56 protein-coding genes, 1 pseudogene and 1 riboswitch (1 of these 58 running past the window's edge) are annotated in these 57671 nt (G+C 31.7%); of the genes and pseudogenes, 31 read left to right on the plus strand and 26 right to left on the minus strand.

The features are described 5' to 3' along the window. Positions 1–301: 301 nt before the first annotated feature. Positions 302–490 carry a 2-hydroxymuconate tautomerase gene (locus KA883_RS00605; protein WP_046208325.1) on the minus strand — a complete coding sequence of 63 codons (189 nt, stop codon included), beginning with the start codon at positions 488–490 and terminating at the stop codon, positions 302–304. A gap of 147 nt (positions 491–637) precedes the next feature. Between KA883_RS00605 and KA883_RS00610 the strand changes: the two genes are divergently transcribed. Continuing rightward, entirely contained in the window at positions 638–1909 is a 1272-nt protein-coding gene (locus KA883_RS00610) for a Y-family DNA polymerase (protein WP_046208324.1), read from the plus strand. Between the two features lie 293 nt (positions 1910–2202). On the opposite strand, the gene KA883_RS00615 is transcribed toward KA883_RS00610, so the two are convergent. Further along, positions 2203–3075, minus strand: a complete 873-nt coding sequence (locus tag KA883_RS00615) for an oxidoreductase (RefSeq protein WP_210139813.1) — start codon at positions 3073–3075, stop codon at positions 2203–2205. 126 nt (positions 3076–3201) lie between these two features. Here KA883_RS00615 and panD point away from each other — a divergent pair, with 126 nt between their 5' ends. After that, complete coding sequence (gene panD / locus KA883_RS00620) at positions 3202–3585, plus strand: aspartate 1-decarboxylase (RefSeq protein ID WP_046208322.1); 384 nt, start codon at positions 3202–3204, stop codon at positions 3583–3585. Positions 3586–3878: 293 nt separating this feature from the next. Here the strand turns inward: panD and KA883_RS00625 are convergent, their stop codons facing one another. Then, positions 3879–4970 (minus strand): prephenate dehydrogenase, encoded by a 1092-nt coding sequence (locus KA883_RS00625; protein WP_046208321.1) that lies wholly within the window; start codon positions 4968–4970, stop codon positions 3879–3881. A gap of 718 nt (positions 4971–5688) precedes the next feature. Between KA883_RS00625 and KA883_RS00630 the strand changes: the two genes are divergently transcribed. The 10 genes from KA883_RS00630 (at position 5689) to KA883_RS00675 (ending at position 15645) form a co-directional block, all read left to right on the plus strand. Beyond that, on the plus strand, positions 5689–7098 hold the full coding sequence (locus KA883_RS00630) for an anthranilate synthase component I (RefSeq protein ID WP_046208320.1): 1410 nt from the start codon (positions 5689–5691) through the stop codon (positions 7096–7098). After that, entirely contained in the window at positions 7095–7691 is a 597-nt protein-coding gene (locus KA883_RS00635) for an anthranilate synthase component II (RefSeq protein WP_046208319.1), read from the plus strand. The genes KA883_RS00630 and KA883_RS00635 overlap by 4 nt, the downstream gene beginning before the upstream one ends. Then, positions 7660–8676, plus strand: a complete 1017-nt coding sequence (gene trpD / locus KA883_RS00640) for an anthranilate phosphoribosyltransferase (RefSeq protein WP_046208318.1) — start codon at positions 7660–7662, stop codon at positions 8674–8676. The genes KA883_RS00635 and trpD overlap by 32 nt, the downstream gene beginning before the upstream one ends. Continuing rightward, positions 8660–9442 carry an indole-3-glycerol phosphate synthase TrpC gene (trpC, locus tag KA883_RS00645; RefSeq protein WP_210139814.1) on the plus strand — a complete coding sequence of 261 codons (783 nt, stop codon included), beginning with the start codon at positions 8660–8662 and terminating at the stop codon, positions 9440–9442. The genes trpD and trpC overlap by 17 nt, the downstream gene beginning before the upstream one ends. Further along, positions 9439–10068 carry a phosphoribosylanthranilate isomerase gene (locus tag KA883_RS00650; protein ID WP_210139815.1) on the plus strand — a complete coding sequence of 210 codons (630 nt, stop codon included), beginning with the start codon at positions 9439–9441 and terminating at the stop codon, positions 10066–10068. The genes trpC and KA883_RS00650 overlap by 4 nt, the downstream gene beginning before the upstream one ends. Positions 10069–10070: 2 nt before the next feature. Beyond that, positions 10071–11285 carry a tryptophan synthase subunit beta gene (gene trpB, locus KA883_RS00655; protein WP_046208315.1) on the plus strand — a complete coding sequence of 405 codons (1215 nt, stop codon included), beginning with the start codon at positions 10071–10073 and terminating at the stop codon, positions 11283–11285. Beyond that, a complete protein-coding gene (trpA, locus tag KA883_RS00660) occupies positions 11278–12009 on the plus strand; it encodes a tryptophan synthase subunit alpha (protein WP_046208314.1) in 732 nt (243 codons plus the stop codon). The genes trpB and trpA overlap by 8 nt, the downstream gene beginning before the upstream one ends. 132 nt (positions 12010–12141) lie before the next feature. Continuing rightward, positions 12142–12801 carry a type 1 glutamine amidotransferase domain-containing protein gene (locus tag KA883_RS00665; RefSeq protein WP_046208313.1) on the plus strand — a complete coding sequence of 220 codons (660 nt, stop codon included), beginning with the start codon at positions 12142–12144 and terminating at the stop codon, positions 12799–12801. 292 nt (positions 12802–13093) lie between these two features. Next, positions 13094–14353: an aminoacyltransferase gene (locus tag KA883_RS00670; RefSeq protein WP_046208312.1), complete on the plus strand. Its 1260-nt coding sequence runs from the start codon at positions 13094–13096 to the stop codon at positions 14351–14353. Between the two features lie 32 nt (positions 14354–14385). Then, a complete protein-coding gene (locus KA883_RS00675) occupies positions 14386–15645 on the plus strand; it encodes an aminoacyltransferase (RefSeq protein WP_046208311.1) in 1260 nt (419 codons plus the stop codon). A gap of 399 nt (positions 15646–16044) precedes the next feature. Here KA883_RS00675 and KA883_RS00680 read toward each other — a convergent pair whose 3' ends face one another. Beyond that, entirely contained in the window at positions 16045–16566 is a 522-nt protein-coding gene (locus KA883_RS00680; RefSeq protein ID WP_046208310.1) for a DUF308 domain-containing protein, read from the minus strand. Positions 16567–16763: 197 nt separating this feature from the next. On the opposite strand from KA883_RS00680, the gene KA883_RS00685 reads away from it, so the two are divergent. Continuing rightward, positions 16764–17960, plus strand: a complete 1197-nt coding sequence (locus KA883_RS00685; RefSeq protein WP_046208309.1) for an SAM-dependent methyltransferase — start codon at positions 16764–16766, stop codon at positions 17958–17960. 933 nt (positions 17961–18893) lie between these two features. Here the strand turns inward: KA883_RS00685 and KA883_RS00690 are convergent. Then, positions 18894–19649 carry a MerR family transcriptional regulator gene (locus tag KA883_RS00690; protein ID WP_210139816.1) on the minus strand — a complete coding sequence of 252 codons (756 nt, stop codon included), beginning with the start codon at positions 19647–19649 and terminating at the stop codon, positions 18894–18896. 181 nt (positions 19650–19830) lie between these two features. Next, entirely contained in the window at positions 19831–20181 is a 351-nt protein-coding gene (locus tag KA883_RS00695) for a hypothetical protein (RefSeq protein WP_070038133.1), read from the minus strand. A 264-nt stretch (positions 20182–20445) separates the two neighbouring features. On the opposite strand from KA883_RS00695, the gene pepF reads away from it, so the two are divergent. Then, positions 20446–22260 carry an oligoendopeptidase F gene (gene pepF, locus KA883_RS00700; RefSeq protein ID WP_046208306.1) on the plus strand — a complete coding sequence of 605 codons (1815 nt, stop codon included), beginning with the start codon at positions 20446–20448 and terminating at the stop codon, positions 22258–22260. 111 nt (positions 22261–22371) lie between these two features. Here pepF and phoU read toward each other — a convergent pair whose 3' ends face one another. The 6 genes from phoU to cvfB all read right to left on the minus strand — a co-directional run bounded on the left by phoU (position 22372) and on the right by cvfB (position 28222). Next, positions 22372–23016: a phosphate signaling complex protein PhoU gene (phoU, locus tag KA883_RS00705; RefSeq protein ID WP_046208305.1), complete on the minus strand. Its 645-nt coding sequence runs from the start codon at positions 23014–23016 to the stop codon at positions 22372–22374. 3 nt (positions 23017–23019) lie between these two features. Next, complete coding sequence (pstB, locus tag KA883_RS00710; RefSeq protein WP_046208304.1) at positions 23020–23901, minus strand: phosphate ABC transporter ATP-binding protein PstB; 882 nt, start codon at positions 23899–23901, stop codon at positions 23020–23022. Positions 23902–23993: 92 nt separating this feature from the next. Continuing rightward, positions 23994–24905: a phosphate ABC transporter permease PstA gene (gene pstA, locus KA883_RS00715; RefSeq protein ID WP_019468772.1), complete on the minus strand. Its 912-nt coding sequence runs from the start codon at positions 24903–24905 to the stop codon at positions 23994–23996. 1 nt (position 24906) lies between these two features. Beyond that, positions 24907–25836 carry a phosphate ABC transporter permease subunit PstC gene (pstC, locus tag KA883_RS00720; RefSeq protein WP_046208303.1) on the minus strand — a complete coding sequence of 310 codons (930 nt, stop codon included), beginning with the start codon at positions 25834–25836 and terminating at the stop codon, positions 24907–24909. 199 nt (positions 25837–26035) lie between these two features. Next, positions 26036–26995, minus strand: coding sequence for a PstS family phosphate ABC transporter substrate-binding protein (locus tag KA883_RS00725; protein ID WP_046208302.1), 960 nt, complete (start codon positions 26993–26995; stop codon positions 26036–26038). Between the two features lie 327 nt (positions 26996–27322). Further along, entirely contained in the window at positions 27323–28222 is a 900-nt protein-coding gene (gene cvfB, locus KA883_RS00730) for an RNA-binding virulence regulatory protein CvfB (protein WP_046208301.1), read from the minus strand. 143 nt (positions 28223–28365) lie between these two features. On the opposite strand from cvfB, the gene KA883_RS00735 reads away from it, so the two are divergent. The 11 genes and pseudogenes from KA883_RS00735 to lysA all read left to right on the plus strand — a co-directional run bounded on the left by KA883_RS00735 (position 28366) and on the right by lysA (position 39975). Continuing rightward, positions 28366–29970 carry an ABC-F family ATP-binding cassette domain-containing protein gene (locus KA883_RS00735; RefSeq protein WP_046208300.1) on the plus strand — a complete coding sequence of 535 codons (1605 nt, stop codon included), beginning with the start codon at positions 28366–28368 and terminating at the stop codon, positions 29968–29970. 266 nt (positions 29971–30236) lie between these two features. Next, positions 30237–31067, plus strand: coding sequence for an aldo/keto reductase (locus KA883_RS00740; RefSeq protein WP_046208299.1), 831 nt, complete (start codon positions 30237–30239; stop codon positions 31065–31067). A gap of 185 nt (positions 31068–31252) precedes the next feature. Further along, a riboswitch (Lysine riboswitch) is annotated at positions 31253–31431 on the plus strand. A gap of 81 nt (positions 31432–31512) precedes the next feature. Next, positions 31513–32541 (plus strand): annotated as a pseudogene (locus KA883_RS00745) (aspartate kinase); the annotation flags it as partial. 123 nt (positions 32542–32664) lie between these two features. Beyond that, positions 32665–32871, plus strand: a complete 207-nt coding sequence (locus tag KA883_RS00750) for an ACT domain-containing protein (protein WP_481906482.1) — start codon at positions 32665–32667, stop codon at positions 32869–32871. 60 nt (positions 32872–32931) lie between these two features. Continuing rightward, entirely contained in the window at positions 32932–33921 is a 990-nt protein-coding gene (locus KA883_RS00755) for an aspartate-semialdehyde dehydrogenase (RefSeq protein WP_046208297.1), read from the plus strand. A 1-nt stretch (position 33922) separates the two neighbouring features. Next, positions 33923–34810, plus strand: a complete 888-nt coding sequence (gene dapA / locus KA883_RS00760; protein WP_046208296.1) for a 4-hydroxy-tetrahydrodipicolinate synthase — start codon at positions 33923–33925, stop codon at positions 34808–34810. Further along, complete coding sequence (gene dapB, locus KA883_RS00765) at positions 34807–35529, plus strand: 4-hydroxy-tetrahydrodipicolinate reductase (protein WP_046208295.1); 723 nt, start codon at positions 34807–34809, stop codon at positions 35527–35529. Before dapA ends, dapB begins: the two co-directional genes overlap by 4 nt. A 21-nt stretch (positions 35530–35550) precedes the next feature. Continuing rightward, positions 35551–36270, plus strand: coding sequence for a 2,3,4,5-tetrahydropyridine-2,6-dicarboxylate N-acetyltransferase (dapD, locus tag KA883_RS00770; RefSeq protein WP_046208294.1), 720 nt, complete (start codon positions 35551–35553; stop codon positions 36268–36270). Between the two features lie 208 nt (positions 36271–36478). After that, positions 36479–37636, plus strand: coding sequence for an amidohydrolase (locus KA883_RS00775; RefSeq protein WP_046208293.1), 1158 nt, complete (start codon positions 36479–36481; stop codon positions 37634–37636). Further along, on the plus strand, positions 37633–38706 hold the full coding sequence (locus KA883_RS00780) for an alanine racemase (RefSeq protein WP_107360342.1): 1074 nt from the start codon (positions 37633–37635) through the stop codon (positions 38704–38706). The genes KA883_RS00775 and KA883_RS00780 overlap by 4 nt, the downstream gene beginning before the upstream one ends. Positions 38707–38709: 3 nt before the next feature. Then, the gene (lysA, locus tag KA883_RS00785) at positions 38710–39975 is read left to right on the plus strand and encodes a diaminopimelate decarboxylase (protein ID WP_046208291.1); all 1266 of its coding nucleotides are present in this window, start codon (positions 38710–38712) and stop codon (positions 39973–39975) included. A 165-nt stretch (positions 39976–40140) separates the two neighbouring features. Here lysA and cspA read toward each other — a convergent pair whose 3' ends face one another. Further along, on the minus strand, positions 40141–40341 hold the full coding sequence (gene cspA, locus KA883_RS00790) for a cold shock protein CspA (protein WP_001831260.1): 201 nt from the start codon (positions 40339–40341) through the stop codon (positions 40141–40143). Positions 40342–40525: 184 nt separating this feature from the next. Continuing rightward, positions 40526–40831 (minus strand): regulatory protein MsaA, encoded by a 306-nt coding sequence (gene msaA / locus KA883_RS00795; RefSeq protein ID WP_019468786.1) that lies wholly within the window; start codon positions 40829–40831, stop codon positions 40526–40528. 337 nt (positions 40832–41168) lie between these two features. Between msaA and KA883_RS00800 the strand changes: the two genes are divergently transcribed. From KA883_RS00800 to KA883_RS00810, 3 genes are read left to right on the plus strand one after another with little or no spacing between them, the layout of a single operon-like run. Next, positions 41169–41438, plus strand: a complete 270-nt coding sequence (locus KA883_RS00800) for an acylphosphatase (protein ID WP_046208290.1) — start codon at positions 41169–41171, stop codon at positions 41436–41438. Between the two features lie 13 nt (positions 41439–41451). Beyond that, entirely contained in the window at positions 41452–42072 is a 621-nt protein-coding gene (locus KA883_RS00805; protein WP_046208289.1) for a 5-bromo-4-chloroindolyl phosphate hydrolysis family protein, read from the plus strand. A gap of 28 nt (positions 42073–42100) precedes the next feature. Next, positions 42101–43234 carry a toxic anion resistance protein gene (locus KA883_RS00810; protein ID WP_046208288.1) on the plus strand — a complete coding sequence of 378 codons (1134 nt, stop codon included), beginning with the start codon at positions 42101–42103 and terminating at the stop codon, positions 43232–43234. 251 nt (positions 43235–43485) lie between these two features. On the opposite strand, the gene brnQ3 is transcribed toward KA883_RS00810, so the two are convergent. From brnQ3 to KA883_RS00835, 5 genes are all read right to left on the minus strand, one after another. Next, the gene (gene brnQ3, locus KA883_RS00815; protein ID WP_046208287.1) at positions 43486–44829 is read right to left on the minus strand and encodes a branched-chain amino acid-like transporter carrier protein BrnQ3; all 1344 of its coding nucleotides are present in this window, start codon (positions 44827–44829) and stop codon (positions 43486–43488) included. 121 nt (positions 44830–44950) lie between these two features. Further along, complete coding sequence (locus KA883_RS00820; protein ID WP_046208286.1) at positions 44951–46840, minus strand: vWA domain-containing protein; 1890 nt, start codon at positions 46838–46840, stop codon at positions 44951–44953. A 12-nt stretch (positions 46841–46852) separates the two neighbouring features. Then, positions 46853–47644 carry an ATP-binding protein gene (locus KA883_RS00825; protein ID WP_046208285.1) on the minus strand — a complete coding sequence of 264 codons (792 nt, stop codon included), beginning with the start codon at positions 47642–47644 and terminating at the stop codon, positions 46853–46855. Between the two features lie 160 nt (positions 47645–47804). Continuing rightward, positions 47805–48008 carry a DUF6501 family protein gene (locus KA883_RS00830; RefSeq protein WP_019468793.1) on the minus strand — a complete coding sequence of 68 codons (204 nt, stop codon included), beginning with the start codon at positions 48006–48008 and terminating at the stop codon, positions 47805–47807. 23 nt (positions 48009–48031) lie between these two features. Beyond that, on the minus strand, positions 48032–48841 hold the full coding sequence (locus KA883_RS00835) for a VOC family protein (protein ID WP_046208284.1): 810 nt from the start codon (positions 48839–48841) through the stop codon (positions 48032–48034). A 215-nt stretch (positions 48842–49056) separates the two neighbouring features. On the opposite strand from KA883_RS00835, the gene KA883_RS00840 reads away from it, so the two are divergent. Next, positions 49057–49257 (plus strand): hypothetical protein, encoded by a 201-nt coding sequence (locus KA883_RS00840; RefSeq protein ID WP_046208283.1) that lies wholly within the window; start codon positions 49057–49059, stop codon positions 49255–49257. Positions 49258–49434: 177 nt separating this feature from the next. On the opposite strand, the gene KA883_RS00845 is transcribed toward KA883_RS00840, so the two are convergent. The 5 genes from KA883_RS00845 to KA883_RS00865 form a co-directional block, all read right to left on the minus strand. After that, a complete protein-coding gene (locus KA883_RS00845) occupies positions 49435–49998 on the minus strand; it encodes a dihydrofolate reductase family protein (RefSeq protein ID WP_046208282.1) in 564 nt (187 codons plus the stop codon). Positions 49999–50196: 198 nt separating this feature from the next. Continuing rightward, positions 50197–51204: a Gfo/Idh/MocA family protein gene (locus KA883_RS00850; RefSeq protein ID WP_046208360.1), complete on the minus strand. Its 1008-nt coding sequence runs from the start codon at positions 51202–51204 to the stop codon at positions 50197–50199. 26 nt (positions 51205–51230) lie between these two features. Beyond that, complete coding sequence (locus KA883_RS00855; protein ID WP_046208281.1) at positions 51231–52376, minus strand: Gfo/Idh/MocA family protein; 1146 nt, start codon at positions 52374–52376, stop codon at positions 51231–51233. Then, positions 52373–53266 carry a sugar phosphate isomerase/epimerase family protein gene (locus tag KA883_RS00860; protein ID WP_046208280.1) on the minus strand — a complete coding sequence of 298 codons (894 nt, stop codon included), beginning with the start codon at positions 53264–53266 and terminating at the stop codon, positions 52373–52375. Before KA883_RS00860 ends, KA883_RS00855 begins: the two co-directional genes overlap by 4 nt. Before the next feature lie 81 nt (positions 53267–53347). Then, positions 53348–54214 carry a sugar phosphate isomerase/epimerase family protein gene (locus KA883_RS00865; protein WP_064208962.1) on the minus strand — a complete coding sequence of 289 codons (867 nt, stop codon included), beginning with the start codon at positions 54212–54214 and terminating at the stop codon, positions 53348–53350. A 124-nt stretch (positions 54215–54338) separates the two neighbouring features. Between KA883_RS00865 and KA883_RS00870 the strand changes: the two genes are divergently transcribed. Next, the gene (locus KA883_RS00870) at positions 54339–55217 is read left to right on the plus strand and encodes an AraC family transcriptional regulator (RefSeq protein WP_046208278.1); all 879 of its coding nucleotides are present in this window, start codon (positions 54339–54341) and stop codon (positions 55215–55217) included. Between the two features lie 18 nt (positions 55218–55235). Here KA883_RS00870 and KA883_RS00875 read toward each other — a convergent pair whose 3' ends face one another. Beyond that, positions 55236–55823 carry a LysE family translocator gene (locus KA883_RS00875; RefSeq protein WP_046208277.1) on the minus strand — a complete coding sequence of 196 codons (588 nt, stop codon included), beginning with the start codon at positions 55821–55823 and terminating at the stop codon, positions 55236–55238. A 112-nt stretch (positions 55824–55935) separates the two neighbouring features. On the opposite strand from KA883_RS00875, the gene KA883_RS00880 reads away from it, so the two are divergent. Next, a complete protein-coding gene (locus tag KA883_RS00880; RefSeq protein ID WP_064208960.1) occupies positions 55936–56484 on the plus strand; it encodes a helix-turn-helix domain-containing protein in 549 nt (182 codons plus the stop codon). A 526-nt stretch (positions 56485–57010) separates the two neighbouring features. On the opposite strand, the gene sucB is transcribed toward KA883_RS00880, so the two are convergent. Next, positions 57011–57671, minus strand: partial view of a dihydrolipoyllysine-residue succinyltransferase gene (sucB, locus tag KA883_RS00885; RefSeq protein ID WP_046208274.1) — the 3' portion only. Its footprint extends 617 nt past the window's final position; 661 of the gene's 1278 nt are visible here — the last part of the coding sequence; the start codon falls outside the window, past its right edge; it ends in the stop codon at positions 57011–57013.

The following is a 57671-nucleotide window of genomic DNA, read 5'->3' on the forward strand; positions in this document are numbered from 1 at the left end:
CTTGACAGGGTGCAGTTCATGCCAATGGATTAGTCCTTATTTATTTGAATGTTGCGATTTTGATTGTGCAGTTTGCCTAGGAATATGATTCGTGTCCATAGCCTCTTTTGCATATTAGTTTCCTCGGGTGTCAGCAAATTACCCAATTGCTTTAAGTGATGTAGTTGAAACATTTTTATATGCCTACACATGATACGTTTCTCTAAGCATACCATTCATGTATAGTTAGATTTGGCAAAAGTAAAAAAACATCAATATCTATATGATGCAATAGATATTGATGTTTATGTTCGTATGTAAATTATTGTTGATCTGATTTTCTAATTCCTGCAACGCCATAATGAGAAGTTTTCATTTCTTCTATTACAACTTGTATAGCTTCTTTGTTTGCGCCTGTTGTTTTCTCTACTGCATTAGTAACTTCTGTGACTAAATTTTTTAGTTGTTCATCAGAGCGACCTTCTAACAATTTTACATTTACTATTGGCATTTAAATCCCACCTTAATCTATTTTTATATATTATAGCATGAAAATTCACAAAATTATAAAAATAACAACAAGAACAAACGTTCTTATTTAAGTTGAAATAGAACATTTGTTCTTGTATAATATAAGTGATTAGGGGAGGAATGTCATATGTATGAATTTTATGATTACAATCTGCTAGAGGAAAGAGATATATTGTGTATTGATCAGAAAAGTTTTTTTGCAAGTGTTTCTTGTATACAAAAAGGTCTAGATCCAATGAAAGAAAAGTTAGCAGTTGTTGCAGATACTAAGAGACAGGGATCAGTTGTATTAGCTGCTACGGGTCCACTAAAAGCTATAGGTATAAAAACAGGATCGAGATTATTCGAAATTCCTCATAGAAATGATATATATATTATCAATCCAAGCATGAGAAAATATTTGGAAGTTTCAGTAGCAATCTCTAAAATTGCTTTACGCTATGTCGCTCCGGAAGACTTACATCAATATAGCATTGATGAATTCTTTATGGATGTAACAAATAGTTATCACAGATTTAGTAGTACAATTCAGTCTTTTTGCAAAAAGCTACAATATGAAATTCTAGAAGAAACAGGTATACATTGTTCAATAGGAATTGGTTCAAATATGTTATTGAGTAAAGTTGCAATGGATATAGAAGCAAAACATACTAATAGTTTCATTGCTGAATGGAGATATCAAGATGTGCCACACAAACTTTGGCCTGTTTCACCATTGAGTAAATTTTGGGGAATTAGTAAAAAAACAGAAGCAAAAATGAATAAACGCGGTATTTTTACTATAGGAGATCTAGCGCATTATCCATATCAATATTTAAAAAGGGATTTTGGTACAGTAGGTGTGGATTTACACTTGCATGCGAATGGTATTGATCAAAGTAGAATAAGAGACAAGTATAGTGTAGTTAATCCCTCGATTTGTAAAAGTCAAATATTGATGCGTGATTATCGTTATGAGGAAGCTAAAGTAGTGATGCAGGAGTTAATTGAGGATGTAGCGAGTCGTGTTAGAGCAAGAAATAAATTAGCTAAGACGATACATTTTTCATTTGGTTATAGTGATCATGGAGGGGTGCATAAGCAATACACATTAGAGGATCCAACTAATTTAGAAGGTACGATTTTCAAGGTGGTAGAATCTTTAGCTGACAAATTATGTGATTCAACAATGCTATATAGAACAGTGAGTATTTCACTCACACAGTTTATAGATGAGCGAAATACACAATTGAATTTATTTATAGATGAATACGAAAGAAAAAGAAATGAAAAATTGGCCAAAACGATTGACGCGTTACATCAAAAATTTGGTAAGGGTATCGTATCTAAAGCAATCTCTTATACAGACGCAGGTACAAAACATGGGCGTTTAGGGCTTATGGCCGGCCATAAAATGTGAAAAGGAATAATGATAAACTAAAGATTTAAAGTAGTTATAAATTAACTTCATTATCAATATGTGGAACGGGTATCATTTTAAATAAGCTTATATGGGGCGGCCCGTTCCAAAAATAATTATTAAATCAAATTGAGTGAGCGTTTAACGACACAATTTAAATCATATATCTATAACATCATTAACGAATTGTCTTGTCTATACTACGTAAGGATAAAATAAACACACACCCACCAAACTGTAAATATAATATCAGCATAAGAAGCATGTATAAAATAATAGGGTGCACATGCTTACTATGAATTATTTGAAAAAACATGATGTCTAGATAATAATAAAGCATAAATCGTATCTAGGTGCGGTGTCGTTAATTTATACTTTCGCGCTTGTCGATATAGAAAACCTTGTATTCCATCGATTTCTAATGGAGTATTTGCAAGTACATCATAATACATGCTTGTTCCCATATCATCTGGATAACCTTGATAAATTGTCAATATTTCATCAATAACATCCTCAGAAAAATTAATACCAGAGTGTTTAGCTATTATATAACCTTCTTTTAATAGTGATACACATAGCGAATAAATATGAGGTTGTTTGAGTATAGAAGCAGGCTGTATTCCAAGCGCAGTAACTGTATTGATTGCTAGATTTACTAATAGTTTATACCATATTTCCACTTCAATGTTTTTATGTAACACAAGTGAAAGTCCACTTGAAGCTAATGTTTTTTTCAATGACTCTGTGTTATCATCTCGTTGTAAGTGAAGTATCTCATCTCTAAAGTGAATCACGTGTTGATCAGTCTTTTGACCACTAATATAAGTTACAGCTTGATACATATTTGGGAAGGGGAGATTAAAGTGTTGTCCATATCCATTTTGAGCTAATATAACAATAGTAGTATCTTGAGTTAAATGGTTAATTTGTTTATATAATCCATCTAAGTGTGGGATTTTAACAGCGATGAATATAATATCTAATGGTTCGGTAATGTCCGATGCTGTAACAACATTAAGTGTCATATTTACATTTTTCGAAGGATCTTGATAGGTAATGCACGCATTACGTCTACCAATTAAATAGACTTTATGTTCTGTTGCTAAAAGTTGAACTGTGATACAACTACCGACAGCGCCAGGACCAATAATACCTATTTTTTTCATTTATAGTTGACCTCCGTTTATTTAGAAAATAAAATTATAATAGATATGCTTATGATAGTAATAAATAATAAAGTGTTAATCAACTAAAAATGTAAAATTAATTTTTTGAACAGGAGTATAAAACAAATGATAAAAACTATGATGAATGGAAAAATACATCGTGCACGTGTAACAGAAGCTAATCTTAATTATGTAGGAAGTATCACGATAGATCGCAATATTTTAGATGCGGTAGATATATTACCTAATGAGAAAGTTGCAATTGTGAATAATAACAATGGAGAAAGATTAGAAACCTATGTGATTGAAGGGGAACGTAATAGTGGAAAAATATGCCTAAATGGTGCAGCTGCTAGGCTTGTTCAAGTAAATGATATTATTATTATCATGTCTTATGTACAAGTTACAGCAGAAGAAGCATTAAATCATAGTCCAAAAGTTGCACTTATGAATGAAGATAATGAAATTATAGAGATGATACAAGAAGAAGAAGGGAAATTGATAAATTAAATATGTAGCACAGCGTTTGATATATTGGATAGTTTTAATTCAAATGCAATCGACAAAAGAACTAAATGATATGAGCCTAGCGCAAGTTTNNAAACTTGCGCTAGGCTCATATTTGGTCATATACTAAAACGTTTTTATTTTGACATTGAACTAATTAATATTTAACAGCTTCTAAATAAGTAACTGACTTAAATGTTTTTTCAAGTTTTGCATTTGTGGAAAGAAAAATTAAATTAAGCAATTACTTAACACAATCACAATGAAGTTATTAAATTATAAAGATAAGATAAAGTCTATTCAATATAAGTATCAAAGTCGCTTAATGCTTCAGCGCCTTTTTTTCGGTCTTCAGGATTTTTAAAGCTAATTCTTAATGCACCATAAATATCTTCACGAACTTCTAATATTCTTAAGTTGCTTATAGAAATATTATGTAAACTTAAGATGTGTGTTACTTGGCTGATCATACCTGGTTTGTCAGGAATATCTACATAAAGATCATACTCTATAGACAGTGCTCCTTGTGATTTAAGTGGCAATTCATCTCTATATACTTTTGCGTCATTATAAAAATCATATAACGCCTCCGGTTTATTTTCTTCAACGAGCGTGATGACATCTTCCATTTGTGATTTCCATTCCTTTAATATATCAACGATGGTATTTTTATTTTCAATGGTAATATCACGCCACATAATTGGACTGCCACTTGCAATTCTTGTAATATCTCTAAAACCTCCAGCAGCAAGTGTCTTAACAAGTGAAGAGTGAGACGCATGGTTTGCATTTAAATGCACGAGACTCGATGCAATGATATGAGGGACATGACTAACAATGCCTGTTACAAAATCATGTTCTTTTGGATTGGTAGCAATAAATTTAGCATTTGTTGTACTAAGTAATAAACGTATTTCATCAAAAGCTTTATCATTTGCAGGTTCATCGTGAACTAAAACATAAAAAGCATTTTCAAATAAATGTTTCTTTGCATTGAGCACACCGGACTTATGGCTACCTGCCATTGGGTGACCACCAATTAAGTGGATATTGTGATTTAAAAGATATTGCTCATATTGCAAAATTGTCAATTTAGTACTGCCAGTATCAGTAACGATGACATTAGGCTTCGTTTGATAGTTTGGTAGTGCTTGTAAATATTTGATTGTTTGTTGCACAGGCGTGGCATAAATAATAATATCTGCATTTTCTACACAGGCTTTATAATCACTAGATTGATAATCAATAATTCCAATAGATAAAGCCTTTTCTAGTTGAGAGCGATCTGCATCATATGCAGTAATTTCAATGTCATTGTGATAATATCTTAAATTACTGGCCAGACTACCACCAATTAAGCCTAAACCTACAAAAAGTATTTGTTTCATTTTGCTGACCACCTCTATCAAAATTTTCAGAATAGTAACATTGTATAGTAGGTGAAGTTAATTCGCAATACGTGTTTCAATTTCTATTTCATAAACAGAATTAACATATAAGGACACGATTTTAAAACACTTTTGATTCGAAACGATTTAACTAAAACAAAGGCTATATATTTAAAAAGGTTAGTCACTAATTAACTTTAAATAAACTGAAGAAATTTAAAATAAGAGTTGACAAAATTAAATGATACTTGTATTATTCTAGTTAATTCATTTTGCAACGATAGTTGCCGTTTGAAAGATAAAGTAACGTATATGATTTGTAGCAAGTAGAAAGCTAATGGCAGATGAAAATTAGCACAACATATATTGTGAATTGGGCTTTTAAACGTGAGGATAATATAATAGCATTTAAAGTGAGCAATGAAATTGTTAACTAAGGTGGCACCACGGTAACGCGTCCTTACAGCATGCGTTAGTGTGGTGTTTTTTTATAAAAAAACAAAATGTAGTAAGTTGTGAATGGTAGCAAGCAGAAAGTTAGTGGTAGATGAAAACTAACACCTACACATACTGAAATTGGGTTTTGTTGGATTAAAATTGCATAATTAAATGAGTGAGTAGATGAAACTGATAATGTCTACTAATTTAGGTGGTACCGCGCATCAGCGTCCTTAATTAATATTTAAGGATGCTGATTTTTTTATGAGGAGGAATAAAAATGAAAGTACAATATCAAAGGATAAATGCTGAAGTAACACCAGAAGCATTGGCAAGATTGAAAAAACGAAAAATAGTATTGGAAAGTACAGAACAATCTAAAGTAAAAGGACGCTATTCAATTGTAATATTTGATGTGTACGGCGCCGTGACTTTAGATAATGAAAATATGGTCATTCAATACAATGATAGGCAAAATGAAATAGAAAACGAAGCACCATATGAAAAGTTGAAAGCTTTTATAGATCAATATAAAGCAGAAATAGAAGATGAAGATTTAGCACAATTACCGTTTGTATCGGGATTTGTTGGATCGTGTAGTTTTGACTTAGTAAGACATGAATTTCCTGTATTAAAGCAAATCGATTTAGCTGACCATAAACAACACGATGCTAAATTTTACATGGTAGAGGATGTATATGTATTTGATCATTACAAAGAGCATCTATATGTTATATCCACAAACTTGTTTTCAAATGAAAGTGAAGAACAATTAGCACGCCGTGTCAAACGTCATGTTGATGAGTTACAAGACGTAAATATATATCCTGCACCTATAAAAAATGACACAAAAGCAAAAGCAATTGAGTCAAATATTGCTCCTGATCAATTTAAAAAAACTGTTAGCGAAATGAAATCGCTGATACAACAAGGAGATATGTTTCAAGTTGTACCTTCAATTATATATAAGTACAAACATGATTTTGGAATGAATTTACAACAATTATCTTATCAGCTTTATCAAAATTTAAAGAGACAAAACCCAAGTCCTTATATGTATTATTTGAATTTTGATGAACCAATTATTGTAGGTAGTTCGCCTGAAAGTTTTGTCAAAGTGAAAGGACAAAATGTAGTAACAAACCCAATAGCTGGAACAATAAAACGGGGCGCGACTGACAAAGAAGATCTTGAAAATGAAAAACAGTTAATCAGCGATGAAAAAGAGATAAGCGAACATAGCATGCTTGTTGATTTAGGTAGAAATGATATTCATAGAGTAAGTGAAATTGCTAGTTCTAAAATTGAAAAATTAATGTCAATAGAACGCTATGAACATGTGATGCATATTGTGAGTGAGGTAACAGGAAAGCTGAAATCAAATTATTCACCGATGACTGTAATCGCAAGTTTATTACCAACGGGTACCGTGTCCGGCGCACCTAAATTAAGAGCGATACAAAGAATATATGAAGCACAACCTCAAAAAAGAGGTGTATACAGTGGTGGTATAGGATATATCAACTGTAATCATGACCTAGATTTTGCCTTAGCGATTCGTACAATGATGATTGATGAAACGTATATCAATGTAGAAGCAGGATGTGGTGTCGTCTATGATTCAATACCTGAAAAAGAATTAGAAGAAACAAAATTAAAAGCCAAAAGTTTATTGGAGGTTACACCATGATATTAGTAGTGGATAATTACGATTCTTTTACGTATAACTTAGTCGATATTGTAGGAAAGACTTCTGATGTAATTATTAAATATCCAGACGATGCAGATATATTTGATTTAGAAATAGATGGTTTGGTTATATCACCTGGCCCTGGACATCCGCTAGATACTAACCATTTAGTCAATATTATTGAACATTATAAATATAAACCGATATTAGGTGTATGTCTGGGATCACAAGCATTGACATGTTACCACGGCGGAGATGTTATCCAAAGTAAAAAAATATGTCACGGAAAAAAAGATACAATGCAGATTGTAAGTGAGTCTAAACTATACCGGAATATTACAGAATATTCTGAAATAATGAGGTACCACTCATTGATTAGTGACCCAAAAACGTTACCAGATACACTAAAAATAACTGCTCAAACAAAAGATAGTATTCAATCATTTGAACATATTAATTATTTACATTTTGGTATTCAATATCACCCAGAATCTTTTGCGACAGAATATGGGGAAGCAATCATAAGTAACTTTTTAAATATAGTAGAGGAGGCCAATTATATTGAGTCTACAAAATCATATAAAACAGTATAAACCACTTGATCAAGCACAAATGAATGAATTTATAGAATTATTGATCACGGATCAATTAGAAATCGATACTAAAAGAGAACTGTTAGAAGCCTTTTCAGAGAGAGAACCGAGTCAAGCAGAATTAACATATATGTCGAAAAGTTTAATAGGGTCTATGTACCCTGAACAACCAACTTATCCTAATAGTATGTGCGTTTGTGGGACTGGTGGAGATAAATCTAATAGCTTTAATATTTCAACAACAGTATCTTTTGTATTGGCTAGTGCAGGTGTTCCAGTGATTAAACATGGTAATAGAAGTGTTACGTCAGCTTCAGGGAGTACCGATTTATTAAATGCAATGTGTATTCCAACGCGAAATGTTGAGGAAACAGAAACGCATTTAAAAGCACAAGGGCTTGTTTTTTTAAATGCGACTGAAACATATCCAATTATGAAACATATCCAACCGTTAAGGAAAGCCATTAGTAATCCAACTATTTTTAACGTTACTGGACCACTCATTAATCCGTTCAAATTAGATTATCAAGTGATGGGTGTCTATGAATCTTCACAGTTAAATAAAATTGCTCAAACATTAGCTGATTTAGGTAGAAAGAGAGCAATCGTCTTACATGGAGCCAATGGTATGGATGAAGCTACATTATCCGGGGAAAACACACTATATGAAGTAACGAAAGATAAATATATTAAATCTTATACTATTAATGCGACAGATGTAGGATTAGATTATGCCCCAAATTCAGATTTAATAGGAGGAACTCCCCAGGAAAATTTAGAAATCACAAAACAAATATTAAATGGTAAAGATCAAAGTGCGAAAAGAGATGTGGTGCTATTGAACGCAGGCATTGCCTTATATGTTTCTGAAAAAGCTGCCACCATTCAAGAAGGTGTTCATAAAGCAAAGATGCTGATTAAAAATGGAGATGCGCTCAAACAATACAACAAAATGGGAGGCAAAACGTATGACTATATTGGATGAAATCGTAGCTTATAAAAAGGAATTGTTACAAAGCGATTATTATACAAAAAAATTATCTGACCTTAAGGAAATAGACATCACGCATAAACAAACGTTTGAATCACAGTTATCACAAGCTGATCAATTATCAGTAATTGCTGAGATAAAATCAAAAAGTCCGACATTATCTGAACTTCCAGGAAGAGATTTAACACAACAGGTTAGGGCGTATGAAGCATTTGGTGCTAATGCAGTTTCAATTTTAACAGACGAACATTATTTTGGCGGAAGTTACGAACGATTACAAACATTGACACAGGTCACAGATTTACCAGTATTGTGTAAAGATTTTGTAGTTGATCCTATTCAAATTGATGTTGCCAAAAAAGCAGGAGCGTCTATCATTTTACTCATTGTAAATGTATTAACCGACAAGCAGTTGAAAGAATTATATGATTACGCGACTTCAAAAAATTTAGAAGTTTTAGTAGAAGTTCATGATAAAGAAGAGTTGGCACGTGCTTACAAGTTGAATCCCAAAATTATTGGTGTAAACAATAGAGATTTAAAACGATTTGTAACAGATGTTTTGCATACCAATGAAATTTTAGAAAATAAAAAAGCAGGTTATTATTATATTTCTGAGAGTGGCATACGTAATCAACAAGATGTATTAAACATTGTAAACGCAGGTATTGATGGTTTGCTTATTGGTGAATCTTTAATGAAATGTGATGATTTAAGTCAGTTTTTACCAAGTCTTAAGTTAGATAAGGTGAAAGGATGAAATTGAAATTTTGTGGTTTTAAAACACTTGAAGATGTAAATAAGGCAAAAGATTTAAATATTGATGCAATAGGTTTTATTCATTATCCCAATAGTAAACGTTATGTGGAAATTGATAAGATACAGGCATTTGCAAATTTAATACCAAAAGATAAAGACAAAGTAGTAATTGTAGTAAATCCAGATCATCAAACAATCAGTCATCTCATAGATAATACAAATATTAATACCATTCAATTACATGGAACAGAAAAATTAGAAACTATTCATTTTATACGTCAGAAAAAAAGTAATATAAAAATTATTAAAGCTTTGCCTGCAAAAAATGCAAATACATTAGCAAAAGACATTCGATATTATAAAGATTTTGTAGACCAATTTATAATTGATACACCTTCAATTGCTTACGGTGGTACTGGCCAATCCTATGATTGGGAAATCTTAAAAGATATAAAAGATGTAGATTTTTTAATAGCTGGCGGAATGAATTATAAAAATATTCAAAGTATAAATAAACTTAATTTAAATCACAATGGTTATGATATTGCAAGTGGTATCGAAACAAATGGTATAAAAGATAGCAATAAAATGCAAGCAATCATAGAACTTGTAAAAGGAGTTAATTAAATATGGTTAAAAACATACAGACAGAAGCAGATGAATTTGGATTTTTTGGTGATTTTGGTGGTCAATATGTCCCTGAAACGTTAATGCCAGCAATTCAAGAACTTAAACAAGCTTATGGAGAAGCTAAAATAGATCCTGAGTTTCAGAATGAACTGAATAATTATTTAAAAGATTATGTAGGAAGAGAGACACCGTTAACATATGCAGCATCATATACAAAAGCGCTAGGTGGCGCAAAAATATATTTAAAAAGAGAAGATTTAAATCATACCGGTGCTCACAAAATTAATAACGCCTTGGGTCAAGCACTTTTAGCTAAAAGAATGGGCAAAAATAAATTAGTTGCAGAAACAGGTGCAGGACAGCATGGTGTTGCTAGTGCGACAGCAGCGGCATTGTTTGATATGGAGCTCGTAGTGTTTATGGGTGAAGAAGATATCAAAAGACAAGAATTAAATGTATTTAGAATGGAATTACTTGGTGCAAAAGTTGAACCCGTAACGGAAGGTCAGGGGACGTTATCTGATGCAGTTAATAAGGCGCTACAATATTGGGTGAGTCATGTAGACGATACACATTATTTATTAGGGTCTGCTTTAGGTCCAGATCCATTTCCAACTATCGTGAGAGATTTCCAAAAAGTTATAGGTAATGAAATCAAAGATCAAATCAAAGTTAAGGAAGGACGTTTACCAGACGCGATGGTTGCATGCGTAGGTGGAGGTTCAAATGCAATTGGTACATTTTACCCATTTATTCAAGATGATGTGGCGCTATATGGTGTTGAAGCAGCAGGTGAGGGCATTGACAGTGACAAACATGCACTCGCAATAAATAAAGGACAAGAAGGTATTTTACATGGTACGAAAATGTATTTAATACAAGATGAAAATGGACAGATAGAATTAGCACATTCAATTTCAGCTGGGTTAGATTATCCGGGTGTAGGACCGGAACATTCATATTATCATGATATAGGTAGAGTTAAATATGCAACTGCTAGCGATAAACAAGCTATGGATGCCTTAGTGAAATTCACTCAGGCAGAAGGTATTATACCTGCGATAGAAAGTGCACACGCACTAAGTTTTGTAGAAGCGTTAGCACCATCTATGGATAAAGATCAAATCATTGTTGTTACTGTGTCAGGGCGCGGTGATAAAGATATGGAAACAATTAGAAATTACATGAGACAAGGTGGCGAAAGTAATGCATAAATTATTTATTCCCTATATCATGGGGAACAAAAATTTTATTGAAAACATGAAAATATTAGGTGAATCAGGCGCGGATATTATTGAAATAGGGGTTCCATTTTCAGATCCAGTAGCTGATGGACCAGTGATTATGGAAGCCGGTAATAAAGCCATACAACAAGGTGTGAATATCACATATATTTTTGATGAACTGACTGCACATCGTGATGCTATAAACAGTCAATACGTACTTATGACGTATATCAATATCATTAATCATTATGGAGAAGACGCTTTTTTTGACGCATGTGAGAAAGCTGGTGTATATGGCTTAATAATACCTGATTTGCCACATGAACTTGTCCAACAATTAAAAAATAGACATCCTCACCGTAAAGTTAATATTATTTCATTAGTTGCTATGACAACATCTGATGAACGCATCAATCAAATTGCTGAAAATGCGGAAGGGTTTATCTACACAGTTACAATGAATGCGACAACAGGAGAAAATGGAAAGTTCCATCCAGAGTTGAAACGAAAAATTGAAAAAATTAAAAACAAAGCGCATGTACCTGTAGTAGCAGGTTTTGGTATCCGAACTAAAGCTCATGTTAATGATATTAGCGAAGTAGCTGATGGTGTAGTCATCGGTAGTGAAATTGTTAAACGGTTTGAACAAGATCAAAATGCATCAACAATCGCATATCTAAAATCTATTAGAACAGCGTTAGATGATGTATAAATTAACGGTTGATGTGTAAAGTTTATTTTAGGTGGGTATTGTTTGAAATAGATAGTCAATATCGAAACACAGAATTGAATTCTAACTGAGTTCAAGCAGATAAAAACCTAAATAAATGAAGAGGTGACAATCGTGAATAAAAAAGTTTTATTCATTATAACAAGTAGAGCACAATATGAAGACGGTACACCAACAGGATTATGGTTAGAGGAAGCAAGTGAACCGCATCATATTTTAACGGAAGCAGGTATCGACGTAGATATCGTTTCAATTGAGGGTGGAGAAATTCCTTTAGATCCAAATTCAACTCAAAATGATGAATTAACGAAATACGCACAATTTGTAGAAAAAATTAGTGATGTGCCAAATATAGATCATATTAATGTTTCAGAATATGATGCAGTATACCTACCAGGAGGTCACGGTACAGTATTTGATTTCGCGCATAATCAAAAATTAACGAATATATTGTCTGATTTTAAAGATGAAGGCAAATTTATCAGTTCTGTATGTCATGGTCCAAGTGCATTTGTCGGTGCAAAAGACAAAAATGGTAAATATCTTGTAGAAGGTGTTACTTTAACATCCTTTACAGATAATGAAGAGCGTACGATGGGACTAGAAAATAAAGTACCATTTTTAACGCAAACAGAGTTAGAGCAACAAGGCGCTAAATTTGTTCCAAAAGATAACTTCACAGAACATGTTGAAACAGATAACCAATTCATCACTGGCCAAAATCCTCAATCTAGTGTAGCAATCGGTGAAGCACTAAAAGATGCCTTAAAATAGCTAGTCTTTAAAAACCAGGTGATTTTAGATAACCTAAACTGCTAACAAGTATAAAACTTGTTAGTAGTTTTTATTTTTTCATAATTTAATTAAGATTTGTGTTTAAATAGTTATTCTTTGTTAAAATAAAAGTAATGCTATAATAAAGCAACACATAAATTATAAGTAAATTGTAGCATTTAGTAATTCTAACTAGGGTATCGATTTAGTTTTATAATTGAATATTGTATAATAATTAAGATTAAAGTTTAAACTCGAAATAAAGTACTATAGACAAATAGGAGTATATAAAATGAAATTTACGAATTTAACTGCAAAAGAGTTTGGTGCATTTGTTGACCATATGCCCAACAGTCATTTTACACAAATGGTAGGGAATTATGAGTTGAAAATTGCAGAAGGTACAGAAACGCATTTGGTAGGCGTGAAAAATAATGAAAATGAAGTTATAGCAGCCTGCTTATTAACTGCTGTACCGGTTATGAAAATATTCAAATATTTTTATACAAATCGTGGACCGGTGATTGATTTCGAAAATAAAGAACTTGTCCATTATTTTTTCAATGAATTAGCTAAATATGTGAAAAAACATAATGCATTGTATTTAAGAGTAGATCCATACCTTGCATATCAATATCGAAATCATGATGGAGATGTATTAGAAAATGCTGGTCATGATTGGATTTTCGATAAAATGAAGCAACTTGGATATAAACATCAAGGGTTTTTAACTGGTTTTGATCCAATTATTCAAATAAGATTCCACTCTGTTTTAGATTTAAAAGATAAGACAGCAAAAGATGTCCTAAATGATATGGATAGTTTGCGTAAACGTAATACAAAAAAAGTTCAAAAAAATGGTGTGAAAGTCAGATTCTTAGGCGAAGATGAATTACCAATTTTCCGTTCGTTTATGGAAGATACTTCAGAATCGAAAGATTTTGATGATAGAGAAGACAGCTTCTATTACAATAGACTGAAGTATTATAAGAATCGTGTATTAGTGCCATTAGCCTATATGGATTTTGAAGCATACATCGATGAACTCAAGTCAGAGCGTGAAGTGTTAAGTAAAGATATTAACAAAGCGCTTAAAGATATAGAAAAACGTCCAGAAAATAAAAAAGCATATAATAAAAAAGAAAATTTAGAAAAACAACTTATTGCAAATCAACAAAAGATTGATGAAGCTAAATCATTACAAGAACAACACGGTAATGAATTACCAATTTCAGCAGCATTCTTTATCGTCAATCCATACGAAGTAGTGTATTATGCGGGAGGAACATCTAACGAGTTTAGACATTTTGCAGGAAGCTATGCAATACAATGGAAAATGATTAATTATGCAATCGATAATAATATCGATAGATATAACTTCTATGGCATTAGTGGTGATTTTTCGGAAGAAGCAGAAGATGCAGGTGTTGTGAAGTTTAAAAAGGGATTCAACGCTGATGTAGTTGAATATGTTGGTGATTTTATAAAACCAATCAATAAGCCAATGTACAAAATTTATACAATGTTAAAGGGATTAAAAGATAAAAAGTAATATGTATTATATTTAGAAAGGAACTAGCTATAATGAAATTTACAGAGTTAACTGTCAAAGAATTTGACAATTTTGTACAAAATCCAGCATTAGAGAGTCATTACTTTCAAGTAAAAGAAAATATAGCTACTAGAGAAGAAGATGGTTTTCAAGTTGTTTTATTAGGCTTAAAAGATGATGATAATCAAGTTATCGCAGCTAGTCTTTTCTCTAAAATCCCAACTATGGGAAGCTATGTTTATTATTCAAACCGTGGTCCAGTCATGGATTATAAAGATTTAGGTTTAGTTGATTTCTATTTACGTGAATTAGATACTTATCTTCAAAAACAAAATTGCTTATATGTAAAAATGGATCCTTATTGGATATACCAAATTTATGATAAAGATATTCATCCAATGGCTGATCATCAAGAAAATGATGCGCTTGTTAATTTATTTAAATCTCATGGATATACGCATCATGGGTTTACAACAGAATATGATACATCAAGTCAGGTTAGATGGATGGGTGTACTTAATTTAGATGGTAAAACACCTGCGTCATTAAAAAAACAGTTTGATAGTCAAAGAAAACGAAATATAAATAAAGCAATTAATTTCGGCGTGAGAGTAAGATTTTTAGAAAGAGAAGAATTTGATATCTTTTTATCACTTTATCGTGAAACTGAAAAACGTGCTGGTTTTGTATCCAAAACGGATGAATATTTCTATAATTTCATAGATAATTATGGGGATAAAGCTTTGATTCCTCTAGCTTATTTAGATTTAGATGAATATGTTACGCATACACAAGAAAGTATTAATGAAAAAGAAGCACGTAGAGATCAAATGATGCAAAATGAGAATAAATCTGACAAGCAATTGAAAAAAATTGCTGAAATCGATAAACAAATTGAACATGATAAAAAAGAATTATTACATGCGAGTGAATTAAGACAGACAGATGGCTCAATCTTAAATCTTGCAGCAGGCGTATATTTTGCTAATGCATATGAAGTGAATTACTTCTCAGGTGGGTCATCTGAGAAATACAATCAATATATGGGGCCATATATGATGCATTGGTTTATGATTAATTATTGTTTTGATCACGGATATGGTCGTTATAATTTCTATGGCTTATCTGGTGACTTCACTGAAAATAGTGAAGACTATGGTGTTTACCGATTTAAGCGTGGTTTCGGTGTACAAATCGAAGAATTAATTGGTGATTTTTATAAACCAATCAAAAAAACAAAATATAAGTTATTCAATACGCTTAACAATATTAGGAAAAAAATTAAAAAATAAAAAATAAAAAAGAAAGCATACTGGTATATAAGCCCTAAGCCAGTATGCTTTCTTATGTTCAAAAAAGGCAGCGACATAATGTATTCGCCGAACCTCATTTTATTTTGGCAATAGATGACTGAACTGAAGCTCTGATAAACCCTAATAATTTTTCAATTCTAGTCATTTTTGCCGCGGCTGAAAATTAGATTTCTGCCCACTCCTTTTATGTGGATAATCATGCGATGTCTATTCTGGTTGTTTCCACATTTTTAGTATATAACTCACTCATAAGAAACGCAATATTATTTTATTCTATAATTGAAATAGTAAATTCCTATAATATATTATTAATTTATTATAATTTTAAAATGTGCTTACTATACATTTACATTTTAAATGCATTTTTAAAAGAATAAATTAACGTAAGGCGTCTATGAGATAAGTTATTCCAATAATAAAGAAAACTGCGCTCATAAATACAGCGATAATAACAGCAGCGATCAATGGATTAAATAATAATATTACACCCAATATAATTTCTATAATATTTAATAAGATAGATACCATATGAAATCGTTTGTTTGAACCTTCTGCGGGTGTAATTGTAAACATATTTAAAACTGCATTAATAATAAACCATATAGCAAATAAGTAAACAATAAATGTCGTACTTGTTACTACATTAAATAATATAAGCATGCCGATGATGATGTTGATAATACCTAAGACAATCAGCAAATTTGAACCCTTTTGCGTAGCTTGTTTCATAATGCGTCTCACAAAAATTTCAATGAAACCGTTAATAACGAATAAAATACCTATTAGCCAAGTAATAGCAAATAAATTTTCTTCAGGAAAACTAATGATAAAAACACCTATAATCAAGAAGAAAACACCAATTAATAAACTGGACCATCTAATTCCCGTTTTTTGTTGCATGTTTTACACTCCAATCTTAATAACATTTACCCGTAATGAAAGAATTCAACACTTTGGTAAATCATAATAATGTTATGTTAACAAAAACGAATAGCAAAGTAATCTGTTTTGTTTGATTTAATCAATATTTAGGTCCAATGTATAAGATATAGGGTTTTAAAATAAATATTCATTTTACGTTAGGGAGTGTTTGATTAATGGGTATTTCGATTCAAAAATCAATTTATAAAAAGATACTAAAAAATTTAGCTACTGAACCGTTTAGTGTAACGTTTTGGGATGGTTCAGTGGTAAATTATAACGATGGAGTTGCTAAATTCCATTTAATTTTTAACAAACCGTTAAATAAAAAACTTCTAAAAACAAATCCCATGATTGCATTAGCTGAAGGCTATATGGATAAAGATATTGAAGTCGATGGGGATTTAGAATATATTATGGAATCCATTTTTTCACAACAAAGAAGTTTTATAAATAAACCTAAGCAAAAGCATGTGCATTCTCGAAAAAAATATAAAAATACTAAAAAAAATGCTAAAGAAAATGCTTCATTTCATTATGACTTAGGCAATGATTTTTATCGCTTATGGTTAGATAAAACGATGAATTATTCATGTGCATATTTTAAAACGAAAGCAGATTCGTTATATACCGCTCAAGTTAACAAGATTAACCATATATTAAAAAAGTTAAATTTACAGTCTGGCCAGAGTTTATTGGATATTGGATCTGGATGGGGACATCTTATTATTGAAGCTGCAAAACAATATAATGTTCAAACATTAGGTATTACATTAAGTGAAGAACAATATATCAAAACAAAAGAACGCATAAAAGCTGAAGGTTTGATTGGCCAGGTGGATGTTAAGTTAATGGATTATAGAGAACTTATTAATGAAAAAAGAACTTTTGATCGAATTGTAAGTGTAGGCATGTTAGAACATGTTGGGCATGATCATATTCCTATATTCATGGAAAATACACATAAGTTATTGAACGATGGCGGTGTGGCATTGTTACATTGTATTACTGGACTTGTTGAAGTAGAAGGTAACGACTTTCTCACTAAATATATTTTCCCCGGAGGTGCAATTCCTTCAATAAGAGCATTAGTTGACAATATGTCACAGAATAACTTGAAAATTGTAGATGTAGAAAGCTTAAGAAGGCATTACACTTTAACTTTACGTAACTGGGCAGAAAATTTTGAAGCAAATATAGATAAAGTACGCGAACAATTTGATGAGCGATTTATAAGAATGTGGCGTTTGTATTTAAATGCATGTGCGGCAAACTTCACATGTGGTGTTTCCGATTTGCATCAATTTTTAATCACAAAAGGTGTTAATAATGAACTTCCAATGACAAGAGATTATTTATACTGTGATAATTAATACAAAAATTTTGATAAATGGTGTTGAAACTTAATTTTCTGTTTTAACACCATTTATATTTATATAGTACTTAAAGTAATTGGCATTTATAGTTTACTTTATTTATGTTATGTAAACTATAAATATTATAGGTTTAATTAAAAACCATACAGTTAAAGATTATTGCGAGTAATGTTTGATAGCATTCTCGCTTATATTTTTAAAAATTGTAATTATTTTAATAAAGCTATATCATTTTGAAACGCTGAGAAGTTGATTTTTGAACGTTGAACTTCGTTTTTGTGTATCAATGTAGACATTGTTGCAAATGAGCGAACAATAATTTGTTTATAAATTTGTTATCGGTATTTAGATCTCTACAGTAAGATTATATATTGAGCATTGCTGTTGAAAAATTAAAAGCAAATGAATGAAACTAAATACATATAGTGATGATGACTAACATAGACATATTTAAATTGAAATTGTTGTTAATGTATGTTTTCAATTCATTTTAAACGTAAAGTTTTTGATGATTTATCAAACCTAGATTAAGTAATACTTGAACTTTATTAAAGTAAGTGATAAATATCTTTTAAATAAGACGAAAATCGGCATACATATTTCAGTTAATATTTTAGTTTACATAATATATATTATAGGAAGTTATGTATATTTTGATATAGGGCACCTATTTTGCATTAATTTATATTTTAGTTTCTGTTTAAATTAGATTATGAGTTATATTAATACTGTATTCATGACTGTAAATATCAAACGACCATGTGTTTTTATAGCCAGTAAGTTAGATTGTATGTTAAATATTTGCTGTAAATCTATAATTTATTATTGTTGATTTTGACGTAGTTATTTAACGTAATTAACAGATAATGTCATATAAAATATATGCCTTTATCAAATCGTAATTTTTTTGATTTAATAAAGGCAATATTATTATTGATTGTTCTTTACATAAACTTCAATTGAGTCTTTAATGAATTGAGCGGTGCCGGTTCCAAATTTATCAATATTTACTTTGAATCGTTCGTCTTCGACATACAAATGACCTAAACGTTCAAAGATATCTAGTGTGTAATCAAAATCTATGTTTGAATTTAAATAATCATACCATTTTTGCACATTTGATTGGACTTCAACAGATTCTGGCGATTGACTTTTTAAATTGGCAAAAGTTGAAAAGATATCATTCATTTCTTTAGTTTTTACATCTTTTTCTTTATCTGACCATGAGTTGATATGCTCGTTCGCTTTCGTAACGGTAGAATCGCCCCACTTTTTACGTGCTTCTTCATCATAGCTTTTGGGTAAATTATCAAAATTAAAACCCTTGAATTTTTCTTCATTTGTCATAGTTATTTCTCCCCTCATATAGCGTAACGTTTGATCGATTGTTTGAATCATTTGATCGGTTCGATTTTTTCGATCTATAAGCAATTGTTTGTGCATTTTTAAGGCTTCTTGTCTATCAAAGGATGGGCTAGCAATGATTGATTTAATTTTTTTAAGAGGAAAATCTAGCTCTCTAAAAAATAATATTTGTTGTAGTTTATCTAAGTCTGCTTCTGAATATAGCCGATACCCTGATTTAGACAGTTTGGTAGGATTTAATAAATGAATTTCATCATAATAATGTAACGTACGCACACTGATACCTACTAAATCTGCAATCTGTTTAACTGTCATTTGCATTTAATTTACCTCCTTATATAATAACTATAATCTTTAACGGAACGTTAGGGTCAATAATAACTTTTTACATAATTTATAGCAGTATAAAAAAAGTCCCTGAGACAAAATATGTCTGGGACTTTTAACCATATTAGTTGACGCAATTATTATGGGATTAATTTTCTATGTTATATTTAAATAATTATTTTCTTCTTTTAAACTCATGTGCTTCGTCTTCAGGTGAGATACCACGTTTTCGCATTTCTTTAAGCGCCTTTTTTTCTCGACGTTTACGTCTAAAGTCACGTGTGAAATACCAAATTAAAAAGCTCATGATTAAACTTAGTACCGCCATAAATGCAGCAAAACCTAATAATGGCTCGTAAGTAATATTTTCGAAATTAGGTATTAAGAATGCAGCAATAGCTAAAATTACAAATGTTAAAATAGCTGATGTAAACCATTTATTTAAAACAAGTGTACAGAATAATGTAACTATTATAACAGCTACCACTGTAATCCATAAAAAATTGGGTAAATCAAAAATAGTCATTTATAGCGCTCCTTATAAAAATCGACATATTTGTCATTATAACAATATTATTATACTAAACGAAATTATATATCATATCCATCTTGAGTCGTATAATAATATATTAAAATATTGCTTCAATCACGTCAATGAACATTTATTTTGTTCAATTAGAAAGTTTGTTTTCTGATGCGAATTTAGCATATAAACGCACAATTGTATCTTACTAGTTGATTTCATGTATAATTAAAATTGAATTTATTATACATGACTAGGAGTGATTAAATGGCGGATACTTTACCACTTAGAAATGAAGTTTCTGAAGAAATAACTTGGGACATTTCAGCTCTGTTTTCTTCCGATGAAGCATTTTATCAAAATTTAGAAAATACAACAGCTACTGCTAAAACATTTAATGAAAACTATGTTCATCAATTGGATAATCCTACTATGATTGAAAAGGCATTGGCTATATACTCTGATATACTGATAGAATTAGATAAAATGGCAAACTATGCAGAGTTGAGATTAAGTGTAGATACAACAAATGAACAAGCACAAACATTAAGTGCTAAATTTTCAAATACTTATGGGAAAATTGCCAGTGAATTATCATTTGTTGAGTCCGAAATATTGGCACTTTCAGATGAAACATTCAAGCGTTTTATCTCAACATCTAAATACCCACATTTTTTGGAAAAATTAAAGGCACGCAAAACTTATCAACTTAGTCCTGAAGTTGAAAAAACATTAGCAAGTTTATCATCAGTGTTTGAACGCCCTTTTGAATTATATGGTATCACTAAGATGTTAGATATAGAGTTTGATCCATTTGAATATAAAGGCAAAACATACTCTTTAGATTATGCTACTTTTGAAAATGAATATGAAGATCATCCAGAAGAAGCATTTAGAAGAATTAGTTTCAAAAAGTTTAGCGATGCATTAAATAAGTATCAACATACAACTGCTGCGACATATAATATGCAAGTACAACAAGAAAAAATTGAAGCAGATCTACGCGGTTATGATTCTGTAATAGATTACCTACTACAAGATCAAGAAATTAATCGAGATATGTTTGATCGCCAAATTGATGTTATTATGAGTGATTTAGCACCTATTATGCAAAAATATGCAAAATTGATTAAACGTGTTCATGGCTTAGAAGTCATGCATTTTGAAGATTTAAAAATATCTATAGATCCTAATTACGAACCCGATATCTCTATTGATGATTCTAAAAAGTATATTTATGGTGCATTAAATGTTTTAGGTAAAGATTATTTAAATATGGTTGAAACGGCCTATCAAGATAGATGGATAGATTTTGCTCAAAATAAAGGTAAAGATACTGGTGCGTATTGTGCAAGTCCATATGCTACACATTCATATATATTTATTTCTTGGACTGGAAAAATGACTGAAACCTTTGTTTTAGCACATGAATTAGGTCATGCTGGCCATTTTACCTTAGCACAAAGTCATCAAAATTATTTAGAATCAGAACCCTCCATGTATTTTGTAGAAGCACCATCGACAATGAATGAAATGCTAATGGCAAATTATTTATTTAAAAACAGTAGTGATGCTCAATTTAAGCGCTGGGTAATTGGTTCTATCGTTTCTAGAACTTATTATCACAATATGGTAACGCACTTACTAGAAGCAGCGTATCAACGCGAGGTATATAAAAAAGTTGATGATGGTGAATCATTGACTGCACCGTTATTGAATCGAATTATGTTGGATGTTTATTCTCAATTTTTTGGAGAAAGTGTTAAATTCACAAAAGGTGCAGAACTTACATGGATGAGACAACCACATTATTATATGGGATTATATTCGTATACGTATTCTGCTGGTTTAACAATTGGTACGGTAATGTCACAACGTATTCAGCAAGAGGGACAACCTGCTGTGAATGATTGGTTAACTACATTGAAAGCAGGAGGTAGCCAATCACCTGCCGAATTAGCTCAATTAGCTGGTATTGATATTAGCACGGATCAACCACTAAAAGCGACAATTGCATATATAGGTAACTTGGTAGATGAGTTAGAACAACTTACAGATGAAATCGAGGCTGAAGATCAATAACTATAATATAAACAAAAATTTATCTTAAATATAAAGCACGATGCCGATAAAATAAGCAAATCCGGATTTCCAACTGGATGTAGCTAATATTCGACATCGTGCTATTTGTATTTAATCATATGATTCGTAACGTTCACCTGTAACAAAGTAAAAAATGCTTTCTGCAACATTGCTAATGTGGTCACCAATACGTTCTAAATGTCTAGCTGCTAGATGTGCTTGTCCTGCAACAAAAGGGTCGTTATCTATTAAATAAGTTGTGTTAACGATATTTTTATATAAATCATCTATATCTTCGTCACGTTCGATAATTTCCTTAATTAAAGTGACATCATCTCTTTTTACTGCATCATCTAAATCTTTTAACATTAATAATGCGAGTTTACCCATAGTATTCAATCTTGTAAGCACATATTCATCGGTGATTTTAGCGCGTAATCTAATTTCAGCAATATTTGCGGCATTATCACCTATTCTTTCGAAATCAGAAGCGATTTTTAGTGCAGCCATCATTAATCTTAAATCAGTAGCAATAGGCTGTTGTTTGGTGATTAACATAATCACTTTTTCATTTATTTCTGTTTCTAAGGCATTAATATCCTTATCGTTCGCAATCGTTTGGCGCGCATAATTTCTATCCTCTTCACTTAACGATCTTAATGCATATTCAATATTATAATATACGTGAAGGCCAAGTCGACGTAAATCTTTCATTAATTCGTCTAATTGGCCTTCATATTTTTCTCTAATAACCATATATTAACCGAAGCGACCAGAGATATAATCTTCTGTTTGTTTGTCTGAAGGATTAGAGAAGATTTTATCAGTGTCGTCGTATTCATTTACATAGCCGTTAAGGAAAAATGCTGTTTTATCAGAAACACGCGCAGCTTGTTGCATATTATGTGTAACAATAATAATTGAATATTTTTCTTTTAACTCTTGTACGAGTTCTTCTACTTTCAATGTTGAAATTGGATCCAACGCAGATGTTGGTTCATCCATTAAAATAACATCTGGTTCAATTGCTAATGTACGTGCGATACAAACACGTTGTTGTTGACCACCTGATAAGCTATATGCATTTGTATCTAAGCGGTCTTTTAACTCATCCCATATTGCAGCGCCACGTAAAGATTTTTCGACAATTTCGTCAAGAATCTTTTTATTTTTAATACCATGTATTTTAGGTCCGTAAGTGATGTTATCATATATAGATTTTGGGAATGGGTTCGGTTGTTGGAAAACCATTCCGACATTTGTTCTTAATTTTTCAACAGAATATTTTTCATCAAAAATATTCTGATCACGGTAAATGATTTTACCTGCTGTTTTAACAGATGGCACAAGTTCTACCATTCTATTTAATGTTTTAATATAAGTAGATTTACCACAACCTGATGGTCCTATGATTGCAGTGACATTATTTTCTAAAATATCTAGATTGATGTTTTTTAAAGCATGATTATCGCCATACCATAAATCTAAATTTTTTGTAGAATAGACTATTTTTTTCTCACTATCAGGAATTTTATTGTCATTTTTATTTGTTTCTCTATCAATCGATGCAATTGGTGCAGAATCTTGATTTGTATGTTCTGCGATTTTTGATTTTTCTTCTTTAATTGTATCTTTAGTCATAATTAAAACTCCTTTTGCGATTATGTTATAAACTATAAAGTTATAATTTTCCCCAAAATAACCGCTTAATTAAATTTGATTTTGAAATAACATTAATATTTTTTACTGTATTTGTTTCTTAAGAATATTGCGATTGCGTTCATTAGCAGTAAAATCACTAGCAAGACAATGATACCGGCCGACGCAACATTTTGGAATTCATCTTGTGGTAGTTTTGCCCAATTGTAAATCGACATTGGCAACGCTTGGAATTGGTCGAATACACTTGAAGGTAAACTTAATAATACGGTTGGTATACCAATGAGTATGAGTGGTGCAGTTTCACCTAATGCACGAGATAATGCTAGAATGAAGCCTGTTAATATACCAGGAATCGCTGCTGGTAATACAACGCGACGAATCGTTTGCCATTTGTTTCCACCTAAGCCATATGAAGCTTCTCTAACAGAGCTTGGTACCGATCTGATGGCTTCTTGGCTTGCAACGATAATGACTGGTAAGATAAGTAACGACATAGTTAAAGCCGCAGCAAGTACAGAGTTACTTAAAGCAAGCGCTTCTATACCCATACCTCTTACAAAAATAGTGAGACCAAGTAAACCAAAAACGACTGAAGGTACACCAGCTAAGTTTGAAATACTAACTTTAATAAAACTTGTTAATGCATTATCTTTAGCATATTCTTCTAAATAAATTGCTGTACCTACACCCAATATAATTGAAATTGGAATAATAGTAATCATTAACCAAATTGTACCGATTAAACCGCCTTTCACACCGGCCATTGAAGGCGTAGAAGATGAGAAATTGGTGAAGAACGACGGTGTTAAATGCCCTGCACCTTTAATGAGTGTATCTATAATTAAAGCAGCTAAAAAAAGTAAGGCTACTAAAGTACATGTGAAAAATGCCCATTTATTGAATTTATTTGTTGCTAACCTACTGGAAAGTTTTTTCTCAACTTTTTGTTGATTAACAAGCGCTTTAGTATTTGTCTCTGCCATTTTAATACTCCTCTCTAAAGCGTTTCGTAATCCATTGTGAAATTAAATTCATCACAAGTGTGAATAAGAATAGTGTGAAACCAACAGCATAGATACTGTAATAGATATCAGAGCCAAATGTCGCATCTCCTGTTGCAACTTGTACAATATATCCAGTCATCGTTTGGATAGATCCGGTTAAATCTAATGAAGAACTTGGAGTACTACCTGCTGCAAGTGATACAATCATCGTTTCCCCGATTGCACGTGAGACAGCTAATACGATAGATGCCATAATACCTGAAGTAGCAGCTGGTAATATCACTTTTGTGGCAACTTCAAATTTTGTTGCGCCTAAACCAAGTGCACCTTCACGCATTTTATTTGGCACAGATGACATCGCGTCTTCACTCATGCTCGAAATTAGTGGAATAATCATAACGCCTACGACAATACCTGGACTAATTGAATTGAAACTACCTAATTCAGGAAATATTGCACGGAGTACAGGGGTAACAAATGTTAAAGCGAAAAAGCCGAAAACAATTGTTGGTATCCCAGATAATATTTCTAAAATCGGTTTTATTATTTTTCTCACTCTTGTAGAAGCATATTCACTTAAATATAAAGCAGCGCCTAATCCTAAAGGAACAGCAACAATTGTTGCAATAACTGTTATTTTAAGCGTACCTAAGATCAATGCCCAAATGCCATATTGTGGTGTTGATGAGAATGGATTCCAATCTTTGGAGAATAAAAACTCAGTAATTGGAACACGTGTAAAAAATGTAATGGTCTCTGTTAATAATGTAACGATTATCCCTACTGTTGCTAAAATTGAGCAAATTGCAATGATTCCCAGAATGATCGGTACAATTTTATCGCTAATACCTTTTTTCTTAGCATTGTTTTTAGCAATCATTTCACTAACAGAAGTATTCTGATTAGCCATGTAAATACCCTTCTTTCTTATAGACTCCCAATATTTAAAATAAAAGTCGGGATTGTTCATCATCTAGTGTTGAGCAACATAGCGATTTTCACTATATTGTTAAACGCTAGATAAATTGAACTTGGAAGTAGATAGATAACTTAATCATGCTATTTGTCTATCTACTTCCTGAATCCCAACTTTAAAATTGCTATTATGTTTATTTATCTTCTTTTTTGCTGTCTTTTTTGTCGCTATCTTTACCAATGATGTCTTTTAATTTGCTTTGTTGTTCAGTGTAATCTTTTTCAGGTAAGGCAACAAATCCTGCGTCTTCAGCTGATTTTCCTTTATCCTTCATGACAAATTTCATGAAGTCTTGGAATCCTTCATTATCTTTTAATTTTTTCTCGTTAGTGTAGATATAAAGTGGTCTACTTAATGCGTAAGAACCATCTTGAATTGTTTTCTTAGTTGGTTCAGTTAATTGACCATTTTCATCTTTGATTTTAACTTCTTTTAGCTTGTCTTTATTTTGTTTATAGAAGTTATAACCAAAATAGCCGACACTATCTTTATTTTTCTCTACTGACTGAACAATTGTATTTGTATCAGCATTTTTCTCTGCTTTAATATCTTTTTTGTCCATAATTTCTTCAGAGAAGAAATCGTAAGTACCGTGAGATTGGTCAGGAGAAAATGCTTTGATTTCTTTGTCTGGCCATTTTGAATTAACGTCTTTCCATGTTTTTGCTTTGCCTGAGTAGATTTCATTTAATTGTTCTTTAGTAAGTTCATCTACAAAGTCGTTATCTTTATTTACAGTAATTGTCACACCATCTTGAGCAACTTTAAACTCATCATATTTAATACCTTTATCATCTAATTTTTTCTTTTCTTCGTCTTTTATAGGTCTAGATGCATTTGAGAAATCAGTGCTGCCTGAAATGAATTTCTCAAAACCGCCACCAGTTCCAGCTGTACCATTAGATACAGTTACATCTGAATTATCTTTTGCGAATTTTTCATTTAATTTTTCAATGATTGGACCTACAGTAGATGAACCATCACCTTTAACTTCTCCACTTCCTTTACCAGAATCGCTATTTCCACCGCCACAAGCTCCTAATAAAAGTGAAGCGCCGATTACAGTAGTACCAAATAATTGCCATTTTTTCATTGAAACATCCTCCTAATAAGTGAATAACCCAAAAGTTATATGTATTTCTTACAGTTCCTATACTACACACCTTTTATTAAATACAAATATAGATAATGTAAATCTTTTGTTAAGTATTTATTGACCTCATTTACAAAATTCACAATAAGAGATTCTATGTATGCTATGATTTTTGAAATGTTGATATGACGGTATTTGTAAAAATATAAATATTACAAAACACGTTTGTTTTGTAATATAAAAACAAAAAAATCCTGTACTACACAACGATTTATGTAGTACAGGATAAATTTATAAGTATCTAAACACTATTTTATATAGTAGAAACTAATCTTCGACTCTACTCCAACCTTTATTAGTTAATGCAATTTTACCAGTTTCAATAGTTATAATTTTGTTTTTATATAAATGGCCAATTGCGCGCTTAAATGCACCCTTACTCATATTGAATACTTCTTTAATCGCTTCAGGACTTGATTTATCCCAAAATGGAAGCTCACCATCATATTCTACGAGTAAATTAAAAATATGTTGACCATCTTCGTCAAGTCTTTCATGTGCAAATGGTAAAAATGAACCGTTAAGCTCCCCTTTTTCATTATGTCCGATGATACGAACTTCTAGTTTTTCACCTAAACGAGGTTCAGATTTACGTTCAGATTCATGTACGAATATTTTATGGCCATCTTTGGATAGCATAAAGCTTCCGACTCTTAAAACTCTGTATGGTCTTGCTTCAATAACTTTATTTTGTAATGTATCATCGTGTACTGGCGTGTACATTGAATCAACAATTGTTTCAGTTGCTAGTCGAGCATACATATTATTCTCACTATCAATACGCAAAGTAACTAATAATTCATCACCTTGTGTCGGCCATACATCTTTGACTTTTGGTAAATCTATCCATGGAATTAAAACTTCTCTTGGAAGACCTACATCGACATGTGCACCATCTCGGTCGGTTTTTAATACTTTCACAAAATCATATTTGCTAGTAGTAATGTCTGGCATGTTTTGTGTCGCAAACAATGCACCTGATCTATTAGGATAAATGAAGAAACTATATTCCTCGCCTATCGTTAACTCGTCTTCTTCATTAACTTCTGATTGATTGAGTTTAACTTCTTCTCCGTTTGGTCCTTGTAACTTGTAAGTAGATCCTTCTAATCCAACGACTTCAAGAAATTCAATGGAACCTACAATATTTTTCTCTTCTTGGGCCATACTGTTCTCCTTCGTACTTAAATTTATTCTTAACTATTATAACATGCTATAAAGAAACAAGCATCACCTCATTGTGAATGGTCGAAACTCCTTCTTAAGTGTGTTATAATTTGTCCGGTAGATTAACGTAAAGGAGCAAATGCATGTTACAAGTTACTGATGTAAGTTTACGGTTTGGTGATCGTAAATTATTCGAGGATGTAAATATTAAATTTACAGAAGGAAATTGTTATGGTTTGATTGGAGCCAACGGTGCTGGAAAATCAACATTTTTAAAGATTTTATCTGGTGAGTTGGATGCACAATCAGGTCATGTATCTATGGGAAAAGACGAACGTTTAGCAATCTTAAAACAGGATCACTTTGCTTATGAAGATGAACGTGTGATAGATGTTGTGATTAAAGGTCATGAACGTTTATATGAAGTAATGAAAGAAAAAGATGAGATTTATATGAAACCAGATTTCAGTGATGAAGATGGAATCAGGGCTGCAGAATTAGAAGGCGAATTTGCTGAAATGGACGGTTGGAATGCCGAAGCAGATGCAGGTTCTTTATTATCTGGATTGGGTATATCTGCTGATTTACAAGATAAAAAAATGGCTGAATTAGAAAATAATCAAAAAGTAAAAGTATTATTAGCTCAAAGTTTATTCGGCAAGCCCGATGTACTCCTACTTGATGAACCGACCAACGGTTTAGATATACCTGCGATAAGCTGGTTAGAAGATTTCTTAATTAACTTTGAAAATACAGTAATTGTGGTATCACATGACCGACACTTTTTAAATAATGTATGTACACATATTGCAGACTTAGATTATGGAAAAATAAAAGTTTATGTTGGTAACTATGATTTCTGGTATCAATCAAGTCAATTAGCAATGAAAATGGCACAAGAGCAAAATAAGAAAAAAGAAGAAAAAATTAAAGAATTGCAAGATTTCGTTGCTCGTTTCTCTGCAAATGCATCTAAATCTAAACAAGCAACAAGTCGTAAAAAACAACTAGAAAAAATTGAATTAGACGATATTCAACCTTCTTCACGCCGTTATCCGTACGTAAAATTCACGCCAGAACGTGAAATTGGTAATGACTTGCTATTTGTGGAAAATGTATCAAAAACGATTGATGGTAATAAAGTGTTAGACAACATTTCATTCACAATGAACCCTAATGATAAAGCGGTTTTAATTGGAGATAGTGAAATTGCGAAAACTACTTTACTTAAAATACTTGCAGGTGAAATGGATCCAGACGAAGGATCAGTAAAATGGGGTGTCACAACTTCCCGCAGTTACTTCCCTAAAGATAACTCTGACTACTTTGAAGGTGTAGATATGAATTTAGTTGATTGGTTACGTCAATATGCACCTGAAGATGAACAAACTGAAACATTCTTAAGAGGTTTCTTAGGTCGTATGTTATTTAGTGGCGAAGAAGTTAAGAAAAAAGCTAGTGTTTTATCTGGTGGAGAGAAAGTACGCTGTATGTTAAGTAAAATGATGTTATCTAGCGCGAATGTTCTATTGCTAGATGAACCAACAAACCACTTAGACTTAGAAAGTATTACTGCAGTAAACGATGGTTTGAAAAATTTCAAAGGTTCTATGATTTTCACATCTTATGACTTTGAATTTATCAATACAATTGCAAACCGAGTAATTGACTTAAACCCTACTGGTGGTTTATCAAAAGAAATATCTTATGAAGCTTATTTACAAGAAACTGGTGTATTAAGTAAATAACCCTTTAAAAATACAAAGCGATATATAAAGTATCATATTGAATTGATGATACGTATTGTATATTTCAAAAATTCAGATTGTAAATCGCGTTATTAAAAATAAATGCAAAATATTATCAATGATTGAAATCATACGTTAAAAGCTGAGATATTAACATATCTTAGCTTTTTTGTTTATAGTAACTTCCTCCCTACGAGTCTAAATATTAGGCATAAATGGTTAAGCATAATATAATCAAATACATATTTCGTTATGGAGGTATGCAAATGAAACAGTTAAATATGTTAGATGGACAAGTAATTCCTCAAATTGGTTTTGGTACATATAAGTTAAATGGCGCGCATGGCACACATACGATTGTGAATGCCTTAGAACAAGGTTATCGTTTGTTAGATACTGCCTATAATTATGAGAATGAAGGTACTGTAGGTAAAGCAATCGAGATGAGTGGAGTTTCACGCGAACAAATTATGATTACTTCAAAATTACCTGGTCGTTATCAAACTTACGACGATGCACTGACTGCAATTCAGGAATCAATTTATCGTCTAGGTGTAGATTATCTTGATTTATATTTAATTCACTGGCCTAATCCCAAACAAGGAAAGTATGTTGAAGCTTGGCGAGCAATGATTGCAGCACAAAAAGCTGGCTTAATAAAATCAATTGGTGTATGTAACTTTTTACCAGAACATATCGATACACTACAACAAGAAACTGGCGTTTTGCCAGTTGTGAACCAAATTGAGTTACATCCATACTTCAATCAAGAAGCATTGGTTCAGTACAATACTTCTAAAGGAATTATTACTCAAGCTTGGAGTCCATTAGGTCGTGCTTCTAGTGTTATCAATGATGAAAACCTTGTGGAAATTGCCACAAAACATAATAAAACTATTCCTCAAGTTATATTAAAATGGCATGTTCAAAATGGTGTTGTACCTATTCCGAAATCTACAACAGTATCAAGACAATTACAAAATATTGATATTTTTGACTTTTCCCTTGATAATAATGACATTGAGAAAATCAACGCATTAACACGTGTAGATGGTAGACGTAAAGACCAAGATCCAGCCATATATGAAGAATTTTAAAGAGAAAGCTCATAAATTTTAAAAGTTTAATATTTTAGTTCTTTTTAAAAGTATATAAATTACACTTAATTAGCAAAACGTTTATAAAAACGTTTAATTTTTCAGTAAATTTAAAAAACTTTGTAAAAGCGGTTTACAGTACATATAAGCATATGTATAATATGATTCATAAACAAAAATTAAATAAGTTTTGATGAGGCGCATCAATCATTAGTAAATTTTAGAAGAACCTGTCTGCTAGCAGCTAATTTTGAAAGGGTGAGATGCCGAAACAGTTATAATAGCAGCTTATAACAAGTTGGACTTTATGGTTAAGAGCTAAGAGTCTGTCATTATTTTAAAATAATGGAGTGCATCACTTGTATATAAATTATAGAACAGGTTCGCATTCCGGACTTGTTCTTTTTTATATCACTGTGATTCTCCCCTATCAAATGAGGAGGATATGGAATTGGAAAGAAGTGTTTTGAAATTTGGAGGTTCTTCAGTAAGTGATTTTACTAAAATTAAAAATATAGCAGGCATGTTAAAAACAAGAGTTGATGAAGGTGAGCAACTTATCGTTGTTGTAAGTGCAATGGGTAAAACAACAGATGAGCTGATGGCTAATGTTTCAACACTTACTACGACACCAAAAGATCAAGAATTGGCCCTGTTATTAACAACTGGTGAACAACAGACCGTTTCCTATTTATCGATGGTATTAAATGACATCGGTATAAATGCAAAAGCGATGACTGGATATCAAGCAGGAATCAAAACGGTTGGTCATCATTTAAAAAGTAAAATTGCTGAAATCGACCCAAGTACATTTGAACAAGCTTTTGAAAGTAACGATGTACTAGTGGTAGCAGGATTTCAAGGGGTAAATGATGAATTAGAAGTAACTACCTTAGGTCGTGGTGGCTCAGATACCACTGCTGTAGCTTTAGCAGCAAGTAACCAAACGACTTGTGAGATATACACTGATGTAGATGGTGTATATGCGACTGACCCACGGGTTTACAAAGATGCGAAACGTCTGTCGTATGTTTCGTATGAAGAAATGATGGAAATGAGCGCTTTAGGTGCAGGCGTACTTGAAACGAGAAGCGTTGAATTAGCGAAAAATTATAACATCCCCTTGTATTTAGGAAGAACTTTATCAAATGTGAAAGGAACATGGATTATGTCACAGGCAGAATTATTAGAAAAAAAAGCAGTTACTGGTGTTGCATTAGATAAACATATGCAACATGTTACAATTAGTTATCCCCTACCGGATAATAGATTACTGACAGATTTATTCAACCATTTAGAAGAAGGATCAGTCAATGTCGATATGATTTCTCAAATCGTTAATTTGGAAGGGTTACAAATGTCTTTCACGATAAAAGATACAGATGCTGTTCAAATAACAAACATCTTAGATGACTTAAAAGAAAGGTTTAATGCTTTAGACTTCAAGATAAATGAGTTAGACTTCAAGATAAATGAGTTAGTTAGTTAGTTAGTTAGACTTCAAGATAAATGAGTTAGACTTCAAGATAAATGAGTTAGTTAGACTTCAAGATAAATGAGTTAGACTTCAAGATAAATGAGTTAGTTAGACTTCAAGATAAATGAGGGATACGTTAAACTTTCATTAATTGGTTCTGGTATGAGAGATATGTCTGGTGTTGCTTCAAAAGCATTTATAACATTGATTGAAAATGATATTGCATTTTATCAAACCACCACATCCGAAATAAGTATTTCATGTGTAATAGATTCTGAAAATGGTGAACGCGCAGTTCATGCCTTGTATCAAACTTTTGATATCTGAATTTTCTAAATATAATTAATTTTAGCAAACTTATTAAAATGAAAATGGAGTGTATAATATATGACAAAATTAGCAATAGCAGGCGCAACTGGTTTAGTTGGAAGAAAAATGTTAGAAACAGTAGATCGTAAAAACATATCATTTGATGAATTAGTATTGTTTTCTTCAGCACGTTCAGCAGGAGAAAAAATTGAATTTCAAGGCAAAACATATACGGTTAAAGAATTAACTGAAGAAGCTGCAAGTGAACATTATGACTATGTTTTAATGAGTGCCGGTGGAAGTACCAGCGCCCATTTCTCCCCTATTTTTGAACAAGCTGGTGCCATTGTTATTGATAATTCTAGTCAATGGAGAATGGCAGATGACATTGATTTAATTGTACCTGAAGTGAATGAACCTGTATTAAAAAGAAAAATCATCGCTAATCCAAATTGCTCTACTATTCAATCGGTTGTACCTTTAAAAGTATTGCAAGAAGCATTTGGATTAGAACGTGTAGCTTATACAACATATCAAGCTGTTTCAGGGTCTGGTGTAAAAGGCAGACAAGATTTATCTGAAGGTGCGAATGGTAAAGCACCTGAAGCATATCCACATCCTATTTATAATAATGTTTTACCACATATCGATAGTTTTTTAGAAAATGGGTATACAAAAGAAGAGCAAAAAATGATTGATGAGACAAGAAAAATTTTAAAAGATGAAGATTTGAAAGTAACAGCAACTTGTGTGCGTGTGCCTGTTCAAGATAGTCACAGTGTGCATATGAGCGTTACGCTTGAAAGCGAAAGTTCAGTACAAGCAATTCAGCAGCTTTTTGACAATGACGGACGTGTCGTACTGATTGATAATCCAGAACAAAATGAATATCCACTAGCGATAAATGCAACTGGTAAGGATGAAATATTTGTTGGTAGAATTCGTCGAGATGATTCGTTAGATAATACTTTCCATGTTTGGTGTACTTCAGATAACTTACTAAAAGGTGCAGCTTTAAATGCAGTACAAGTTTTAGAACAAGTAATGAGTTTGAAAGGAGTAAGATAAAATGGGACATATTTTTGAAGGTGTAGGCGTTGCTTTGACAACACCTTTCACACACAACGAAGTTGATTTAAATGCCCTTAGAAGACATGTAAAATATTTATTAGAAAATAATGCGAAATGTATCGTGGTTAATGGTACAACAGCCGAAAACCCTACATTAACTGATGAAGAAAAAGATCAAGTATTAGAGACGGTTGTTAATTATGTAGATGGCAAAGTACCAGTGATTGCTGGCACAGGTACGAATAATACTCAAAAATCTATTCAAGCTTCAGTACGTGCGAGAGAAATTGGCGCAGATGGTATTATGTTAATCACGCCTTACTACAATAAAACAAATCAACGTGGATTGATTGAACACTTTACAACCATAGCTAATGCAGTAAAATTACCTGTCATTTTGTATAATGTACCTTCACGTACGAATATGACTATTAATCCAGAAACGGTTGAAACATTAAGTGATAATGAATATATTGTAGCGATAAAAGATGCTACTAATGATTTTGAATATATGGATGAATTGAAAAAACGTTTAGATTTAAATCATTTTGCTTTGTATAGCGGTAATGATGATAATGTGGTAGATTATTTTGAAAAAGGTGGTAACGGTGTCATTTCTGTCGCTGCAAATGTAATTCCTAATGCATTCCAGTCATTATTCGATGCAAAACAAAGTGGAAAAGATATCAATTCACAATTTCAACCTATACAAACGCTATTAGATGCATTAGCTGTTGATGTTAACCCTATTCCTATCAAAGCATTAACAGCCGTTGAAGGGTTTGGTAATTATGAAGTACGCCTTCCACTAGTGAAACTGCAAGATGCAGAACGTCAAACGTTAGAAGAAGCATATGAACAATTTAAAGCAGGTGACAATACATGAACATTGTTTTAATAGGCTATGGTGCCATGAATCAACGTGTAGCAAGATTAGCTGAAGCAAAAGGACATCAAATTGAAGGTGTGATTGTACCTAATTCATCTAAATCATACCCTTATCCAACGTTCCAACGTATTTCAGACGTTAAAGATGCCGATGTTGCAATTGATTTTTCAAATCCAGAGTTATTGTTGCCTCTATTAGATGATGAATTTAATTTGCCATTAGTTATCGCAACAACTGGAGAAAAAGAAAAAATTATTGCAAAATTAAAAGAATTAAGTAGTAAAATGCCAGTATTTTTCAGTGCAAATATGAGTTATGGAGTTCATGCTTTAACTAAAATTTTGGAAGCTGCGGTTCCCCTACTTCAAGATTTTGACATTGAACTAACTGAAGCACATCATAATAAAAAAGTGGACGCACCTAGTGGTACATTAGTAAAGCTTTATGATGTCATTGAGTCATTACGTGAAAAAACAACGCCAGTATACGACAGACATGAGTTAGATGAAAAACGTACACAAGATGAAATTGGTATCCATTCAATTCGTGGTGGTACGATTGTTGGTGAACATGATGTGTTATTTGCAGGTACTGATGAAACAATAGAAATCACCCATCGTGCTCAATCAAAAGATATTTTTGCCAATGGAGCGATTGGTGCAGCAGAAAAATTAATTAATAAATCAAATGATTTTTATACATTTGATAATTTATAACTTTTAAGGAGCGAAAAAATTATGGTACAACATTTAACGGCAGAAGAAATTATTCAATATATAAGTGATGCGAAGAAATCTACACCTCTTAAAGTTTATGTGAATGGTAAGTTCGATAAAGTAATATTTCCTGATAACTTTAAAGTATTTGGCGGACCTGACTCTAAAGTAATCTTTTGTGAAGCGGATGATTGGAAACAATTTTATGAAAAAAATCAATCAGCGATTGATGAATTAGAAGTTGAGATGGATCGTCGTAATTCAGCAATTCCATTAAAAGATTTAACCAATACGAATGCACGTATAGAACCTGGTGCATTTATTCGTGAACAAGCTACGATTGAAGATGGTGCAGTGATTATGATGGGTGCTACGATCAATATTGGTGCTGTAGTCGGCGAAGGAACGATGGTTGACATGAACGCAACACTTGGTGGTCGTGCTACTACAGGTAAAAACGTTCACGTTGGAGCTGGTGCAGTATTAGCTGGCGTAATTGAACCACCTAGTGCATCACCTGTGATCATTGAAGATGACGTACTCATTGGTGCAAATGCTGTAATACTTGAAGGTGTTCGCGTTGGTGAAGGCTCTATTGTTGCAGCTGGTGCAATCGTTACGCAAGATGTCCCTGCCGGATCTGTGGTTGCTGGAACACCAGCAAAAGTAATTAAGCAAACAAGTGAAGTTGAAGATTCAAAAAGAGAAATCGTTTCAGCACTAAGAAAATTAAATGATTAATACTGAATTAAGAAGATAGATCATAAAAACTGAAATTTTAATATTTGTAGGAGGTTTTAGACGATATAACATTTTATTATTAATGTATTCATTTATTTTAATGTATATATTAATTTGTAACTATAAAATCGTCTAACCTCCTTTTTATACATAAATAAGCATTTTTTATATTAATACATATTATAATAACTAAAAGGATTTGATTTTAATGAATGAGTTAGAATTTGTTACAACGCATAGACGTCATTTGCATCAACATCCAGAATTAAGCCTCCATGAATTTGAAACCACTAAATATATTGCAACATTTTTAGATGAACTTGGTGTCCAATACGATCGTCCATTGGAAACAGGTTTGATTGCTTATCTACCAGGTAATGGTAATCATACGATTGCTTATCGCGCAGACATAGATGCTTTGCCTATCTATGAAGAAAATGATGTCTCTTATCGAAGTAAAACAGATCATGTCATGCACGCATGTGGACATGATGGGCATACAACTGCATTAATGTTATTTGTTAAACGTTGTAAGTCTATGGCTGATCAAGGCACATTGCCTCAAAATATTGTATTTATCTTTCAACCAGCTGAAGAAACAGGAGGTGGCGCAAACCGTTTAATTCGTGCAGGCGCTTTTGATAAATACCCTATCGAAGCTATATTTGGTATCCACGTGATGCCTTTTGAAGATGAAGGTCGAGTTGTAATTCGTGATGAAGAAATTACAGCAAGTGCTACAGAGTATCGTTTTTATTTAACTGGTCTATCAAGTCATGTTGCGGATAAAGAACAAGGACATTCTGCTGGAGAAGCGCTGCAGCATGTTTTAAGTCAAGTGGGTCAGATACAACAATTCCATTTAAATGGCTTAAAGAGAAATATTGTACATATGGGTCATTTTGAAGCCGGAGAAGCCATAAACACAGTACCAAGCAATGGCTATTTAGAAGGCACTATTAGAACTTATGATGTCCATGATTTGGAAACTGTGAAACTGCAAATGCACAAAATTGCTGAAAGTGTAAAATTGTTATTTGACGTTGATTGTGAAGTGAAATTTGAAGAAGGCTATCCACCAACATATAATTCACCTGAATTACGTAAACATATTGAAAATGGTCTCAACATTGCTAACTTAACAATAGTTGATAAACCTACACCTTACTTATTTGGCGAGGATTTCAGCTTTTATAGTCAACTTGCACCTAGTTATTTTATTTTTGTCGGTGTACGAGACGAGACAAAAGGTTTTGTCACAGGTTTGCATACTGCCCTTTTAAATTTTAATGAACATATGTTGATTAAAATTGCAGATTATTATGAAGCGATTTTAAAATCCTATAGTGAGGTGGAATCACAATGACCGCAGTTTGGTTTGTTGACACTCAACGATTTTACAATAATGTGCTTAAAGTAATCCAAAACAATCAAATTATGGCAGTAGTTAAAAATAATGCCTATCATTATGGGTTGGAGTTTGCAGTACAGCAATTTTTAGAAGCTGGTATTAATACTTTTAGTACGACATCCTTAAGAGAAGCAATTCGCATAAGACAATTAGCCCCTAATGCAACGATTTTCTTAATGAATGCAGTATATGAATTTGATAAAGTGCGAGATTATCAAATTCAAATGACCCTACCCTCGTTAAATTTCTATTATGAACATATTAAAGATTTACAAGGTATTCAAGTTCATTTAGAATTTGAAAATTTACTGCATCGCTCAGGTTTGAAGAGTATAGATGAAATAAAAGAAGTGTTGCACCATCATATGAAAGATGAAAGTAAAGATAAAATGCGTATTACAGGTTTATGGACTCACTTTGGATATGCAGATGAATTTGATGTATCAGAATATCATAAAGAGCGTAAAGCTTGGTTAGAGATTGTTGACGCATTATTAGACGAAGGTTATCACTTTGAAATGATACATGCACAAAACAGTGCAAGTTATTATAGGGAAAACGGTGTGTTTGATAACCATACACATGCGCGCGTTGGCATTGCGCTTTACGGTTCTAGACCTTATCAAACGATTGATGTAAATGAGATTGAACAATCACTGACCGTTAAAGGTAATGTTATCCAAGTTCGTGAAGTAAATGAGGGTGATTATTGTGGCTATAGTTTTGCATTCGAAGCTACGCATAATCACACAAAATTAGCAGTAGTTGATATTGGCTATGGAGATGGTATTCTTAAATCAAGAGCAAAACATGAGGCACTTATCAACGGCAAGCGTTACCCTATTCGTGCGTTGATGATGAGCCATATGTTTGTTGAAGTTGATAACAACGTGCATGCACAAGATGAAGTAATATTATATAATAATGATATTCGTGTTGACGAGTTTACATTTAAAGGTGTTGGCGCGAATTCTGAACAATTAAGTGCAATGAATCACGACTCACTAATAAAGGAGTATAGATAAATTATGGTAGTAGAATATAATGATCGTGGCGAGTTAACAATGGGAGGTACAAGTCTTAAAACAATAGCTCAAAGTTTCGGAACCCCTACTATTGTTTACGATGAACATCAAATCAGATCACAAATGCAACGATTTCACACTGCTTTTCAGAAAAGTGGATTAAACTATAACATTTCATATGCTTCTAAAGCATTTACTTGTCTACAAATGGTGAAATTAGTACAAGAAGAAGGTCTTGAACTTGATGTAGTATCTGAAGGAGAATTGTATACAGCATTGGAAGCCGGTTTTGACCCACAGCATATACATTTTCATGGTAACAACAAGACAAAGCATGAGTTACAGTATGCTTTAGAAAGCAAAGTTGGCTATATCGTTATTGATGCATTAGAAGAAATAGAACTCATCGATAAATATGCAAGTGAAACGGTAAATGTCGTATTACGTTTAAACCCTGGTGTTGAAGCCCATACACATGAATTTATTCAAACTGGTCAGGAAGATAGTAAATTTGGTTTGTCAATTAAACATGGATTGGCAAATCAAGCAGTTGAAAAAGTAAAAAACACGAAACATTTAAATTTAAAAGGTGTTCACTTTCATGTAGGATCGCAAATTGAAGGCACAGAAGCGATGATTGAAACAGCAAAAATAGTAATTCAATGGTTAAAAGAAAATGCTATAGAGGTTGAACTGATTAACTTAGGCGGTGGTTTCAGTATTAGATATGTTGAAGGTGATGTAAGTTTCCCTATCGAAACTGGAATTTCAGAAATTACTGATGCGATAAAAGAAATTTCAACTGAATTTAACTACCCTCTTCCAGAAATTGGAATAGAACCTGGTAGATCTATAGTTGGAGAAGCTGGTATAACATTATATGAAGTTGGTACAATCAAAGAGATTCCCAATGTTAACAAATATGTATCAGTTGATGGTGGGATGAGTGATCATATTCGTACTGCATTATATGATGCTCAGTATGAAGCATTATTAGTTAATAGAAATGAACCAAATGATGAAACTGTAACAATAGCTGGAAAACTTTGTGAGTCTGGAGATATTATAATTAAGGATGCTAAGTTACCTAGTACCGTTAAACGCGGTGATTATCTAGCTGTTTTATCAACAGGTGCTTATCATTATTCCATGGCATCTAATTACAACCAAATGCAAAAACCGTCAGTATTCTTTCTAAAAGATAGTAAAGCTAGAGAAGTTATAAAAAGACAATCATTGCGACAATTAATCATAAATGATACAAAATAACTTGTTAATAATATAAAGAATCAATCATAATTAAAGCTCTTTTTAAAGTACTCGATTAACGAGTATTCACTTTAAAAAGAGCTTTTTAAATTACATTTTAAAATTTATATATTAAAAAAAGAACCTTTAACAAGGTTCTTTTTATAGTCAATATTGCAATCTATATTATAGTTTTACAACGTTTGCAGCTTGAGGACCGCGGTCGCCTTCAACTACTTCAAATTCAACTGATTGACCTTCTTCTAATGATTTGTAACCTTCTTGGTTAATCGCTGAGAAGTGTACGAATACATCGTTTTCTCCTTCTACTTCGATAAAACCAAATCCTTTTTCAGCGTTAAACCATTTTACTGTACCTTGTTTCATAAATGTGAAACCTCCAAGACTAATATTCATTCAATATGCATTATTCGCATATTACAAAAAATACAATTTCACAGTGTAAATCTGTCTTACAATATTCTTTGCAATATGGAATAAAACAATTGCTTGACTCATATTATAAGCCATAATAGCTGAAAATGCAATGCAATTGTGAAAAAACAATTTCTTAAACAATCGGTAATTTATAATAAACTTCATTATTATTTAAAACAATATAACTATAAAAAATCTGTAAATCTTCATCACAATCTTCACAAAATCCTAATTCGCAATTATTATAAAATGCATGAATATTGTATTTACCAACCAGAAAATTGTCATAGTGCTTTTTACTATTTTCAATGATAGATTGATAGTAATTTAGCATCTTTTCATAGTTTTCAAAATGATATTGTTCCACGATATGATCAGTCCAGTCACTAAATAACCACCAGCCTTCGTAATCAGCCCGAATTTTTGCAACTGTCCACATGTAAATTACACCCTTTCACTTTCAACTTCATACTTGCTCTTATCAAATAAATCATTGTAATGATCATCATTATATTAATCATGATTTATTACGTTTATTTTGAATTATTTGTATATAATTTTATATATTGTCTATATGTTATGTAACGTATTTTAAAAAATTTATTCATCCATACGCAAAAGATATTGCTAAATAGCTATGTGTAATATTTTAACTGTATCATATATAAAATCAAGTTATCTGTTTCATACTTTTGACGGATAGACACTTGTTATTCAGACAAAAATATTAGTTTTGTATGATAAAATTTCGTATAATGATAATAAGAGGTGATTATATGCAATGCAAACATATTAAAGTATTTGGTATAGTACAAGGCGTTGGTTTTCGCTATTATACTGAGAAGATAGCAAAAAAATATAATGTTGTAGGTACTGTTCAAAATATATCTGATTATGTAGAGATTTATGCTCAAGGAGATGAATCATCACTAACATCATTTATTAATGCTATCACTGAGGGTGCTTCACCTGCTTCTCAAGTTGAAGATTATGAAATTGAAGAGATAGAAACGAATGAATCATGGGAAAATTTTAGTACAATATAAAGGAAGATGAAGTTTGAGATATAATATTTCGCGAATTTATGGGACCATTATTGCTTTTCCAATAGCTGTTATCGCGTGGATTTCTAGTGTATTTGCATTAGAGTTAAATTTTATTTTTGATTTTCTTATTTCTGCAGTAGCGTTTATAGCATTCTACTTCCCTACTCAGCGTTTAACTTCTAGAAAATATTTAAATGAGATTGGTTTAACACGAAGAGATTATCATTTTGTAAATAGTCAATTAAATAATGCACAAGACAAGATAAGAAGAATTTTAAAAACTTTTGTTAACGTAAGATCAATCAAAGATTTTAGACAAGTAAACGAAATATATAGAATATCTCGAGCAATATACTATGCAGTAAAGCAACAACCCAGAATGTTTTTTAAAGTAGAAAGTTTTTTCTACTCTCATATTGATAATGCATTAAATCTCATTGAATCTTATACGAGATTAGCAAAATCACCAAAAAAATCAGAAGAAGAAAAGCAAAAGTTAGCACAAACTCGCATCACTTTAGATGAAGTTAAACGAACTTTAGTAGCAGATTTAAAGAGAATTAATGAAGAAGATTATAGCCAATTAGATATAGAAATGGAATTAAATAAAATTGAACAAAAAAGACAAAAGTAACTTATATAAAGAAGTGGAGTGAAATTAAATGGTAAGAGAACAAGACTTTTTAAATTCGCACCCATTGGATAAATATATTGATGAACAATCAGCAAATGAATCAGAAATTATTAACAGCACAAAACAATATACTAAAGAAGATGAACAGAAGATTGATGAATTAACTAAACAAATAAAGCCAATGGATAATGATAGCTTATTAAATTATGGTACTTCTGCACAATCTGATATGTCTCAATTTTCACATCGTATTCTTAATGAGGTGAAAACCACAGATGTTGGTCCTGTTGGGGAATCTTTAAATGGATTGATGAGCAAACTTAAATCTGTAAACCCAGATGAGTTAAACCCAGAAAATCAATCAAAATTAAAACGTATTTTTAGAAGAACAAAAGCTTCAGTTAATGAAATTTTTTCAAAAATGCAATCTGTAGGATCTCAAATTGATCGCATTTCAATTGAACTAGATAAACATAAAAATAATTTAAATAAAGATATTGGAATGCTAGATGAATTGTATCATTTAAATAAAACGTATTTTGATGAATTAACACTGTATATAGAAGCAGCTAAAAGAAAGCAACAAGTGATACAACAAGAAGATATGCCGAAATTAAATGCTCAAGCTGAATCCACAGGTAATCAAATGGATGTACAAGCTGTATCAGATATGGAACAATTTATAGATAGATTAGATAAACGCATTTATGATTTACAACTATCCAGACAAATTGCTATACAAACTGCGCCACAAATTAGAATGATTCAAAATGTGAATCATGCATTAGCAGAAAAAATTCAAAGTTCAATTTTAACGAGCATTCCTTTATGGAAAAACCAAATGTCTATTGCACTGACTTTAATGAGACAACGTAATGCAGTTTCTGCACAGAAAGCAGTAACAGATACTACAAATAATTTGTTACTCAAGAATTCAGAACTTTTAAAGCAAAATGCTGTTGCTACAGCTACTGAAAATGAACGTGGTGTTGTCGATATTGAAACCTTAAAAACAACACAGCAAGATATCATAGACACGATTGAACAGACCCTCCAAATCCAGGAACAGGGTCGAAATAAACGTAAACAAGCAGAAACTGAATTAAACCAATTAGAAACAGAGATGAAAAATCAATTATTAGGTATGAAACAGCAAAAATAAAATGGATACAGAAATAAATTATAAGATATTAAGCCCGCAAATGAATGTTTTTAATGATTCATTTGCGGGTCTCTTTTTTCATTGTATATTTTGTCTTGGTTGTTATATCATGAGCTTGTTACTGTCCATCAGTTACGTACTCCTTTCACCTAGAACAAGTAATCTTAATATACAAAAACGTCAATTTCTATTGAAATTGACGTTTTTTCGTAAATGAGGGATGTTTATACCCTACGAGTTATTTGATTTTATTATTCTTTTTCATAAACGATAGTTTTCTGTTTCTTAAATAACGGTGCTACAATATAACCAATAATTGTAGTGATCACTGCTATTGGGAACCATTCTAATGAATAATCTTTCAGTGGTAAGTTATCAATAAGACTTAACTTGAACCAACCTTGTGTGTGAATCACACTAAGGATTGAAATAATAGAAACTACTGCTACAGGAATTTGCTGTGCAATTGGTTTTGTTGGAATAAAACGTGCTAGTAATATTAAAAGTACCGAAGTAATCGCTACTGGATATACAATACTTAAAACAGGAACTGACATTGTAATCACTGAGTTTAATCCTTGATTTGCTAAAATAAAACTCACTAACGTGAAGATGATAACGTAAGTTTTATATGAAATTCTTGGGAATATTCTATTAAAATACTCTGAAACAGATACGATCAATCCACAAGCAGTTGTTAAGCAAGCAAGAGCTACGATGATACCTAACAAGTACTTTCCAAAAGCACCAAATCCAGCGCTTGCCATTGTCGTTAGTAAATATGTACCAATATTTTGATCGTTAGCAATTAAACTGGCAACTTTCTCTTGCGGGACAGCCATATGGTTACCAATAAATCCTAAGGAAATATAAATAAACATAAGTGCCACTGCAGCAATAATTCCAGCTAATAGTGTTTGTCTGAAAATTTTGTTGGCGTGCGTGATGCCAGTTGCTTTTACCGCGTTAACCACAATCATTGAAAAAGCAATGGCAGCAATCGCATCCATTGTCAAATAACCATTCGTAAATCCTTGTGAAAAACCTGCAAAATTAGAAGTAAAAGCTTCAGCTGCCTGACTATGTGTATTACCACCATAATCAACAAACCCTTTGATAATCATCGCTAAAATAGTAATTAATAATAATGGTGTTAACAATGACCCAATGCGATCTACCATTTTATTTGGATTAATACATAAATATAAAACTACTAAAAAGTAAATGATTGTAAATATAAACAATGCTAAGCTACTATTTGTATGGGCAATTGGCGTAATTGTCATTTCAAATGACGTAGATGCAGTACGTGGTATTGCAAAAAGAGGTCCAATTGTTAAATATATGACAATTAAGAATATCACAGAAAATTTTGGTGAAATTTTATTTAAAGAACCAATATAACCTTGTTTATCTAAAGCACCAACGATTACCCCTAATAAGGGCAATCCTATACCAGTTAAAGCAAATGCTAATATGGAAGGCCAAAAGAATTGGCCGCTATCTAAACCTAAATTTGGTGGAAATATAAGATTGCCGGCTCCGAAAAACATAGCAAACAGCGTGAATCCTATAATCCATGTATTTTTATTCATAAATCGTTCTCCTTCTTGCCTATAAAATAATATTTACTATTCTATCACGATTTATAAGAATGCGTCTATATAAATTTCTGAATATTTCAATTTATGTGTGATTTTATAAATAAATTACGTACTAAAAAGATTTTAATAATAATTTTTTAAGTAATGGTGCAAGATGGCTTGGTAGATTTTCTACACCTTCTACGAAAATTGCATAGTTGCCATAAATGTTATGAATTGTTTCTTCAATATCTTCTGTAATTGGGTCTTGACTTAAAAATACATTAAAAACTTCAATACCCAATTTACGAGCTGTTTCCACAGCTTCATAAGTATCAAGAATACCATCTTGACTATAATTATAAGCTGATGGCTCACCGTCAGAAAACACAATTAGAAAACGTTGATTATGCGCTCTACGCATTAAGCGTTCGCTGCCAATTCTTATCGCAACACCGTCTCTATTATCATCTTGTGGTTGTAATGCCATGATTCTAGGTCCTTCTCGTTTTATAGTTGATTGATCATAAGCAATAATTTCATCAATAATATTAGGTTGTTTTGTATCATCAGCATCAAAGGCATCTTCATTAAATGCTAGTATCTCATGTTTTACGTTTAAAGATTTTAACGTTTCATGAAATAAAACGACTCCTTTAATTGTTTCAGACATTTTATCTTGCATACTTGCTGAAGCATCAACTAATAAAGTGAAGGTTGCATCAAACGATTGACTTAAATCTTGTTTTTTATAAAATAATTTATATTGATCATCAATAAACCAATTTAATAGATTTTTTTGTAATCGTCCTTTTGTTAGATTTCGACGCTCATCTTGGTATTCTCTATCTATTGTTTTTTTGATAATTTGTATCAAGTCTTTTGTTTCAAATTGGACTTCTTTTTCAACATCATGATATTCATTATGATATTCAGGTAGTATTTCAGGTATGTTCCATTTAACGTCTACGTTTGCGTTTATCCCTTTTAATGCAAAAGCGGAATGATTGCCTACTGCCCCACCTTCTTCACTTTCTACTTGATTCGTAGATCCTTTACCTTTTTTAGTTTGCATATCTGTCATATCATCGCCGCTGTCGCCTTCTCTAGCAGTGTCATTATCACCAACAACCTCACTATTTTCACCTTCATGTAGTTCCATTTCTAAATATGCCCCACCTTGTGAAGCACTATCTTGATGATTAGATTCTATATCTTCACTAACACTTTCTTCGTCATGGTCATTGTTTGAAGATTTATCAGTATTACTTGCATCCGTTCGTTTTATATCTTCAAATTTGAGTTCGTGAATGGCTTCATATACTTTTTTAGGTAAATGATAATATTCATTTAACATATCTTCATTTAAGATATCATCAATTTGGAACATAATCCGTTCAGCTAAGTACATATTATCCTCGGACGAATCATTATAGAAAAAATTAGGCAAATATTGATACATATTTGTCAGAATATCATCAATTTGTGGACCAATTTGGGGTATGTCGTAAAAGTTTTCACTTAAAAACGATGATTCCAAATATAAAAAGAGTAAATCTGTAAACGTCTTTTTGGTTTTATATACATTGATTTGTGTACTAGTATAACTTAATCTAATTTCATTGCGCATGTGAATGGCATCTTTAGTAGACGGCCGTTGTTTAACTATTTCGTTTAATACTCTTTTATCTTCTAATAATTTAAAAAGTTGTTGGAAAAATTTTGGATGCTTAAACGTATTATTATGAATAACTTCGTTGACAACTGTTTCATCCATCAATTTGTAGCCATAAGCAGCAAGCATGACATCAGTCTTGAGCCCCGTCGTTTCAATGTCATTTCTTCTATGCGACCAAAAAGCACTCGTTATTAACATATTATTGATTGGATCGTAATATGGGAATTTTTGAATTTTAACTTGTGTTTGTTCATTTTTTAGTAATAATCGAGCTAAATCTTGCAACATCATTACTTGCTTTGCATCTAACTGTTCGTCATTAAATAATATAAAACGATCGCTCATAAATATCCCTCACTAAAAGTTTAATTCTACTGCATTTAATATGGCTTGCTGTTCACGTTCGTCTTCTAGTTTATCGATAATTGTACGTTTAATGGCACGCTCTATAGGCATCACGGTAGCCAAATCACTTAAATCAATTAAAGCACGTATACTCGCTGCTTCTTCAGAAATTTGGCCTTGTTTGGTCATTGTTCGTAAATCTTCATTAAAATTAATGATTTTTTGTATTGTTTTATCATCTGATAATTGGCTTTGATTTTTAATTACATCACTTAAAATATCGCCATCAATATAATCTACTTGAATAACGACAAACCGGTTTTTAAGTGCTTCGTTCATTGGCAATGTACCAATATATCCTTCGTTTATTGCAGCGATTACATTAAATCCAGGGGCAGCATTGATAATTTCACCAGTGAACGGATTTGTTAATTTTCTACGGTAATCTAATACGCCATTTAAAATGGGTAAAGTTTCTGGTTTTGCCATGTTGATTTCGTCGATATAAAGTATATGGCCTTCTTTCATTGCTTTGATAACTGGTCCATCAATAAATACAATCTCTTGTGTGCCATTTTCATTTGTCTGTATCGTTTTAAAACCTAATAAACTTTCAGCGTCTAAATCTACTGAACAATTGACCTGGTGCATTGGACGATCTATTGTTTCGCTCAAAGTCTCAGCTAGCTTTGTTTTTCCAGAGCCCGTTGGTCCTTTTAATAAAATATTTTTATTCAATGCCATCATTGATGTTGCATCATCAAACACAGTTTCATCTTTGTTAATATATTGCGAATTCGTCATTGTTCCTTGCTCCTTTAAAAATAAAATAATTTATAAAATTCATATCATTAAAAATAGACTGGGGCTTGGATAATGTTTGAAATTATATAGCCCTAGTCTTATTAATTTAAGTTATATTTAATATTACACGTTTTCTATTTCACATGTTTCATATTGTAAATTATACCTCTTTAAAATAGGTTTTAAAGTAGCCACCGACAAGTCCAGAGTTGTCGATGATTTGATAATATTCTTCAGTTTCATTTATTACATCATATTGTTGTCCTACAGTTAACATGTCAGACACTGTGAATTTTTGTGCATCTGTATGTGTAACTTCTACTTTTTTAATGGGTGTATGATCTTTCCAAGTTTCATGTAGCATAGCTAAAAATCCTCTCTTTTTTATTATGAAGTTTCTAAGGTTAAAATGAATGTAATACCACTTTTTTCAGTGATTCTTAGTGATCTTTCGCCTTCTTGATCTAATGTTTGATAAGGGATTCCAATGGATTCAAGTTCTTCAATAGTCTTTTGGAATTGTGATTTAGATTCTATTCCAAATTCAATTTGTTCTAATATACCATGTTCCGGCATTAAAATTTCTTCGTCTGATGCGTGAACATGCAGCTCGCCGCCTAAACCACCATCACCAATACGAAAAACTTGTATTTTAAAATTAGCATGGTCGTTAGGAGTATATTCTGCAAAATGTTCTAGGCCAAACACCCTAGTTAAAATAGATTGTGTAAGTACTATATCGTTAACTTTTAAGATAACAGGACCTAGGCCTTGAATTTGATGCAGCGGGTTTACATTACTTTCGAAGGTTGGTATACCGAGTGGTGTACCAGAATTATGTTCATTGGAATAAATATTAAATGTCTGCCCATTTTGATCTTGGAAATTGAAATATTTATGACCGTTTAAATCAGTAGGCGCACCGAAAGCAATTTGATGCTGTTCTAAAATTGATTGATATTCTTCAAGTCCTTCATCACTTGGAACTCTTAAACCGATATTTTCAATATGGTTGTTATTGTTAATATAGTTTGGTACTTCTACAAAATGTATACGTGTACCTGAATTTAATTCAGCATCACCAAAACGTAAAGCTTGTCCTTTATCTGCCACATTTAATCCAAGTATACTGGAGAATAACTCTTTGGTTTTACTTAAATCATTTGTCCCTGTAGTAACACTTCTAAGACCATTCATTATATTAACCCCTCTATTCATATTCTTTCAATACATTATAACTTATTTTACATGTTATTTGTATGATGAAGTATCTGATTGTGATTGTATTTACAAAATTGTAAATTTTAAACATTGGAGGATTAGCAGAAATGTATTAATATAGGTATATAATAGGAATAATTATTTTATATGTATGAAAAAATTTATTTTAGTTATTTAAGGAGGTTATATATATGTTTGGTACATGGATTTTATTTGGTGTCACAGTACTGATTGCAGTTTATTCAGGTATTACTTTCTTTTCCAATATAAATAATAAAGCAAAACAGCAAAAAGCAAGCAAAGAAAGTATTAAGAAAAATAATATTTATGGCATTGTTTTTCTAGTGTTTTTAATTTTAGCGATTATTGAGCTTTTTGTATTTATTGCTTAAAATAACGCGCTTTAAATTAGCCAAAGATTTTAATATTATTGGTGAAATAATATAAATGTCAATTTCTATTGAAAAATTATAGAAATTGACATTTTGTTAATTTTAATGCAAATAAGATAAAGCCCACTTCCCATTTAAAGTTGTTTATGCAAAAATAAGATATTTTTGCTTCTATGTTTAATCTATTTTTTGATAAATCATTTGCACTACACCACTTTTATAAACATGTGTATTACATAATGAGATGTTGACGCGATTTTGATTGTGTTCAAAAAGAGGTTTTCCAGATCCTAAAATGACTGGGTGGATTGAAAGTCTATATTCGTCAATAAGGTTAAGATTTATAAAAGTTGTGATAATATTTGAGCCGCCATAGAGCCAAATGTCTTTGTTGCTATGTTTTTTGATTTTCAAAACCTTGCTACTGATATCATCACCGTTAATAAACTTTGTATGCGCTTTATCATTATAATTTTGGTTAGTAAACACAAATTTCTGCTTGCTATGAATTTGGTCCCACATCATTTTATCTCCAAATTGATCATCCTTTAAATTTGGCATAAATTCGCCCCATAAATCATAACTTTTCCTACCATATATAATAGTATCAATTTGTTCTAGAAAATGATTAAAGTTCATTTCTTCGTCCATGATGCACCAATCAACTTCTCCATTCGGCCCTTCTATATATCCATCCAATGTAATCGCTAAATCTAAAATAATTTTATTTGTGGTCATCATGATTACTCCTTATTTTGGTTATTATCATTATAGTTTATAAAATTACTATTTACAATAAAGCTAAGAATAATAAAAATGGACAGAAATCGATATAAAAAGGATTTCTGCCCAGTTCATTAATTAACTTGAATGAGTTTACTTTTAATCGCTATGATTATGTTCCACAATAAATTAAAATACCAAAATTTCATTTGTTTGCTAAATACTCGTAAAATGAATTGTCTCATTTGTTTGTGAAGATTTTTGTATTGCATCTATGATTGCTATTGATGGTAATGCATCTTTAACGTGTATATAGTTTTTAGTGTGATTATAAATGGAATCGTAGAATTGATTTATGAGTGTCCCATGACTTGGTCCATAATATGATTTTGTACCTGGCAATTTTTTATCTTCAATAATATGAATTTTGTAACCTTCTTTATTAACACGTGTAAGTATATTATCTTTAATTGTGAATTTTTCATTTTCAAAAATGACTTGAAGTTCGATACTTGAATTGCCAAAATTAGCATTAGTGGCAAAAAACATTCCATTCGCTCCATTTTTAAATTTAATATGTGCAGAAGCGGTATCTTCGACTTCAATTTGATAATCTAACAATTGTGATACATTGCCTTTAATTGTATCAACAGGGCCGCAAAGTAATTGCATTAAATCCAAGGTGTGTATGGCTTGATTGATTAATACACCACCTCCAGCAGTATCTAATTTTCCACGCCATGGTTTATCAGTATAATATGATTCAGGTCTGAACCAAGTAACGATACCTTTTATACCAATGATTTCACCAAACTTTTTGCTTTGTACTATCTGTTTTAAAGTTTGAAATGTTTCATTAAATCTATTTTGAAAGCAAACACATATTTTAGTATCTGGATATTTTTGCTCTAATTGTATTAATTTTAATCCTTCTTTAGCATTAATTGATAGAGGTTTTTCTTGCAAAACATGTATACCTCTTTCTACACAGGCAGTTGTCGCAGATACATGTAAATGATGAGGCAAACAAATATGTACACAATCTAGATCCACTTCTTTTAACATATTTTCAAAATTTGTAAAAAATTGAGCATTGGGTACTTTAGTTTGCATGGCGTTATCAATATCACATGCAGCTACTAATGCTACATTGGAATTTGCCTCTATCGTATTGAGATGTATTGCTGAAATATCACCTAGTCCTATAATTCCAATTTTCAACATATTACCAGCTCCGATTTTAAACATTTTTAATGTGCTTCGTTTTGAATTTGTTGCTTTAATGCATCTTTAAATTCTGAGGGATTTACTGGAACTGTTACTTCTTTACCTGTCCAACTAGATAAATAGATTGCATTTACTAAATTCACGCCATTTATGCCGTCATTTCCAGGCGCAATTAAAGGTGTCCCGTCAATGATATTAGCGGCAAAATTTTCTAATACATTTATATGTTGCTCACCCCATACACTTTCAAATTCAAATGTTTGCTGATCATAAATATTTTCTAATCCGTTGCCTTTAAAGATTTTAGCTGCTTCTTCCCAAGACATATTTCGATTCATTTGTGTTTCTGATTCTTTTAAACGTGTCAATGTGATTGTCTTACTATCTTCAACTAATATTTTGCCATTATCACCTGTGATTTCTAAACGATCAGTACCGATAATATCGTGGGTACATGTAATGAATACACCTGTCGCACCATTGCCATAATCTAGAATGGTTGTTACATCATCATCAACCGCTAAATCACGCTGATAGCCATATTTAATATTTGAAAACACAGATTTTGGCATCCCACATAGCCACTGTAATAGATCTATTTGGTGTGGCGCTTGGTTTACTAAAACACCGCCGCCTTCTTCTGACCATGTAGCTCTCCATGAACTTTGATCATAGTATGCTTGAGGACGCCACCAAGTCGTGATGATCCAATTCGTACGACGAATATTTCCAATTACACCGTCATCAATAAGAGATTTTACTTTTTGATAAAGTGGATTTGTGCGTTGATTAAAGAATATCGCAAATGTTAAATGTGGTTTGGATGCTGCTAATTCACTTATTTCTTTCACTTTTTCAGCATAAATATCAGCCGGCTTTTCAAGTAAAGCGTGAATATCCCGTTTTAAGGCTTCTTTACCTATATCAGTATGCAGATAATGAGGAACGGTTGTAACAATTGCATCAACATCCCCACTTTCTAGCATAGCGATATAGTCATTATAAAATGGTACATTAGGATAATGATTTTTTACTTCATTTTTCTTTTCAGTATTGATGTCGCAAATCGCTCCAATTTCAATTTGTGGAATTTTACCAGCTTTAATAAATTCAGCATACGTACTACCTTGAGCGCCCAAACCAATAATGCCTAAACGAATTTTTTTCATTGTGTATTCTCCTTATTGTTTATATTCGATAATATTTTCAAAAGTGCTTCATATTGCATTTTATATCCTTCTGCACCATCTTTTGCAGCAGAATTTTGAATTGTTTCAGTTGAATGTTCTAATTCTAAGTCTTTAATAGCATCAAAAACGACAAGATGCGGTTCAAGTGTTAAGAATCCTTGATAACCTGATTCAAAAAATTGTACTAAGATACTTTCAATCTGACCATCACCTGTACCACATAGCACATTAACATTATCCTTGTATACTGCATCTTTAATATGGATATACGCTATGTCATCTGAAAGTAAGTCGTAACAGTCCTGTGTATCTTCTCCACATTGGACAAAGTTCGCAAAATCAAATATCGCCTTGAAATTTGGAGAGTTTACTTCATCAAGAATAAGTTTACATCGACGAGCAATATCACCAAAAATATCTTTTTCATTTTCATGTAAAAGTACAATATTGTATTGCTCAGCTATTTTTGCAAATTCCTTTAATTTTGAAATCACTACATTTTTATAATCATCAAAATTGTCTTTTTTAGGAATATAAAAACTAAATATTCTAATATACTGACAATTGAGCAATTGACTTATTTCACATAATGATTTGAGCATTACTAATTGTCTTTCAAACGCTGCTTCATCATCTATATAAATTTTGCCAATTGGTGAACCTATAGATGATACTCCGATATTCCATTGCTTTAAGCGAGGAATTACATCTTTCTTAATCATTTCTACTGAGTAATCACCAATATTTTTATCATCGATTCCACGTAAGGAAATATAGCTCATGCCTAGCTCATTTACCGTTTTTAACTGTGTTTGAAAATCTGAAGCGATTTCATCAGAAAATCCAGAGATCTCAATATTTTTAAACATCGTATCTACATCCTTATCATTTTGATAGCGCTTACTTAATTAAATGTAAATAAGCACAGAATATTTATTTTAGAGTAAACATTAAAACCAAGATTTATAACCCAGATCATATAAGTGGTCCCGGCTAATTGTTAAACAATTATATGGATCTTCGCCGTATAGCTCGTCTTGTTCAACGAAGAAATATTCACTGCCACTTTCACGTCCAATTTCAATAATATCCTTAAGCGGTAAAGTGCCTTTTCCTAATTCAGCAAATTGAGTAATCATATGTAACATATAATATAATTTTTCATGTCCTTCGCCAGGGTATTGTGACATATCTATTTCACCTACTCGATAGTCTTTTAAATGTATAGCACGAATACGATTTGCATATTTTGGAATGACATCTATTGGATTAAGTCCTGCTCTCCAAATCCAATGGATATCTAGTTCGAAACCTAAATGATTTGTATGATCTCTCATTAAATCAAGCATAAATTGTCCATTGTATTGAACAAATTCTAAATTATGGGCATGATAGTATAAATCAATGCCTTCTTCTTTAAGTCTTTTGGCATAAGTTTCACAAATTTCAGCAAATTGTAAGGTGCTTTCTTTGGATCCCATATAGTTAATTGGTAACATCCCTATTCTCAAAATAGAACAGTTCACAGCTTTACAATCAGCTACAATTTTATCGAAATCATCTTCTAATGTATCTCCAGGATATTTTTGTTTAGCAGATATATGCTCTACACCACAGGACATTGCTGCAATATTCATTCCAAAATCATTAATCGCTTGTTGCATTGCTTCAATATTCTGTGGGTTCATGTCGATTTGAGAAATTTCGACCGCATTATAACCTAAATCACTGACTTTCTTCAGTACGTTATATAATCCTTCTTCTTGTACTTTTTGTTTGAGCATCATCATTTGAACGCCAATTTGAGTTGATGTCATATTCATTCTTCCTTTCAAAAATATTTATATTTTAGTGTTATAATATAATTATAATTTGAGGGAAAAATAACAACATTGTAAATCATGGAAAAAAGTATGTTTTTTGAGCAGGAGGGATATTTTCATGAAAGATAGAGAAACATTTACCCAACAATTTGATACAATTTCATTACCCTTTGATGGTCAATACGCCGCATGGCATAAAATAAGTGACGGTCATTTTGGAAATGAATTACATTATCATGATCATTATGAAATATTTTTTTCATTATCTGGAAATTTGCTTTATACCATAGAAGGACAATCTTTTAATTTAGAGGTTGGCTCAATGCTCATTATTCCACCATACGAATTCCATCGTTTGGATGAACAAAAGGATGGTCACGCAGAGCGTATCGGCTTACGATTTGATGCTGAAATAATAAATGAACTTTCTGTAGAAAATTGTGATCTAAGCGTGTGTTTTGATAAATATTCATCTAAATTTAAATATCTATTGCAGTTATCGGAATATCAAAAAAGAGAATTATATTATTTGTTACAAGGTTTAATTAATGAACAAGATAATCAAGCTTTTGGTAAAGATTTAGCTGCTAAATCTTTACTGACACAGTTTTTAATCATACTTAATAGAGTAGCAATAGAAAATGAAGGTATCGTTGATTATAGTGATGACCCATCTAGTCACTTAGTTAGACAGGTATTAGACTATATGGAATTACATTACAGTCAGGAAATATCATTAGAGCAACTTGAAAATAAATTTTTTGTAAGTCGACATAAAATCACGCAACAATTTACAAAACTAGTTGGCTATCCACCATATCGTTATTTATTAAATCTGCGTTTGCAAAATGCTCAAAGGTTATTAAAAAATGGAGAAAATCCACAACAAGTAGCAACTCATTGTGGTTTTAGTGATTATTCGAATTTTTACAGAAGATTTAAAACCTCATATGGTTGTAGTCCGCGCGAATTTTCACAACAATATGATAATCATTAAATAACAATCATTTCATAACTAGTGTATTAAAATATTTATAGCAACATAAACTAATAGACCAGCCATGACAAAATTAAATATACGTTCATGTGTTGATATAAATGATTTAAATAAAGAACCTAAAACACCCCAACTCAAAGTACCTAAAAAACCGATAATAGCCAGTAAGATAATAAAGGGTAATTGTTTTTGCCAATCCGTAGAAAAAGGTGTGATAAAAGTAGAAATTACTGTTAAAGCATAAATAATTCCTTTAGGATTAATGAATTGTAGCATTACACCAGGTTTTAAACCACTGAGCTTGTGACTAAAAGTTTGCTTTGTCCCATAAATAGAACTCATAGAAATCTTTAAAGCTAAATAAAGTAAATATATAAATGCAAATATTTTCATCAAAAATTCAATTTTAGGAAAAGCGGCATGCAAAGTTGTATTAAATAAACTGGATATTAGTAACAACAAAAGAAAACCAAATCCAACACCAATTGAAAATCGTAAGCTGCTTTTAAAATTTAAATTTTGTGAAAAAAACAAAGCCATTATATTATTAGGACCGGGTGTAAAGCTTGCAACAACAGCATATATAAGCATAGATATTATTAACATTTTAATCTCCCCCACGTATCAAAACATTATAACGTCCAAATTTACGTTATAATGTTTGGTCTTTAAAGTATATGGTTTATACGTTATATTGTAAATAGAGGTGCTTAAATTGATGAGAGAAATTAACGACATTATAGCTGAAAATTTAAAATTATATAGAAAACAAAGTGGTTATTCATTGGAACAATTATCTGATGTCACAGGTGTAAGTAAAACAATGTTGGGACAAATAGAACGTAAGATATCCATTCCATCTATCACAACATTATGGAAGATAGCAAATGGTTTAAAAGTATCATTCACAGAATTAACACAAGAAAATAGCAATATTATACAGAAAGTTAGTTTGAATGAAATACAACCCTTAATTTCAGAAGATAATAAATATAAAGCATATCCTCTATTTAAGTTTGATATTGAAAAGAAGTTTGAAAGCTATATGGTTGTTATTGGAGTTGAAGGGCAAATGGACGGGTCGCCCCATGGATCAAATACAATGGAATATATCACAGTCTATGAAGGTACCTTAACACTTATATTAGATGGAGAAACCTTTGTTATTCATAAAAATGAAGCTATTAAATTCAATGGAAATATATTTCACCAATATTTAAACCAACATGATGAACCTGTGTACTTACATATGACTATTCATTATTAATAATATCAATAGATTGAAATGAATATTTTTACAGCTTTTCATGTTTGATGATATGGATATGCTTAATTTGATAAATTCAGGGAGGACAATATTATGGTCAATCCTCAAATGAAAGATTTAAAACCACTTGAAATAATATTATTAATAATAGCTACAATGTTATTTGTTTTTCATATTTTCATAAGTTTTAATATCATTCATGTATCTGTTCTACTATCCATCTTAAGTCTAACTCTATCTATTTTCATTTTAAGTTATGTATTTTTTAAGCAAAATTTTAAAGTTACAGGCTACATCTGCTTAGCTTGTGCTTTATTATTAGTAATAATATCTATCATATAATACAAAAGCACTTAAATAATTTAGGTGCTTTTTATTTTATATTCAAATCATTACAATGACTTTCAACAGTAAAATAATACTAGAGCGTGCATTTGAATGTTATCAAAAATGAAATAAGCACATAAAAATACAACGACGCTGAACGCCGTTGTATTGAGATTAGTAAACTATTTTGTGTTGTGGATTAAGATTCTAATAGTAAATCTTCTGGATTTTCAATTAATTCTTTAATAGTTTTTAAGAAACCTACTGCTTCTTTACCATCGATGATTCTATGATCATAACTTAATGCAATGTACATCATCGGACGGTTTTCAATTGTGTCTGCGTCGATAGCAATCGGACGTGTAATAATAGAATGCATACCTAGAATCGCAGCTTGGCTACCATTAATAATTGGTGTAGACATCATTGAACCAAAGATACCACCATTGGTAATAGTAAATGAGCCATTTACCATATCATCTAAACCTAATTTTTTATCACGCGCTTTGATAGCTAAATTAGCTATTTCATCTTCAATTTCGGCAAAGTTTTTCTTATCACAATCTCTTACAAATGGTACGAGTAATCCGTCATCTGTAGATACGGCAACCCCGATGTCATAGTATTGTTTCGTAATCATGTCTTCACCATCAATTTCAGCGTTTACTTCAGGGTACTTTTTCAATGCTGCTACTGATGCTTTTGTAAAGAATGACATGAAACCTAGTTTTGTACCATCATGATCTTTAATGAATTGTTCTTTTTTACGTTTACGTAAGTTCATCACATTTGTCATATCAACTTCATTAAATGTTGTTAGCATTGCTGTATTATTAGATACTTCTAATAACTTTTTGGAA

Source organism: Staphylococcus sp. GDY8P54P, assembly GCF_017892645.1.
In the GTDB taxonomy this organism is placed as follows: Bacteria; Bacillota; Bacilli; order Staphylococcales; family Staphylococcaceae; genus Staphylococcus; species Staphylococcus ureilyticus.

Excerpts from the sequence above, each read along its gene's own strand:
- KA883_RS00605 (WP_046208325.1), bottom strand. The coding sequence starts at position 490 with ATGCCAATAGTAAATGTAAAATTGTTAGAAGGTCGCTCTGATGAACAA.
- KA883_RS00610 (WP_046208324.1), top strand. The coding sequence starts at position 638 with ATGTATGAATTTTATGATTACAATCTGCTAGAGGAAAGAGATATATTG.
- KA883_RS00615 (WP_210139813.1), bottom strand. The coding sequence starts at position 3,075 with ATGAAAAAAATAGGTATTATTGGTCCTGGCGCTGTCGGTAGTTGTATC.
- panD (WP_046208322.1), top strand. The coding sequence starts at position 3,202 with ATGATAAAAACTATGATGAATGGAAAAATACATCGTGCACGTGTAACA.
- KA883_RS00625 (WP_046208321.1), bottom strand. The coding sequence starts at position 4,970 with ATGAAACAAATACTTTTTGTAGGTTTAGGCTTAATTGGTGGTAGTCTG.
- KA883_RS00630 (WP_046208320.1), top strand. The coding sequence starts at position 5,689 with ATGAAAGTACAATATCAAAGGATAAATGCTGAAGTAACACCAGAAGCA.
- KA883_RS00635 (WP_046208319.1), top strand. The coding sequence starts at position 7,095 with ATGATATTAGTAGTGGATAATTACGATTCTTTTACGTATAACTTAGTC.
- trpC (WP_210139814.1), top strand. The coding sequence starts at position 8,660 with ATGACTATATTGGATGAAATCGTAGCTTATAAAAAGGAATTGTTACAA.
- KA883_RS00650 (WP_210139815.1), top strand. The coding sequence starts at position 9,439 with ATGAAATTGAAATTTTGTGGTTTTAAAACACTTGAAGATGTAAATAAG.
- trpB (WP_046208315.1), top strand. The coding sequence starts at position 10,071 with ATGGTTAAAAACATACAGACAGAAGCAGATGAATTTGGATTTTTTGGT.
- trpA (WP_046208314.1), top strand. The coding sequence starts at position 11,278 with ATGCATAAATTATTTATTCCCTATATCATGGGGAACAAAAATTTTATT.
- KA883_RS00670 (WP_046208312.1), top strand. The coding sequence starts at position 13,094 with ATGAAATTTACGAATTTAACTGCAAAAGAGTTTGGTGCATTTGTTGAC.
- KA883_RS00675 (WP_046208311.1), top strand. The coding sequence starts at position 14,386 with ATGAAATTTACAGAGTTAACTGTCAAAGAATTTGACAATTTTGTACAA.
- KA883_RS00680 (WP_046208310.1), bottom strand. The coding sequence starts at position 16,566 with ATGCAACAAAAAACGGGAATTAGATGGTCCAGTTTATTAATTGGTGTT.
- KA883_RS00685 (WP_046208309.1), top strand. The coding sequence starts at position 16,764 with ATGGGTATTTCGATTCAAAAATCAATTTATAAAAAGATACTAAAAAAT.
- KA883_RS00690 (WP_210139816.1), bottom strand. The coding sequence starts at position 19,649 with ATGCAAATGACAGTTAAACAGATTGCAGATTTAGTAGGTATCAGTGTG.
- KA883_RS00695 (WP_070038133.1), bottom strand. The coding sequence starts at position 20,181 with ATGACTATTTTTGATTTACCCAATTTTTTATGGATTACAGTGGTAGCT.
- pepF (WP_046208306.1), top strand. The coding sequence starts at position 20,446 with ATGGCGGATACTTTACCACTTAGAAATGAAGTTTCTGAAGAAATAACT.
- phoU (WP_046208305.1), bottom strand. The coding sequence starts at position 23,016 with ATGGTTATTAGAGAAAAATATGAAGGCCAATTAGACGAATTAATGAAA.
- pstB (WP_046208304.1), bottom strand. The coding sequence starts at position 23,901 with ATGACTAAAGATACAATTAAAGAAGAAAAATCAAAAATCGCAGAACAT.
- pstA (WP_019468772.1), bottom strand. The coding sequence starts at position 24,905 with ATGGCAGAGACAAATACTAAAGCGCTTGTTAATCAACAAAAAGTTGAG.
- pstC (WP_046208303.1), bottom strand. The coding sequence starts at position 25,836 with ATGGCTAATCAGAATACTTCTGTTAGTGAAATGATTGCTAAAAACAAT.
- KA883_RS00725 (WP_046208302.1), bottom strand. The coding sequence starts at position 26,995 with ATGAAAAAATGGCAATTATTTGGTACTACTGTAATCGGCGCTTCACTT.
- cvfB (WP_046208301.1), bottom strand. The coding sequence starts at position 28,222 with ATGGCCCAAGAAGAGAAAAATATTGTAGGTTCCATTGAATTTCTTGAA.
- KA883_RS00735 (WP_046208300.1), top strand. The coding sequence starts at position 28,366 with ATGTTACAAGTTACTGATGTAAGTTTACGGTTTGGTGATCGTAAATTA.
- KA883_RS00740 (WP_046208299.1), top strand. The coding sequence starts at position 30,237 with ATGAAACAGTTAAATATGTTAGATGGACAAGTAATTCCTCAAATTGGT.
- KA883_RS00755 (WP_046208297.1), top strand. The coding sequence starts at position 32,932 with ATGACAAAATTAGCAATAGCAGGCGCAACTGGTTTAGTTGGAAGAAAA.
- dapA (WP_046208296.1), top strand. The coding sequence starts at position 33,923 with ATGGGACATATTTTTGAAGGTGTAGGCGTTGCTTTGACAACACCTTTC.
- dapB (WP_046208295.1), top strand. The coding sequence starts at position 34,807 with ATGAACATTGTTTTAATAGGCTATGGTGCCATGAATCAACGTGTAGCA.
- dapD (WP_046208294.1), top strand. The coding sequence starts at position 35,551 with ATGGTACAACATTTAACGGCAGAAGAAATTATTCAATATATAAGTGAT.
- KA883_RS00775 (WP_046208293.1), top strand. The coding sequence starts at position 36,479 with ATGAATGAGTTAGAATTTGTTACAACGCATAGACGTCATTTGCATCAA.
- KA883_RS00780 (WP_107360342.1), top strand. The coding sequence starts at position 37,633 with ATGACCGCAGTTTGGTTTGTTGACACTCAACGATTTTACAATAATGTG.
- lysA (WP_046208291.1), top strand. The coding sequence starts at position 38,710 with ATGGTAGTAGAATATAATGATCGTGGCGAGTTAACAATGGGAGGTACA.
- cspA (WP_001831260.1), bottom strand. The coding sequence starts at position 40,341 with ATGAAACAAGGTACAGTAAAATGGTTTAACGCTGAAAAAGGATTTGGT.
- msaA (WP_019468786.1), bottom strand. The coding sequence starts at position 40,831 with ATGTGGACAGTTGCAAAAATTCGGGCTGATTACGAAGGCTGGTGGTTA.
- KA883_RS00800 (WP_046208290.1), top strand. The coding sequence starts at position 41,169 with ATGCAATGCAAACATATTAAAGTATTTGGTATAGTACAAGGCGTTGGT.
- KA883_RS00810 (WP_046208288.1), top strand. The coding sequence starts at position 42,101 with ATGGTAAGAGAACAAGACTTTTTAAATTCGCACCCATTGGATAAATAT.
- brnQ3 (WP_046208287.1), bottom strand. The coding sequence starts at position 44,829 with ATGAATAAAAATACATGGATTATAGGATTCACGCTGTTTGCTATGTTT.
- KA883_RS00820 (WP_046208286.1), bottom strand. The coding sequence starts at position 46,840 with ATGAGCGATCGTTTTATATTATTTAATGACGAACAGTTAGATGCAAAG.
- KA883_RS00825 (WP_046208285.1), bottom strand. The coding sequence starts at position 47,644 with ATGACGAATTCGCAATATATTAACAAAGATGAAACTGTGTTTGATGAT.
- KA883_RS00830 (WP_019468793.1), bottom strand. The coding sequence starts at position 48,008 with ATGCTACATGAAACTTGGAAAGATCATACACCCATTAAAAAAGTAGAA.
- KA883_RS00835 (WP_046208284.1), bottom strand. The coding sequence starts at position 48,841 with ATGAATGGTCTTAGAAGTGTTACTACAGGGACAAATGATTTAAGTAAA.
- KA883_RS00840 (WP_046208283.1), top strand. The coding sequence starts at position 49,057 with ATGTTTGGTACATGGATTTTATTTGGTGTCACAGTACTGATTGCAGTT.
- KA883_RS00845 (WP_046208282.1), bottom strand. The coding sequence starts at position 49,998 with ATGATGACCACAAATAAAATTATTTTAGATTTAGCGATTACATTGGAT.
- KA883_RS00850 (WP_046208360.1), bottom strand. The coding sequence starts at position 51,204 with ATGTTGAAAATTGGAATTATAGGACTAGGTGATATTTCAGCAATACAT.
- KA883_RS00855 (WP_046208281.1), bottom strand. The coding sequence starts at position 52,376 with ATGAAAAAAATTCGTTTAGGCATTATTGGTTTGGGCGCTCAAGGTAGT.
- KA883_RS00860 (WP_046208280.1), bottom strand. The coding sequence starts at position 53,266 with ATGTTTAAAAATATTGAGATCTCTGGATTTTCTGATGAAATCGCTTCA.
- KA883_RS00865 (WP_064208962.1), bottom strand. The coding sequence starts at position 54,214 with ATGACATCAACTCAAATTGGCGTTCAAATGATGATGCTCAAACAAAAA.
- KA883_RS00870 (WP_046208278.1), top strand. The coding sequence starts at position 54,339 with ATGAAAGATAGAGAAACATTTACCCAACAATTTGATACAATTTCATTA.
- KA883_RS00875 (WP_046208277.1), bottom strand. The coding sequence starts at position 55,823 with ATGTTAATAATATCTATGCTTATATATGCTGTTGTTGCAAGCTTTACA.
- KA883_RS00880 (WP_064208960.1), top strand. The coding sequence starts at position 55,936 with ATGAGAGAAATTAACGACATTATAGCTGAAAATTTAAAATTATATAGA.